We start from the raw sequence: 57671 nt of genomic DNA on the forward strand, positions 1-57671 counted from the left end.
GCCATCTAAATATTGCTTAGCAATGATACATTTTAGCTCTCGGCTATATTTGGACATAAAAAGACCCCCAATAATTGGTGTCCAACTATTGGGGGTCAGTTCACACTCGGGCTTTTTCATTACAGATATTCAGAGTTACTGAACGAACAATACATCAGCTATTGATTGGCGTTCGCCTGTTTATCTGCAACCCATCCAGCCGTTAGCGCCTTGCCTTTACGCAGCCTACGCACCCACATTCTGCTAGGGTGGATGGCTTCCAGCACATCAGCTGGTAGAGGTAGTGGATCGCCACAGATTTGTGATGCTAACACTTCTGCAAGTAATGGAGCTGAGCTTAACCCTCGTGAGCCTAAACCGATAAAACAGAATAGGTTAGGGAAGCTTGTCACCGTTTGAACATCATCTACCGAGTCACGTTGTGGGTTAAAGTTATGCAGATTCTGATATTGCTCTTTAATGGCTTCAAAGTCGCCAACGTTACCGACAAACGGAAGGTGATCGCGGCTTACGCTACGAATGCCTTGGCGCGCTAGGTTGCCACTGGTATCGACCTCTTTTGTCCACTCTTGGTCTGGCAGTGATCCGTGCAGGCGCTCACCATTGTGCTGTTGAACCTCAATGTCAAACTCTTGGTCGATGTTGGTTTTGTCGTAGTTTGCGCCAATGCAATGGTGCCCATTGTTTGGGTTTTGTGGTGTTAAGTAACCATCAAAGCACAACACGGTTTTGAGTTTGTTGAGGTTTTCCGTGGTCGGAATGTGGCTCACTTGACCTTTAACTGGAGTCAGAGGCACAGGTTGAGTCTGCTCAAACTGAGTGAACTTGTGGCCGTTCGCAACAACTACTTGGTCATGTTTAGTTTGAATCTCACCTCGTGGTGTCTCAATAGTGAGTTGCCATTGTTGTTCAGCTTCGAGCCACTCTAACTGAGTCACTTGGTGTTGATAGTGTGTACTTACTTTATTGGTTTCTTCTAATTGACCAATAAGGCGTTGAGTAAGCTGAAGTGGGCTTAACCACCCACCCAGAGGAAAGTAGACACTCTCTTTATCAACTGGCAAACCGACCTTTTCATTTGCTTGCTCTGGTGATAAACGCTGAATCAGATCGGTGTGGAAATTACCTTCCAACATGCGATTGAGCTTCTTAGTCGAGCCTTCATCCCACATCAAAATGTTCACACCACACCAGTTATGATCAAATTCAATAGACTTTGCCGCTTGATTGATGAACTGACGTGCAAACAACAATCCAGGGCCGAATATACGCGAAACGTTTGAGGTCGCCTCACTTAATAGCGGGTAAATTGCACCTTGGTTATTACCAGAGGCGTTACCAGCAGCTTGTGGATGTTCACAATAAAGGGTGATGTTCTTGCCGCGGCGGCTTAGCGTTTTGGCTAATGCAGCACTGGCAACACCACCACCGATGATCGCGATGTCTTGTGAGTCGCTGTGCTCTGATAAGCCATACCAAGGTTTGATATTGGTATGGGCATGTTTTTCGCCAAGTCGGCCTGCAATCATTTCGCGCTTAGTACCAAAGCCTTTGACCTTCTTCATCTCAAAGCCAGCTTCAATTAACCCACGACGCACGAAACCGGCCGCGGTAAAAGTCGCACAGCTACAATCTTGTTTGGCTAGCTTTGCCATGCCATTGAATAGGTTTTGGTTCCACATCTCTGGGTTTTTGCTTGGGGCGAATCCATCTAGGAACCATGCATCCACCAAACCTTTCTTTGGCGTAGGCACGCTTGGCATACAGTCTTTGATATCACCGAACCATAAATCCAATGTGATTGTGCCATCGCCCAATACAATGCGGTGACATTCAGGCAGAGCGATAGGGTAATGTTCTTGGAGTTGCGTCGCATACTCGGCTAATTCAGGCCACGCTTGGTGCGCTTTGATGAGATCCTCTTTGTTTAAAGGATATTTCTCAAAACTGATGAAATGTAACTCTTTGGTAATAGCTTGAGGGTTATCTTTAAGGAAAGCATCGAACCATTGCCAAACCGCAAGAAAGTTGAGGCCTGTACCAAAGCCAGTTTCAGCGATCACAAAACGGCGCTGATCATGTTCAAGCCAACGCTCTGGAAGGTGGTTTTGCTTTAAAAAAACGTAACGAGTCTCTTCCAAACCATTCACGTTGGAGAAGTAAACGTCGTCAAATTGGTCTGAAACTGGCGTGCCAGACTCATTCCATTCCAGCTCAGCATTAGTAATTGAAGTCATAAAATCTATCATTTTGTGATTTGAAGCGATATGTTGGTAGGGATTGTACGAATTTCTAGGAAAGCTGACCACTTTTGTTGGGCTTCTTAGTTATCATCTAGCTGAATTTAGAATTATAGGAATGTCACATGAAACGAGTCGTAATCACCGGTATGGGTATTGTTTCAAGTATCGGTAACAACGTCGAAGAAGTTTTAGCATCACTGAAAGAGGGTAAATCTGGTATTACCGCTTCAGAGCAGTTCAAGGAAAACGGCTTACGCTCTCAAGTTTGGGGTAACCTTAAAATGAACCCTGCTGACCATATTGACCGCAAAAAGATGCGCTTTATGGGTGATGCAGCGGCATTCGCTTATCTTTCAATGGAGCAAGCAATTGCAGACGCTGGCCTAACAGAAGAGCAAGTATCTAATGACCGCACCGGTATCGTTGCGGGTTCTGGTGGTGCTTCTTCTCTTAACCAAGTAAACGCAGTAGACATCATCCGTGAGAAAGGCGTTAAGCGTGTTGGTCCATACATGGTTCCACGTACAATGGCTTCAACGGTTTCTGCTTGTCTAGCAACTCCTTTCAAAATCCGTGGTGTGAACTACTCTATGAGTTCTGCATGTGCAACATCGGCACACTGTATTGGTCACGCAATGGAGCTTATCCAACTAGGTAAGCAAGACGTAGTATTCGCTGGTGGCGGTGAAGAACTAGATTGGTCTCTGACTATGATGTTCGACGCAATGGGCGCACTTTCTACTAAGTACAACGACACTCCTGAGCTGGCTTCTCGTACTTACGATGCAGACCGTGATGGTTTCGTTATCTCTGGTGGCGGCGGCATGCTAGTAATCGAAGAGCTTGAGCACGCAGTTGCTCGTGGCGCGAAAATCTACGGTGAGATCGTAGGCTACGGCGCAACTTCAGATGGCTACGACATGGTTGCTCCTTCTGGTGAAGGCGCGGTTCGTTGTATGAAGATGGCAATGCAAAACGTTGATGGCGTTGACTACGTGAACACTCACGGTACTTCAACTCCAGTTGGTGACGTGAAAGAGCTAGGTGCTATCCAAGAAGTATTTGGTGGCAACAGCCCAGCAATCTCAGCAACTAAAGCGATGACAGGTCATGCTCTAGGTGCAGCTGGCGTACACGAAGCGATTTACTCAACGCTAATGCTAGACAACGGCTTCATCGCTCCAAGCATTAACGTTTCTAACCTAGACGAAGCAGCTGCTGGCCTAGACATTGTAACTGAAGCTCGTGAGCAAGAGCTAACAACAGTTATGTCTAACAGCTTTGGTTTCGGCGGTACAAACGCAACGCTAGTAATCAAAAAATACCAAGCTTAATTAGGCTTGAGTTAGATAGACAAAGGTTAATTGTTAACGGGTGACGCGAGTGCAGTTTCAACACGCACAGGTAACCCATTAACCATGACCCACAGAACAAAGCTTTCTAAACATAGGTTTAGAAATGGAAAGGTTTCCAGAGCTTGATCAGTAGTGGCTTTGGTCAGTACTGGTCGAACAGACGCAGACTCTGTCTCCTGGAGAGCGAGATAGGATCCTTTTGTTCTGGATGTTTGCCCGATTGTTAATTCAATCGGGCATTTTTCGTTTTAGGCTTGAGTAGTAAAAGCTGCGTAGGGCAATCAATCCTTATCTCAACAAGCCTTTATTCATAACGTATTCCATTTGCTACTCGACACCGTGTGTGGAATTTTGCACAATCATTTCAATTCACATTAAGGTCGATAGACCCCAACAAAAGTACTCGCCAAATGAAAATCTTAATCGACGAAAACATGCCTTATGCAGAAGCGCTTTTTAGCCAGCTAGGTGAAGTGACAATGAAGTCTGGTCGCACATTAACTGCGGACGATCTGGTTGACGTAGACGCACTGATGATTCGCTCTGTCACCAAGGTGAACGAAGAATTAATCAGCAAAGCCAATAAACTGAAGTTTGTCGGTACCGCGACGGCAGGTATGGATCACGTCGACCAAGAATTGATGAAAGAGCGTGGCATTTTCTTTACCGCGGCACCGGGCTGTAACAAGGTAGGTGTGGCTGAATACGCGTTCAGTGCAATGATGGTTCTTGCGCAGCAACAAGGCTTCTCTGTATTTGATAAAACAGTCGGTATTATTGGTTGTGGTCAAGTGGGCAGCTACTTAGCAAAATGCCTTGAAGGTATTGGTATTAAAGTTCTACTGAACGACCCTCTAAAACAGCAAGAGGGTGACACTCGTGAGTTTACAGAACTAGAAACGCTGCTTAAGCAATCTGACGTTATCACGCTGCATACGCCAATCACTAAAACGGGTGAATTCCCAACGCATCACTTAATCAATGAGCAAGTGCTAAATAACTTGCGTGCGGATCAAATCCTGATAAATGCGGCTCGCGGCCCTGTCGTGGATAACCAAGCGCTAAAAGCTCGTCTGCAAAAAGCTGATGGCTTCACGGCCGTCCTTGATGTATTTGAGTTTGAACCTGAAGTCGACATGGAGCTGCTTCCTTTACTCGCTTTTGCAACACCTCACGTAGCGGGCTACGGTCTAGAGGGCAAAGCACGCGGTACGACGATGATCTTTAACAGCTATTGTGAGTTCTTAGGCAGTGAACAACGCGCTTACGCGAGCGATCTATTGCCGACAGCGCCTGTGCCTCAAATGAAATTAGATAGAGCTTGGGACGAAGCAACACTGCACAATTTGACTCAGTTGATCTATGATGTGCGCAAAGACGATGCCTTATTCCGTCGCAATATCGCTACGCCAGGTTCTTTTGACAAGATGCGTAAAGAATATTGGGACCGCAGAGAGTACAGTGCAGTCGAGTTAACAGGTGATGATTCTTGTAATCTAGCACCGTTAGCTAAACTCGGTTTTATGGTAAAGCCAACTTTATAAAAGAGAGAAACAATGAGCCAAGAATTTAATATTGCTATTTTAGGTGCGACTGGTGCGGTTGGTGAAACCATTCTTGAAGTACTTAAAGAGCGTAAATTCCCTATCGGTGAACTGCACTTACTAGCAAGTGAACGTAGTGAAGGTAAAACTTACCGCTTTAATGGTAAGACGATACAAGTGCAGAACGTTGCAGACTTCGATTGGTCTCAAGTTCATATCGCATTTTTCTCTGCTGGTGGCGACCTTTCTGAACAATGGGCTCCAGTTGCTGCGGATGAAGGTGTGGTCGTTATCGATAACACATCTAAGTTCCGCTACGAATACGATGTTCCACTGGTTGTGCCTGAAGTGAACCCAGAAGCAATTGCTGAGTTCCGCAACCGCAATATCATTGCGAACCCAAACTGTTCAACGATTCAAATGCTGGTTGCGCTTAAGCCAATTCACGATGAAGTCGGCCTAGAACGTATCAACGTATCTACTTACCAATCGGTTTCTGGTGCAGGTAAAACGGGTATCGATGAGCTTGCTGGTCAAACCGCTAAGCTTCTCAACGGCATGCCAGCTGAAAACTCAGCATTCCCACAGCAGATCGCGTTCAACTGTATCCCTCAAATTGATGAGTTCACGGAAAACGGCTACACGCGTGAAGAGATGAAGATGGTTTGGGAAACACAAAAGATCTTTAACGACTCTTCAATCACGGTGAACCCAACGTGTGTTCGTGTACCTGTGTTCTACGGTCATGCAGAATCTTTACACGTAGAAACTCGCTCACCAATCGGTGCAGACCAAGTGGTTCAACTACTAGAAAACACAGAAGGTGTTGAAGTTTTCCATGGTATGGAATTCCCAACACAAGTACGTGACGCTGGCGGTAAAGACCATGTAATGGTGGGTCGTATTCGTAACGACATCAGCCATCACAGCGGCATCAACATGTGGGTTGTTGCGGATAACGTTCGTAAGGGCGCTGCAACAAACGCAGTACAAATCGCTGAAGTTCTGATTCGCGATTACTTCTAAGCTTCACCGCTTTGATAAACAAGCCTCACTCTTTAGTGGGGCTTTTTTAATCGATTAAAAATATTGTTAGTCAAATTGTGTGAAATTGCTGCGAATATTGTCGCTGCAACACATTTTTTGTTTTCATCTCTATAGTTTTACGTCATTTATCCGATATATTTAATAGATCATCACTTTATCCGAATTTAAGCACCTAGCTGAGCCTTTTATGTTTCAAATTTTCAAGCAGTGGTTAATACCTTTTGCCGTTATCATTGCGACTCAGATTTCCGTTGTTCGTGCAGATTCCATTCGAGTTGTAGGGCCTAATGGTCAGATACAATCAGCGCCTACGTTTTCAGAACCTCTTCAAAGAGCTCAATCGAATAGCGCAGAGCCTTCTCGTTTCTATGGCCCGACTCGTGGCAATGAAACGCTATGGTCTATCGCGTCAAGATTGCGTCCAGATAACTCTGTCTCCGTCCAACAAACCTTGTTGGCAATTTACCGACTGAACCCACAAGCGTTTGAAAACCAGAATATCCATAGCTTGCTGCCAGCTAGTCATTTACGTGTCCCTTCTTTAGAGCAAGCTCGTGCAAGCTCTACGCAGCAAGCCATCAACATCATGAACTCGCACTTGGCCAAGCTGGATGATCCGGCCGCTAAGCCTGCAGTCAAACCAAAAGCAGCTCAAACCTCCAATCAATCGAATGCAGGTTCGAAAAGTTCGGTTGCTACTAAACCAGCCCCTGCTGCTGAAACAGTACAAAAATCAGTGGCTGCTACTTCTCCTGTTAAAGACATGAACAAACTCGAGAAGCAGTTAGAGTTATCTGAAACAGAGCTGTTGTCACTGGAAGAGAAGAATCACCAACTTAGATTAATGCTATCGGATGTGCAGTCCGAGGTGGATGTTCTTAAGACAGAACTAAGTGACGAAGACCGTATTCGCAGTGAAGTTGAAAAGTTACTTGCTGAAGAGCGTAGAAAGAACGCTGAAATCGAAAAAATGGCGCCAAGTGCGATTGACCAGTTGCTGTCTAATGGTTGGCTAGTGGCTGCACTTGCGATCATTCCAGGCCTTTTACTTGGTCTTATCATTGTGATCTTGCTAGGGCGCCGTTCTAAAAATGAAGAGCAGCAACAACCAACGCAAGACCAGCCTATTCAGCCAGAGCCAAGCAGCGCTGCTCCAATGATGTTGGGCGATGAGATCGATGACCTAGACAATGAGTTGTCTCTCGATGATGAGCTGTTTGGTACGGAAGATGACGCAAATAAGCTGTTTGATGATCAAGCACTGGCTGATGAAGACGATGTGTTTGCGGGTCTAGATGAGTCAGACCTTGATTTCAACCTTGATGGTGAAGACGATGACCCGTTTGCCAGCATTGGTGAGAACGGCGATTTAGACACTAACTTCGATGATCTAGATTTAGACAGCAGCAACGGCATCAGTGTTAATGGTGAAGAGAAAGCGCTTGGCCTAGAAGAGATGGAACGTGCGCTTGATAAGACGGCAGAAAGTGCACTTGATTCTGATGATGGTGACTTTGACCTGTCGGACGACAACTCAATGTCTGCTGATGACATTGAAGCTCTGCTATCTCAAGAGTCTCAGACAGAAGACCTAGGCTCCAACGAACTGGACCAATCGATGCTTGATGATCTGTTCGCGTTGGATGACGAAGACGACGACAGCTTCGACATTGACGCACTGATCTCAGAAGAGCAAAGTGATTCGACGCCGAGTACAGAGACGTCTGCAAGCGATGATTTTGATATCGATGCACTTATTTCTGAGCAACAAACCTCTCAACTAGAGCCAACAAGTGTTGAAGATGATATTGATGACATCTTTGCGCAAGTGGCTGCCCAGAATGAACAGAACGATCCTTTCAACCTAGATAGCGACGATGACAGTGCCAAAGATCTAAACAGCGGTTTGGCGTCTGACGACGATATCGAAAACATCTTAGCTCAGTTTGACCAGCCAGTAGAAAGCGAAGAGGAGCAGGAGAGTGTTGACCTGCTTGACGAGCAATTAGCTGGTGATGATGTTGATTTAAGTAACTCGACAGACTTACTTGATGAGATGTTAGAGAGCGACTCTGATGAAGATTCTGAAGGGGAACCTCTAGGTTTTGATGCTCTGTCTGAGTTGGAAGAACTGTCAGGCTTATCGACCGACGATGAACTTAACATTTCTGAAGACAGCACTGACATGTTGGATGAGTTGCTAAGTGATTCTGATGATGACTTCGAACTCGATGCAGAGAGCACTGACCTACTTGATGATTTCCTTGACGATGACGTTGATGATGCCAAGTTCACACTTGAAAGTGATGAAACCTTGGACGAATTGTTGGGTAGTGAGCTATCTGACGATGAGAATGGTGAACAAGCGACAGAGTCTCTTGACCCGTTCGACGAGCTACTGACGAGCGGTATTGAAGATGAGATTGAACCCGAAGTTCAAGCCTTTGATAAAGAGCTAGAAGCTGCATTTGATTTTGACAAGCAGAGTGATGAAGTCAGTAGCCTTGCTGACGCTGATGTTGAATCATTACTTGCAGAGCCTTCTACTGCCCCAGAGTTTTTGGAATCTCCAGAAGCAGAGTTGGAGCAACCGGCAAGTACTGAACAAGCCCCGAGTTTGGAAGACATCGAACTTAACGATGAGCTAGCAAGTACAGAAGCGATAGAAAATAGCACAGAGCCTGAGCTTAAGGATGAAGCTGCCGCATTTAATCGTGATGACTTTATTGATGATATGTTTGGTGTCGCGCCTGCAACGGATGCTTTGTTGGATGACGCATTGGAAACCACCGATGAAGCGCTTATCGATGAGCTAATGACGCCAGAACTTGACCAAGTGGTTGAAGAAGCTTCTGAACAACAAGCTCAATCTGACGTGATTGAACCCGCGGTCGGAGATACAAAACCAGAGGTCGAAAGCGATGAGTTAGATATCGACTCGTTACTCTCTGAAAATACCAGTGTTGATGAATTTGAGCAGGAACATCCTGAGCTAGAGCCTTCACCGGAACTGGGTAGCTCAGAAGAAATCGCAACCAGCTTTGAGAGTGAAGCTACGTCTCCTGCGTCATTGGGTGACATTTCTGACGATGATGAAGATACAGTTGAAGACTGGCTAGCTGAAGCGATCAACGATGTAGAATCACCATCGAACATTGACTCTGATTTTGATTTTGAACCTAAGATTCAAGGTAGCGAAGAGTTTGATAATGTTGTTGAATCCTTGCCAGAGCCAGAGCCAGAGCCAGAGCCAGAGCCAGAGCCAGAGCCAGAGCCAGAGCCAGAGCCAGAGCCAGAGCCAGTTCGTGCTGCGAATATGCCAGAGATCATTCCAAATGAATTCGGTGTACCACAAGACGACGATTGGCTGATTGACGAAGACACCTTTGAAGCAGTGGCTGAAACTGCTGAAGAACCAACGCCAGAGTCTCAACCTGAAACGGCCCTGCAGCCAGAGCCAGTAGAGCAACAGAGCGAAGATGAATTCTCGTTTGATGACTTCGAGCTTCCAGAGTTTGGTGAAGAAGATGCACTAGCTGAAGCCGAGACAGAGGCTATCGTTGAAGCGCAAGCTGAGCCACAACCTGAAGCAGCAACACAGCCAGAAGCCGCGGAGCAACAGAGCGAAGACGAGTTCTCGTTTGATGATTTTGAGCTTCCAGAATTTAATGAAGAAGACGCGTTGGCGGAAGCTGAGGCTGAAACTACCACTGAACTGCAAGCTGAGCCTCAACCTGAAGTAGCCTCACAGCCAGAAGTTGTAGAACAACAGAGCGAAGACGAGTTCTCGTTCGATGACTTCGAGCTTCCAGAATTTAATCAAGAAGACGCGTTAGCGGAAGCTGAGGCAGAAGTTAGCACAGAAGCACAAGCTGAGCCGCAACCTGAAACAGCACCACAACCAGAAGCTACAGAGCAACCAAGTGAAGACGAATTCTCGTTTGACGACTTTGAGCTACCAGAGTTTGGTGAGGAAGACGCACTTGCAGAGGCTGTTAGTGAACCTGATGAAGCTCAGTTAGAGCAGGATTTATCGGATGGCAGTGAGAAGTTTGAGTTCGATGATCTTGACCTTCCAGAATACGATGAAGAAAGCGCTAAAGCGGACTCTGTTTTAGACGATATTGAGCAGAGCAGTGCTGAGCCTGTGGCAGAAGAGCAAGGGGTACAGTTTGACGAGTTCGATTTGCCTGAATACGGTGAAGATGAAGCGATCTCTGATGCGTTTGCAGAAAAGCCTACGCCATTAACTGCCTTTAGTCCGCAGGGAGAAGAGCAAGACGCACTGCATGACCTGTTCTCGAACCCACAAAGTTTTGCTGGTGCGGATGATTTCTCGGGTGTCAATGAAGCAGATTTAGCTGGATTCCCAGAAGCGAACGAATCAACAAGCGCACCTTTAGCACCTAGCACTGAGGTGAATGAAGTTGAAGACGAGCCGTTAGAAGGCTTCGATAACTTTGATGAAACTAATTTGGCTGAATTGCTTTCAGAAGATGTTCAAGACACAGTCGACAACATGTTCGAGAAGCCATTAGATGCGACATCGATTGATAGCGCTGGGTTAGATATTGATGCAATGCTTGAAGTGGGCGGTGAAGATTGGAAAGGTTTTAATCTTGCACCAGAACAGCAATCGAGCATGCAAGATGGTGTGCCGGATGATCAACAAGAGATCTGGGCGTCTGCAGAACAGCAAGCTGAACCTAAGATCAAAGAAGAGAACTGGGCGCAGCAAGATAACCTGACCGAATCATCGAATAGTCGTGATAAGCAATACATGACCATCGATGAGTTGATGGCTCAAGTTGAGCAAGAAGGTGAAGATGCTATTAACCCAGACGAAGAAGAGCTGAAGCTGGATGTTGGTCTTAACGAATTCCCTGATGTGATTGGCGATATAGGAAACTATGATGTTGATAGTAACGCTGAAGCCGCTGGTAAGCTTGATCTCGCCAAAATCTACATTGAGATGAGTGACTCTCAAGGCGCGATTAAGCTTCTAGAAGAAGCGATAGTCGACGGAAGCGACGATATTCGTCGCGAAGCTAAGAATCTTATCGATACGTTAAACGGCCGATAAATTGAGCGAGATATAAAGGGTAGCATTGGCTACCCTTTATTTTTGGCGGGTCGTGCTTTTAATATTGTAGATTTAGTCCCATCCTATTTGGGATAGCACTCATTTCCGTATATACTTCTCGCCCATTTTCAAAGAGAACAAGAACATGAAAATTGCTTTAGGTATTGAATATAACGGTACCCACTACTTTGGTTGGCAACGCCAACGAGACGTGAAAAGTGTCCAAGAAGAATTGGAAAAGGCTCTTTCGGTTGTCGCAAATCACCCAGTAGAAGTTCAATGTGCAGGACGAACGGATGCCGGTGTTCACGGTACGGGACAAGTCGTTCACTTTGAAACCAATGTCGACCGCAAAATGGTGGCATGGACAATGGGTGCAAACGCCAACATGCCTAAAGACATCGCTGTTCGTTGGGCAACAGAAGTGAATGAAGATTTTCATGCTCGCTTCTCTGCAACGGCACGTCGCTACCGCTATATCATTTTCAATCATGCACTGCGTCCTGGAATCTTAAATTCAGGCGTGAGCCATTATCATGGTCACCTTGACGAGAAAAAGATGCATGAGGCAGGTCAGTACTTGCTGGGTGAAAATGATTTTACGTCGTTTAGAGCAACGCACTGCCAGTCTCATAGCCCGTGGCGAAATATGATTCACTTGAACGTGACTCGTCATGGCCATTACATCGTGATTGATATTAAGGCGAATGCGTTTGTGCACCATATGGTGAGAAACATTACGGGTAGCCTAATTGCCGTTGGTAAAGGTGAGCAGAAGCCAGAGTGGATCAAGTGGTTACTTGAAGCGAAAGACCGTAAGTTGGCTGGAGCAACTGCTAAAGCCGAAGGTCTCTATTTAGTTGATGTGGATTATCCAGAAGAATTCGGTCTTCCAAGAGAGCCAATTGGTCCTCTGTTTCTTCCAGATAATTTGAACTAAATGTGGGACTTAGGTTCAAAAAATATTGCGAAATCGTGCGTAAAATAGCTCAAGAAAATAGGTACAACCAGTTTTTTATCTACACTTGCTGTTTTATGTGCTTTAATCTCCTCGCATAATTCCCAAATTTATTTCTTTCGCAATCAAGCGGAAGAATCGAAACAAAAGGTCTTCCATGAGTTGGCTTGAAAAGATTTTAGAAAAAAGCAACATCGTAACATCTCGTAAAGCGTCTATCCCTGAGGGTGTTTGGACTAAATGTACTTCTTGTGAGCAGGTGCTTTACCATGCTGAGCTAGAGCGTAACCTAGAAGTATGTCCAAAATGTGACCATCACATGCGCATGAAAGCACGTCGCCGCCTAGAAACATTCCTAGACAAAGGTGAGCGTGTTGAACTTGGTACTGATCTTGAGCCGCAAGACAAACTGAAGTTCAAAGACTCTAAGCGTTATAAAGAGCGTATCTCTGCTGCTCAAAAGAACAGTGGTGAAACTGACGCACTTGTAGCAATGAAAGGTGAACTACTAGGTCTACCAATCGTAGCGTGTGCGTTTGAATTCTCATTCATGGGCGGTTCAATGGGCTCTGTAGTAGGTGCTCGTTTTGTTCGTGCTGTAGATGCTGCTATTGAAAACAACTGTGGTTTAGTTTGTTTCTCTGCAAGTGGTGGTGCGCGTATGCAAGAGGCATTAATGTCTCTAATGCAAATGGCAAAAACCAGTGCTGCACTTGAGCGTCTATCTGCGAAAGGCCTGCCGTTTATTTCAGTAATGACTGACCCAACAATGGGCGGTGTTTCTGCAAGTTTGGCCATGCTTGGCGATATCAATATCGGTGAGCCAAAAGCACTGATCGGTTTTGCTGGTCGTCGTGTAATCGAGCAAACAGTACGTGAAGACCTACCTGAAGGTTTCCAACGTAGTGAGTTCCTACTAGACCACGGTGCTATCGATATGATCGTTGACCGTCGTGAAATGCGTCAGCGCGTAGCTAGCCTAGTTGCAAAAATGACCAATCAGCCTTCACCATTAGTAGTTTCTGTGAACGATTCACCGAATGAAGCTGCTTATGAAGTACCAGAAGCGCCAGAAAAAGGGTAAAGTACCTTCTAACAAACCAACTTTATTATGGTTATGAGTTAGATGAGTCAACAACCTATTCCTCAAGCCACATCCTCTTTGGAGATGTGGCTTGATTATTTATCAAACATCCACACCAGTGCTATTGATCTTGGACTAGACCGAGTTCAGGCCGTCGCCTCTAAGGCAAATCTTACCAAACCTGCTAAACACGTCATTACCGTTGCCGGAACCAACGGCAAAGGCTCAACGTGCGCACTGATGGAAGCCATTCTATTAGATGCGGGATACTCTGTTGGTGTCTACAGCTCTCCTCACTTAATTCGCTACAACGAACGCGTTCGTATCAATGGTCAAGATCTATCTGATGAAAAGATGGTTCAGTCTTTTGACTTTATTGAGAAAGAACGTGGTGAAATCAGCCTGAGCTTCTTCGAATACGGTACTTTGGCTGCGTTGCGCGCTTTTCAAACGGAAGCGGTCGACGTTGTATTGTTAGAAGTTGGCCTCGGCGGGCGCTTAGACGCTACTAATATCGTTGATCACGATGTGTCTGTCATTACGAGCTTGGCGGTTGACCATGTTGATTGGCTTGGCGATGACATCAATGTGATTGGTTTTGAGAAGGCGGGAATCTATCGTAGCGGTAAGCCGGCTATCTGTGGTCAACCTAAGCCTCCAGCGACGGTTGCTGCGCACGCCGATGATATCAAAGCCGAGTTTTATCAGGTCGGTATTCAATATACCTATGCCGTTGATGGCGATACTTGGAACTGGCATAGCGGTGCATTCCAACTGGAGTCGCTTCCTATCCCAACATTGCCACTCCCGAACGCGGCAACGGCATTGATGGCACTGGGCACATCAGAGTTAGATATTAGCGATGTGAACGTGGTTAATGGTTTGAAGAACGCTCAGCTTCCTGGGCGCATGCAACAAATTAGTGACCAGCCTGTGATTGTGCTCGATGTGGCTCATAACCCACATTCAGCAGAATACTTTGCACAGCAAGTTACTAAAAAATATGCGGGCAAGAACTTGCACGTTGTAGTCGCTATGCTTCATGACAAAGACATTCCAGCAACATTAGAAGTGTTAGCACCAATTGCAACACACTGGTACCCAGCTTCTCTACAAGGGCCACGTGCAGCAACGGCAGCTGAACTTTGTCAGAGCCTTCCTCAAGGTGTTGAGCAGCATACAAACCCGGTTGCGGCGTTTGAGGCGGCGTTAGCATCAGCGAAAGGTGAAGACGATGTCGTGTTGGTGGTCGGTTCTTTCCATACAGTAGGGGAAGTGCTGGAGCATTGGCAGAAAAAAGGAAACTAGATGGCAAGTAAATTTCAGAGCCGCTTAGTCGGCACCATCATTTTAGTGGCCATTGGCGTGATTGTATTGCCAGATGTGCTTGATGGTAAAAAACTTCACTACAAAGAAGAGTTTGCGAGCATTCCTATTAAGCCCGAGCTTGATAGCAATGTGGAAGTGTTTGAGGTTCTTGACCCAGTGGAAGATCAGATTGCACTGCCGGATTCTCCAGTCGAGCGAGTGGCCGAAAGCGGTGGGTCATCAGAAACCCAAACGGCATCGGCTTCTGAAAAAGAAGCAGATAAAGTGGCGGTTGTGGTTAAGCCAGTACCTGAAAAAAATGAGTACCAAGACAGCGCTTGGATCATTCAATTGATGGCTTTGAAGAATGCTGACAACGCGAAAAGCGTGGTTAAGGATTTGCAAAAGCGTGGTTATCAGGCTCACACCAAGCAAGAAAAAACTTTTACGCGAGTAATTATTGGCCCAGATGTATCTAAATCCAAACTTGAGCGACAAATTAAGGAATTAGAAAAAATTACGGGTTCAAAAGGCCAATTGCTCAAATTTAAACCGTTAAATCCATAAGAAAACGTTTGCGTCAGCATTTTTTCTGTTAAAATGCGCGCCAACTTAAGATGAAGAATTCATGAATTGGTTAGATTTTGTCATTTTAGGCGTGATCGGCTTCTCTGCCGTGATCAGTTTAGTTCGTGGTTTCGCTAAAGAAGCGTTGTCACTCGTTATTTGGTTTGGAGCATTTTTTATTGCTAGCCAGTACTACGCAAAATTAGCGGTGTACTTCACCAATATCGAAGATGAGATGTTTCGAAACGGAACTGCGATAGCAGCATTGTTTGTTGCAACGTTAGTTGTCGGTGCTTTAGTTAACTATGTTATCGGGCAGCTAGTTCAGAAAACAGGCCTGTCAGGTACAGACAGAATCCTCGGTGTCGTCTTTGGTGGCTTACGTGGTGTTTTGATTGTTTCTGCAGTGTTGTTTTTCATGGATGCGTTTACTGCATTCCCAAGTTCTGAGTGGTGGAAGAATTCGCAGTTGGTTCCGGAATTTAGTCGAATCATTGCGCCGTTCTTCGAGCATTTACAAGCAACATCTAGTTTCTTATCTGGCGCGCTATAGCGCCAGTTAATGTCGAAAAATCGAGGATTAGGACATGTGTGGTATTGTTGGAATCGTGGGTTCAACACCTGTAAACCAGTCTATTTATGACGCTTTAACGGTATTGCAGCATCGTGGCCAAGATGCCGCTGGTATTTGTACCATAGAAAGCAATCGTTTCCGTCTGCGTAAGGCGAACGGTTTAGTAAAAGATGTTTTTGAAGCAAAACACATGCAACGCCTCCAAGGTAACGTTGGTATTGGCCATGTTCGTTACCCGACTGCAGGTAGCTCAAGCGCGTCGGAAGCTCAGCCTTTCTACGTAAACTCGCCTTTTGGCATCACGTTGGCTCACAACGGTAACCTAACGAACGCAAATGAAGTTCGCGAAAAGTTATTTGAAAAAGACCGTCGTCATGTGAACACTACTTCGGATTCAGAAGTGCTATTGAACGTATTGGCTCATGAGATCGATACGGTTAAAGGTAACGTGACTTCAGATGATGTTTTCCGCGCTGTATCAAACGTACACCGCACAATTCGTGGTGCTTACGCAGTAACAGCTATGATCATCGGCCACGGTATGATCGCATTCCGCGACCCACACGGTATTCGTCCACTGTGTCTAGGTAAGCGTGAAGTCGAAGGTAAAACAGAGTACATGGTAGCGTCTGAGTCGGTAGCACTGGATGCTGTTGGTTTTGATTTCATGCGCGATGTGGCACCTGGTGAAGCTATCTATGCAACATTCGATGGCGAGCTTTTCACTAAGCAATGCGCAGACAACCCACAACTAAACCCATGTATCTTTGAGTTTGTATACTTTGCACGCCCTGATTCATTCATCGATAAAATCTCTGTGTACAGCGCACGTGTTGAGATGGGTGAATTACTCGGTAAGCGTATTAAAGAAGAGTATTCAGACTTAGACATTGATGTGGTTATCCCAATTCCAGAAACCTCTAACGACATTGCACTGCGTATCGCTCAAGCTATCGACAAGCCATACCGTCAAGGTTTCGTGAAAAACCGTTACGTTGGTCGTACGTTTATCATGCCTGGACAGCAGCAGCGTAAGAAGTCGGTTCGCCGTAAACTCAACGCAATTCGCTCTGAGTTTAAGGATAAGAACGTTCTATTGGTTGATGACTCTATTGTACGCGGTACCACTTCAGAGCAGATCATTGAGATGGCCCGTGACTCTGGCGCAAACAAAGTGTTCATGGTGTCAGCGGCTCCTGAGGTTCGCTTCCCTAACGTTTACGGTATCGATATGCCGAGCGCGACTGAGCTAATTGCTCATGGTCGTGACAATGAAACGATCTGTAAGCAGATTGGCGCAGACGCTCTGATCTTCCAAACGCTACCAGACTTGATTTCTGCGGTAGGCATGGGCAACCAAGACATCGCGCGTTTCGATACTTCTGTGTTTAATGGCGAGTATGTAACGGGTGATATCGACCAAGCGTACCTAGATTTCCTAGACTCTCTACGTAATGACGATTCTAAGATTCAGCGTGAGATCCAACAAGATCTAGCGAACCTAGAGTTACACAACGAAGGCGCTTAGTTTTCGTTAGTGGCAAGAATATAAAAAACCAGAGCATCGGCTCTGGTTTTTTTGTTTTTGAAGTAGGGGATTAACCTAGTGAATGTGGTAAGCGATCACAAAATCAATAAACAATCTAACTTTCTCAGGTAGATGGTCTTTGTGGTTATAAAGCATGTAGATGTCACGCGGGTTAGCGCTCCAGTCTTCCAGTACTTGTACTAGGCTACCGTCTTCAATGTATTCGCGAATCATCACGTCTGGCATCAGTGTGATACCTAGACCTTCAGAACAAGCTTGTCTCACCACATTAAGTGCGTTTGCGTTGAAGCGGCCTTTTTCACTGTTAACTACTGTCTCATCATTCGAGTTACTTAGCTGCCACTTAATCAGTGGGTAGCCTTTAAGCAATGAATGGTTCGCCAGTTCTTCAGCATGGCTCGGTGCAGGGTTCTTCGCTAAGTAATCAGGGCTCGCTATAAGAATATCTTTTACTTCACTGATTTTTCGAGCGATGAGGCTTGAATCACGTTGCGGACCTACTCTGAAAATCACGTCCCACTCTGTAGGGTCGAGTTGATCAGCTTGGTTGTTCATCATCAACTCAATATTGATATCTGGGTATTGAGTCATGAAGTCGCTGAACATTGGCATCATCATGCGCTTAGTCAGGTTGGAAGGCGCTGTAATGCGGATCTTACCGGAAGCACCTTTACAAACATCCGTCAGTTCTTCAGCAGTTGAAGAGAGACGTTGCAGCAGTGGAGAGCATTCATTAAAGAAACGTTCGCCAGCCTCTGTTAAAGAGAGTTTACGCGCGTGTCTATTGAGAAGTCTCAGGTTTAGCGAGTCTTCTAGAGCTTGGATGCGTCGTGTGATGGTCGCAACCGGAATCATAGTCTTGCGCGATGTTGCGGTGTAGCTCCCATTTTCAACGACGAGTCGAAAGAGGTTTAAATCATCTAATTTCATAAATCCAGACACATTTGTTTACAATCTCATCTAATTTATACGTAACATTGAGATCAATGTTTGCGTCATGTCAACTTGTTGCACTATTTACAAGTATTCCAAGCCTTGTCACGAATTACCAGTAAAGAGTGAACATTTGTGTATTTAGCATTTTATTACTAAGTTTTATATTAGTTCTTAGAACAGATAACAATAATAATTCGACTTAGTTTTGTGAGGTTAGAAATTATGTACAAAACTCACAGTCAGCCAGTAATGACCTCGGCACAGGAAGTGATGAACCAGAAATGCGTAATGTTGGTTGATGATGATCCTATTTTTCGCCGTATAACCGGCGCTTACCTTGAAAAGGTTGGTTATAAAGTGGTTGAGGCTGAAAACGGACTGGACGCTTTGCAGAAGCTCAGAGATGCAGCGCCAGATTTAATTGTGTGTGACTTATCAATGCCGATCCTGGACGGTATCGAGCTTGTAGAAGAGCTCAGTTTAGAGTACCCATCACTGCCTATGATTGTGGTGTCTGCGACAGATGACATGTCTGATGTAGCGAAAGCACTACGATTTGGTATTAAAGACTTTTTAGCTAAGCCATTAGAGGACCACGGTCATCTAAGCAGTGCGATTGCCAACACATTAACAGATTCGTTCGACAACCTTTCAGATCAACGAGATTTCTCAAGCCAGTGGTTTTGTGTGGATGATGGAGGAGAGATCCCGGAAGACCAAGAGTTACATTGGCACCTGAATTACTTGCAGGACAACCCAAGCGCAGCAAGAGATTTGTTGCACGCGTTGTTACCAGACAAAGACACAAGACAAGGCTCATGGCGTTGCAGCTACCGTTTGTTGCAATCAACGGAAATGATGCCGCTTGTATTTGATTATGCATGGACGATGAATGGGCAGTTTGCTTTCTACCTTGTCGATTCAGCGTCTTCTGAAAATGGTGGCTCTGCGACTACCTTGTTAGTGAGAGCTTTGTTCCACGATTACTTAAGAAACAGAAAAGATTTTAGTGCTGACCTCAAAGATATCGCTGAAATTTTGGAGAAAGGGATTCGCTGCTCGGCGTGTTCAACACCTGTCAACGCGCTGTTTGGAGTTGCTAACCTCGCTGAGGGCACCATCTCAATTTTGCCTGCGGGTTTGGATGGGCGTTGGTCGAATGGTGAAATGAATCAACATATTGCAGCAGGTGAACGCTTAGGCGATAACTGTAAAAAGAACTTTATCACCAGAGACTTGCCAATAGAGCAGGGCTGTCAGTTGTCGTTGAGCCTGCTTGGAGCGGCAAGTTTCAGCTTGGATATCCATCAAGGGACAACCGATTAACCCTATATTCCCTCGGTTTTTGTGAATAATTGATTAAGGTATAGTTGCGCAAATGGTGTGGCTATGCCTTTTTTGTTAAATGTCTATTTAGCAAAGCGGGTTTGGTTCGCCACTGGACTTACCTTTACTAACAAAAACAAGAAGCAATCATGGCAGATAATCAAGACTTTAAAGACCCGTTTAATGTATTCTACTTTTTAGGCTTTCTAGCCGCATTTTTAATGATTCCATTACTACCAGCAACACTAACGTTGATCCGTGTATTTAATGGCTACGCAACATTTTAGTTAAGCTGTCGTCGCCAAATGGTGATAGCTAACTCAAGGAGGCCACAATTAGCGTTCGAGTTTTAAGCCTGAATATTGCTGGTGGCCTTTGTATCTTTCTCGCAGTTCTAGGGATTGTATTACCCGTTCTGCCAACCACTCCCTTCCTTCTTCTTGCTAGTGCATGTTTCATGCGAAGCAATCCAAAAGTTCACAAATGGATGCATGAGCATAAAACGCTCGGTCCTCTGTTAGAAAACTGGTACCAACACGGCGCTGTCACCAAGCAAGTTAAAACGCGTGGCGTATTCTTTATCTTGTTGAGTTTTGCGTTATCTATCTACTTTGCTCCACTCATTTGGGTCAAGGCTTTCCTAATTTGTGTACTTGTTATTCTTCTCACATGGTTTATGCGACTTCCAACCCATGAGTTGGTTGCTGACAGCAAAGAAAATCACTACCATTAAGCCAGTGTGCCTGCTTGTATAGCGGGCGTTTATTATTTCAGCAATTAGAGTTATGACTCTCGTTGCAATGAATACCAATCGTACCTTTCCTTAATTTCAAGCGTTGATGTTTGATTCGTTAACCAGAGTTTGGAAAGCGGCCTAATGAAGTGCATAAGATTATGAACACAGAAAAAATCTCTCTGATCAAAGCAAGCATCAAAAGCATTCCTGATTACCCTAAAGCGGGTATTTTGTTCCGTGACGTAACAAGCTTGATGGAAGACCCAGCAGCTTACAAAGCGACTATCGAGTTGTTAGCGGAAACATACAAGGACATGGGCTTTACTAAGATCGTTGGTACTGAAGCTCGTGGTTTCCTATTCGGTGCGCCTTTAGCATTAGAGCTAGGTGTTGGCTTCATTCCTGTGCGTAAGCCGGGCAAACTGCCTCGTGAAACTGTGGGACAATCTTATGAGCTTGAGTACGGCACAGATACACTAGAAATTCATACTGATGCTATCGTTGAAGGCGATAAAGTGCTGATGGTTGATGACCTACTAGCAACTGGCGGTACGATTGAAGCGACAACAAAGTTGATTCGTCAGCTTGGTGGTGTGGTAGAGCACGCTGCATTTGTAATTAATCTTCCAGAAATCGGTGGTGACAAGCGCTTAGAAGGCTTAGGTCTAGAAGTGTTTAGCATCTGCGAATTCGACGGCCACTAATCCTTTTCGGAATTATTCATGAGCTATCTTGCGTTAGCGCGAAAATGGCGACCAACCAAATTCAAAGAAGTGGTTGGTCAAGCCCATGTTTTAACAGCATTAGAGAATGCCCTTAGCCAAAATAGGTTGCACCATGCGTACCTATTTAGCGGAACTCGCGGTGTCGGTAAAACGACCATCGGCCGCTTGTTTGCTAAGGGACTTAACTGTGAAACCGGCATTACTTCAACCCCTTGTGGTGAATGTGCAACTTGTAAAGAGATCGATGAAGGTCGCTTTGTTGATCTACTAGAGATCGATGCGGCATCACGTACTAAGGTAGAAGATACCCGCGAGCTTCTGGACAATGTTCAGTACAAGCCAGCGCGTGGTCGCTTTAAGGTTTACCTTATCGATGAAGTACACATGCTTTCTAGGCACAGTTTCAACGCGCTTCTAAAGACGTTAGAAGAGCCGCCTGAGTATGTGAAATTCTTGCTCGCAACGACCGATCCACAAAAACTGCCAGTGACTATCTTGTCGCGTTGTTTGCAGTTCCATCTTAAGCCGATCAGCGTTGATAATATTCACGAGCAGCTTGACCATATTCTTGAACAAGAGAAGGTAACGTCTGAGTCTCGTGCCCTTGGAATGATTGCTCATGCCGCCGACGGTAGTATGCGTGATGCCTTGAGCCTGACGGACCAAGCTATCGCATTAGGCAACGGCAATGTCGTGACTGATACGGTTGCGCACATGCTTGGCACATTAGATACCGATCAAGCGATCCATCTACTTGAGGCTATTAGCAGTAAGCAGCCACAAGAAGCGATGGCTTGTATCCAAAACTTGGCTGAGAATGGCGTAGAGTGGGATGGTTTGCTGAATCAACTTGCTGCGCAACTTCATCGTCTCGCCATGTATCAAGCGTTGCCGTCTACCTTAGACAAAGCGCAGCCTGACGCAGAGAAGCTTGAACTGCTGAGTAAAGCGTTAAGCCCTCAAGATATTCAGCTTTATTACCAGATAGTGCTAAAAGGTCGTGAAGACTTACCGTTATCGCCAACCGCACGTGTTGGTATTGAGATGGTGGTTTTACGCATGTTGGCATTTAGGCCTGCAGAGCAAAGCGTAGCAACGGCTATCTCTACTCAGTCGACAAGCCCTGTTGCTGCGCCGGTTCAGAGTCAAGCTCAGCCGGTTAGTCAACCAGCGCCAACGGCCGCTCCGAGACAGCCGCAGATGCAGCAGCAACCTGCACAACAAGCTCCGCAGCAAAGTCCGGCTCAGTATCCGAATTCACAAGGCTACCCTGAGCATTCTGGTCATCAAGGTTATCCAGAGCAGGATTACCCGCAAAGCCAGTATGATGCGCCGCCAGCTTATGACGAACGTCCTAGCTACGGTTCAGAGCAGTCGATGAGTCCTATGGCTCAACAAGCACAGCCTCAGCAGCAAGTGAGCTATCAGAATCAAGCTCCGGCTCAGCCACAAAACGTTGCACCGTCTGCTCCAGAAGGGCAGCCTGCTCGTCCGGCATCACCTGTCAGTGGTTTGCGCCACCAATTGCGCTCTCAGCGTAGAGGTAGTGCAGCACAGGATGGCAAAGGTTCAGCGCCAAAAAAGGCTAAAGCGACACCTGCTAAAACTTCAGTTCTTGACCGAGTTGCTCAGCAACACGGTGGTTCTGAGCGGGTGTCGCCAGCTTCTTTACCGACCTCTCCGACAGAAAATGTTACCAATGATAATGAACCTTATCGCTGGAAACCGTCTAAACCTGTTGTAAAAGAGGCGAGCAAAGAGCTTACACCTACTCAGATCAAGCGAGCGTTAGAGCACGTCAAAACGCCAGAAATGGTTGAAAAACTGCTGAATGAGTCGATTGCTCAAGATGAGTGGTCTGCCACGATTCAAAAGCTAGAGACAGCTAAGCTTGTTGAACAGTTAGCGTTGAACTCTGTATTTACTAAAAACGATACATCGATAACGTTAACCTTGAGATCGAGCCAGGCTCACTTGAATACGGACCGAGCGCAGAGTGAACTGTTACAGTCTCTGAATACGGTACTCGGGGAAGAGTGTCATCTAAGTGTTGAAATCGGTGATGGTGGTGAAACACCACTAGAATTACGAGAAAGGCTGTACCAAGGTAAGTTGAAAGACGCGTTTACCAGTTTGGAAAACGATGCCAACGTACAGTTTATCGAAAGACGCTTCGCTGCAGAGCTCGACAGAGATAGTGTTCGTCCTATCTAACGTTAATTTTGATTTAGTGATGGGCGTATCATCTTAGATACGCCGATCGAAGAACTGAACACCGAGGGGTTGAATCACACTGCTTTAACCCCCATTTAAGCGCTTATAGCTTAATAAATTTTAATAAACCAATTAGACCAGAGAGTATTAACATGTTTGGTAAAGGCGGTATGGGCAACATGATGAAGCAAGCCCAGCAAATGCAAGAGCGCATGCAAAAGCTTCAAGAAGAAATCGCAAATATGGAAGTAACAGGTGAATCTGGTGCTGGCCTTGTAAAAGTAACAATCACTGGTAGCCACAGCGTTCGCCGTGTTGATATCGATGAAAGCCTAATGGAAGACGATAAAGAGATGCTTGAAGATCTTATCGCTGCTGCTTTCAACGATGCGGCTCGTCGTGTTGAAGAAACTCAAAAAGAAAAAATGGCTAGCATCACTGGCGGAATGCAACTTCCACCAGGCATGAAGATGCCTTTCTAAGCGACTTATTTCTAAGGGTTTGTTCTTGTCTTACTTGAGCGGACCGTTATTTGAAAATTAGAACGGTTAAATATGCGTACCAGTCATATGCTGGAGCATTTGATGGAGGCCTTACGTTGTCTACCTGGGGTTGGCCCCAAGTCGGCGCAGCGTATGGCCTTTCATTTGTTACAGCGCGATAGAAAAGGCGGCCTTCAGTTGGCTGATGCTCTTAGCCAAGCAATGACTGAAATCGGTCACTGCAATGAGTGCCGTACTTTTACTGAAGAAGATACCTGCCACATTTGTACCAATCCTAAACGTCAGGAAAATGGTCAAATCTGTGTAGTAGAAAGCCCAGCTGATATTGCAGCTATCGAAGCAACTGGCCAATACTCTGGTCGTTACTTTGTGCTTATGGGGCACCTTTCACCACTCGATGGTATTGGTCCAAGTGACATCGGCCTCGATGTTTTGGACTACCGCCTACGCCGTGGTGATATCTCTGAAGTTATCCTAGCGACTAACCCTACTGTTGAAGGGGAAGCGACAGCACATTACATTGCCGAGCTTTGTAATGCCCATGAAGTGAACGCGAGCCGAATCGCTCATGGTGTTCCCGTTGGTGGTGAGCTAGAGCTGGTGGATGGCACCACGCTTTCGCACTCCTTACTCGGTCGTCATAAGATCTAAAAAAGCCGCTTGGTGAATCATCACTAAGCGGCTTTTTCTTTTATCACTTAAAGCTTCTTTTATCCAAGTCTTCTCTGTGCTTAATCCGATCCTCGAACGGCTTTGTATATCACCGCACCGATCACCGCACCAATAATTGGAGCAACCCAGAATAGCCATAGTTGAGAAACGGCCCAGTCACCAACAAATACCGCTACACCCGTACTTCGAGCTGGGTTCACAGAGGTATTGGTTACAGGAATACTGATAAGGTGAATTAGGGTTAAACAGAGACCAATCGCGATGGGTGCAAATCCCGCGGGTGCTTTAGAGTCGGTCGCGCCCATGATCACGAATAGGAACACCATGGTCATCACAACCTCACAAACCAGTGCTGCGGTTAGTGAGTAACCACCGGGAGAGTGCTCTCCAAAGCCATTAGACGCAAAACCTGATGAAACAGCATCAAAGCCAGCTTGGCCGGAGGCAATCACAAATAATACGCCGCCGGCAATAATACCGCCGAGTACTTGAGCAATGATGTAAGGGACAACATCTTTGGCATCAAAACGGCCACCAGTCCAAAGGCCAATAGTGACAGCTGGGTTGAGGTGGCAACCGGATATATGCCCAATAGCGAAAGCCATGGTGAGTACGGTTAAACCAAAGGCAAGAGAGACCCCAAGCAGGCCAATACCTACATCGGGAAAAGCAGCGGCTAAGACGGCACTACCACAACCACCTAACACCAACCAAAACGTACCAAACATTTCTGCGATATACCTATTCATAACGATCCTTATTAATCTGTACCAGTATCAACAAGATAGTTTAGATTTATCAAAGTTGTGAAATCTTGGGCATATATAAAAAGAAAAATTTTGCTAGGTTATTGCTTCGAGCTCAATAAGGTTATCGAGTGCTTCTTGATCGGTTTTACCACAAACGACAGGGCAAGCCTTGAACTGATGACACACTTTAGGACGTGAGTCTTGACCAAACAGCTTACAGAGATTCTGTTCGTTTAATTGAATGCAGCGCACACCCGCAGGTTTACCATTCGGCATTCCAGGAATAGCAGATGTAATACTCGGAGCGATACAGCATGCTCCACAACCTAGGCGACATTCCATCAAATTAAACTCACTAAATAACAGGGTGCGCGATATTAGCAAAAAACAATCGCAGTGACAGCTATTGATTGGATCAAAGAATGAACAATTATTATCCTTGAACTTTTTATGGGCTAGCGGTATAACACGCACCCCAGTAAAAGAGTAAGAAGTAATCCTATGACGAATCCATTTTGGCAAGAAAAAACACTAGAGCAGATGTCCGAGCAAGAGTGGGAATCTCTGTGCGATGGTTGTGGTAAGTGTTGCCTACATAAGCTTATGGATGAAGATAGCGATGAAGTTTACTACACCAATGTCGCGTGTAGCTGGCTTAATGACAAAACGTGTTCTTGTAAGGACTACCCAAACCGTTTCACTTCAGGTGAAGAGTGTTTGAAGCTAACTCGTGACAAGATCGACGAGTTTCATTGGCTGCCAGATACGTGTGCTTATCGTCTTCTATCCGAATCTAAGCCGCTTCCAGAGTGGCACCCATTAATTACAGGCTCTAAGTCTGAGATGCATGCTGCGGGTGAAAGCGTCCGCAACAAAGTCGTGTACGAAATTGATGTTGTGGATTGGGAAGACCACATCTTGAACCACCCAAATCGTTAATGATTAAAAAAACAGTCGCTCACAGCGGCTGTTTTGCTATTTGGCGTTACCTAAATTTGAAGCTTACTTCGCTTAAATTCTTACAACAAAAAACGCCCCGCAGGGCGTTAAGTGAAGCTAGCAAAAAAGATCAGGCTAATTTACTTGCTGTTTGATGTACTCACCAAGCTCTGAGTGATGCATGATTTTTGATACTGGTAATATCTTTTCTGCTGGTCCCCAAGCAAACACATTTACAGGTGTATGGGTGTGTGTGCCTGTACCCCAAACAATGTTTTGACCTGTTGCTTGTTCTCGAGCAAGTAGATTGCCACGGTCGTTATATGGGAAAAATGCATCGAAATCGTTGATGGCAGGAACATTCTCTTCAGAAAGGTATTTGTGTTGCGCCAATCGATATGGGTTTGGCTTACTTGCGAGTACCTTTTTCGCTTGTTCTGCAGTGATTGGAAATTCACTATTTTTGTTCACGATCTCAGCGAATTTCTCAGGCGTTTGTGCAGCTTTGTCGAGTTTTTGATACTCACTGATCATGCTGTAGTAGCTTTGTTTCTGATTGTATAAACCATCAAGAATATCGAATGCACCGAAGTTAAAGTTTGGCGCATAATCACGATCGGTAAAGGCTTCACCTGGGCGCTTTTGTGGCTTTGGTAGCTCACTTGATGAATAACTAAAGCCGAAAGAGCCGGTTTCATGGTCTGCAGTCACGATTACGATGGTGTCTTCACGATCTTTTGCCCATTCGTATACCGTTTGAATTGCCTCATCAAACTTAAGTAGCTCGTGCAGCATAGTACCTGCATCATTACTGTGCCCAGCCCAATCTATCTGACCGCCTTCAACCATTAGGAAAAAGCCATCTTCATCTTTTGATAAGACGTTAAGCGCTTTTTGCGTCATCTCTTTTAAGCTCGGTTGTGTGCGTTCGCCACTCAGCTTTTTATTGCTATATGCGATGCCATCGTCCATGCCAGAGTACGCGAATAGACCAAGTAATTTGTCGCCGTTAGCGTTGTCGAGCATATTGCGGTTAAACGCTAACTGATAGCCATCCTTCTGGGCTTCAGCAAGAAGATTTCGGTCATCTTTACGTTTTGACTTGAGGTAAACGTCACCTTGGGTCAGTTGCTTAAGTTGTTTGTATGTTTCGCCTTTGTCATTTGTTGACTTCGGGATCCAGTGACGCAGCCCGCCAGAAAGCATCACGTCGACGCCTGTTTCCAGCATATCGCTAGCAATATGGTTTTCTAGAGAGCGGTGTGGCTGATGCGCGGCGAATGCTGCAGGTGTAGCATGAGTTAAGCGCGTATCGGAAACCAGCCCGGTTGCTTTACCCGCTTTTTTTGCTTTCTCCAGCACGGTTTCTACGTGATTGCCTTGGGAATCAATACCAATAACTTCTGAACCTGTGTAGATACCTGTAGCAAGCATGGTTGCGGAACAGGCAGAGTCGACCACAATCGCATCTTCTGGGTGGGTAAGAGATGAACCAATCACGCCTTCTTGAGCAAGCTGATAAAGGGCGGTCTTTTGACCTTTATAGATTGAGTTAGGTGCTTGGTTTGCATAAGTCTCCAATAAGCCAACTTGTTGAGGTCCCATACCATCGCCAATCATTAGAATGACATTTTTGATTTCTGCTGAAAGTACATTGAATGAGAGTGTTGACGTTGCCACTGCGGCGATAACAGGTTTTATAAGGTGCTTCATTGTTTGTCCTTTTTTATATAAGCGGGGTGATTAAAACACCCAAATGTGTCAACTCTGTTTCATATTTATTTCATAAATATAAAATTGAGTAATAGCTCAAACTATTTGGAACAGAAATAAAAAAAGGCTCACATCACTGTGAGCCTTTGGCTTATTTAGGAGGGCCCAAACTCGTGGGCAGCGTCATGGCTAAAGTCAAGCAAGCGGTAGTTCTGCAACCACTTGGTTGAACGCGATTCGAGCATTCTGAGCCTGCTCAGATAACTCGACCTTTTTCGCTTGTGCGGCACTAAGATTACTCTCGGCCTGCTCAAGTGCTTGCTGCAGGTTCTCTGGTAACTCGTGAGTTTCCATTTGTGAACCTTGTTCTAGCACATAAGCGCGAATTTCTTTTTTCACTGCTGCTAGTTCTGTATAAGCAACACGCTCAAGCTCTGCAGCTTCTTGTGCAGCGTCTCTCTCTTTCTCAAACTGAGCCAGTGCCATACCTTCAGCTGACCATGGATCCATGTCTGGCAGCTCTTCGATATTGATGGTTGGTTCGATGTATGCATCTTGGTGACGTAAATCGAGGCTAGTTGCGCGCACTGCTGAAATCATCAACATCACAGAGATAGCCAGTAGCGGTAGGCCACCAACAATCGCTGCAGTTTGTAACGTACTCAAGCCACCTAGGAACATCAGAATCGTTGGTAAGAACGACAGTGTGAATGCCCAGAACATACGGTTCCAACGCATTGGTTCTTCTGTCACGTTGTTCTGAACAACAGAAGCAAGGATGTATGAGATAGAGTCAAAGGTAGTCGCAGTGAAAATGATACACAGTAGTGTAAATACCGCGATAACGATTGTGCTCATCGGTAACTGTGCCAGCATCGAGAAGATAGCCTTAGTTGCGCCTTCATTGTTTAGTACAGCTACAACATCTAGCTCGCCAGACAGTTGTAGAGACAGGCCGTAGTTGCCCAAGATCATGAAGAATAGGAAACAACCTAGCGAACCAAAGAAGATAGAACCTGACACCATTTGTTTGATGGTTCGACCGCGAGAGATACGCGCTACAAATAGACCCATACTTGGTGCAAATACTAGCCACCATGCCCAATAGAAAATCGTCCAGTCTTGTGGGAAGTGCGTATTTTCGAATGTGCCGTAGCCACCAAATGGTTCAGCCCATGTCGCCATCACGAAGAAATTAGACAGCAGACGACCAATCGAGTCTAAGCCGGTTTCCAGCATGAAGATCGTTGGACCAGCAATCAGTACGAAAGCCAATAGACCCATTGCACCCCAGAAGTTGATGTTACTTAGGATCTTAATGCCTTTTTCCAAACCCGCGTAAGACGAGTAAGCAAAAATAGCAGTACAGACCAAAAGAACCGTCACTTGTGTTAGGTTGTTTTTCGGCAAGCCAAACAGGTGATTCAAGCCTTCGGTGATTAGAGGAGCTGCCAAACCTAAGGTTGTTGCTGCGCCGCCTAATAGGCCGAAAATGAATAGGATATCAACGATCTTTCCTGGTACGCCTTTACTACGGTGTTCACCAAGAACAGGCATTAATGCACTTGAGATCTTTAGAACAGGTTGTTTACGTACGTAGAAGAAGTAAGCGATAGGAATTGCCGGAATTAGGTAGATAGACCATGCGATTGGTCCCCAGTGGAACAGACCGTAGGTCGCTGCCCAGCGTACTGCTTCTTCACTGCCAGGTTCTAGTTGGAAAGGAGGTGATTGGTAGTAGTAAGCCCACTCAATACAGCCCCAGTACAAGATACTTGCACCGATACCACCACAAAATAGCATGGCAGCCCATGAAGCAGTTTTAAACTCAGGCTCTTCATCAGCTTCGCCGAGTTTAATTTGTCCCATATCACTGAACACCACGTACACCATAAATGCACAGGCTGCGAGACCTAGCGCTAGATATAGAAAACCAAGTTGATCAGTCATGAATGTTTTCGCAACCGCAATCCAGTCTGCGCCTTGAGCAGGGAACAGAATGAGCGGGAAAACTATCGTGAGGAGGAGTGCAATCGCACCAAAGAAGGTTGGCTTATCAATAAGCTCAAAAGTGTTTTTCACGAGTATTATTCCATTAAAATGAGAGCGGAATTATGGAATGAACTCGTTTTTCTGACCTAATCGGGTCTATTGTCGTGACGACAAATCGTTTTTATTTTGAATAAAATACGTTCAAAGGACTCAGCGGGTAAGGCTATATTAGAGCAAGAAGAATACCGCCTACGGTTGCCGCTGCGGACAGGTATTGCCCCGCTGAATAAGAACCGTCATCCTCTTCTTCGATCTTATCTGGGTGATCCATACCTAGAGCGCCGTGAGCGAAAGACTCGACTTTATCGGTGACTGTCGCGTTTTCTGCTTCAACTTTCTTCGCTTCTTTATCGATTTCTTTAAGGGCAGATAAGAGTGCTTTGCCCTCTTCAGAAAGCTTAACCGTATTTTGCTCAACCTTAAGCGGCGCAGGCTTTTCAGCTTCGCTATCTTGACTCTTAGTGTTCATCTGCGAAGGTGAATATAGCTGAGTATTACTCGTTCCTACTGGCGTCATATAGTTCTCCTTACCTATCCTTAAACATAGTATCGGCAGAGGTGTGAAAAACTTGTGCAATTAATCATCGATAGTGATGTTTTTTTATTCGCACATTACACTTTCTTCTGCTTAATCAAAACTGCTTGGTATTTAAGCAATTCCTATGCCGATACCCATGTTCAATTTAGGAAGCTAAGCGAGCTTAGTCACATTGTAGGTCTGAGCTGCGTTTAGACAGGTGTTTGTATGCCTTCATACGGTTCTCTTTCTGAACAAAACGTACGGGTGGAGACAGCACTTGCAGTTGGTAATCACGCGAATCTGAAGACAAGGCGTCAACAGGTGTGATGATGGCAACTTTCAGGTCAGGATTGCGACGCGAGATAGAAGCGGCTGTGCCTAAACCACCTTCAGTATGGAACTTACCAGCGACATGAATCACCTGTTTGTCTGGGTTCGTTGCTAGGTAATCGACAATTGATTCCGCCATGGTTTCATCCCAAGTTACTTGAGCGGCAAACTGCTTTTCAGTTTGTTCAGGCGTACCGTGGTGCATCGATGCCATGAACTTGTCTTTGTATGGGCTATCGCCAGTATTCACTTCAGTCGCTACCCAACCTCTCTGTTCTGAAGAAAGCTGCTCTAGGTACGGTAACCCTTTACGGCCAATACATTGAACGAAAGGCTTTGGTGCGTTTGCTGCGATAACATCCAAATTATTGGCTTTTGCGAACTCTACTAGTGCGCGGTAATCGCTTTCGTAATTTGGCCAAGCGGCAGCCTTGGAGATAAGCACCTGTTCACCAATCTCACCGTTTAGGTATTGGTTAAGCGTGTCTTGGTGCTCTCGGGTAAACTGCTCCATTGATAGGGCAATGTTTGAATCTGCGTTTTGACGCGCTTTTAAGAAGTCAGTCTGAAAGCGGTGAATGGCAGAGTGAGTGTGCCATTCGCCAATAAGAATGACGTCAGCGTCTAGCAGCTCTTGAGGTAAAGCGTTAAGAGAGAGTGCTTCGCCTTGTGGTGAGGCAAACTGGTAATCGTAGTAGGTGGAAACGGTTTCCGGTTGAACCACTTTTTGAGAAGTGTTTTCTGAAGGTTGATTAGCACAAGCTGTGAGAAGAGTGGCTAATCCGATAAGAATAATACGTTGCATGAAAGGCCTCCTTGAAGAACACGCATACTAAAGGAGGCAAGGTGAGATTTCAATGCAAACGATAATCAATATCAATTAAATCTGTTTGCGATACACTCTTAGCATAAAGTCAGCTTCACAGTTGAATTGCTCTGCGTTGGTGAGTTGTTGTTTAAACTCTTCAGTCGCTTTCCAAGCAAACGGCGTCATCTGTAGCAGGTCGAATGCATCTGACCCCGATAGTTCCATCATATAGTTTAGATGCTCTTGGTGCTCAAGAGTAAAACCTTCGATCAATTCAGGATCTTCATCGTGTAAACGCACACCATCATAAATGGCGTCACGCAACTGATATAGATGTCTGCTTGCTGGTGTTACTGTAATCATGACACCATTGTCTTTAATTGTGCGTTGGAGCTCTTCTGTCTTACATGGTGCATAAATGCGTAGAATGCCGTCTAAGCTGTTTTCAGCGAAGGGTAGTCGATGGCTAGAGGCAACAGAGAAGTCGACTGCTGGGTAGCGTTTAGCCGCGTATTTGATAGCAACCTTAGAAATGTCTAGGCCAAAAATCGCGCCGTTCTTATCTTGAAGATTCAACGCGATTTCATTGGTGTAATATCCCTCGCCACAGCCAATATCCAATAGGCTAGGATCTGTGTCTGGCAGGTAGCTGGAGCATAATCCGACTACCGCTTGGCGCATTGGATCGTAATGGTTGCCTTCAAGGAAGCGACGACGTGCCTGCATCATCTCTTTGTTGTCACCTGGATCTTTTGAACGTTTATGGTGTGCTGGCATCAAGTTGACGTAGCCTTCTTTTGCTAAATCGAACTGATGGTTCTTTTCACACTTAAACGTACGATCGTGTTGAGATAAAGGTTGGTGACACAAAGGGCATTGGTAGTGCATGACGATCTCAGAGCATAGAGTAGGGCGGCAAATTCTATCAAAAAGGTCTCTGTCAGGCTAAACAAAAAAGTCGTTGATAGTGGCTCTGGAGATGTGGAGTGTTGGGGCTGATAACATTAAAAATCATTGCTTCGATTTTGGTCACGTTTGTCTGCCGTTTTTCTGGGTATTGTTCACTCTTTCCTAGCGTGAATAAGAAACTGATATGACAAAGAAAATTATCCTCGATACAGACCCAGGCATCGATGACGCAATGGCAATTCTATTTGCTGAAGCTCACCCAGAGATTGAGCTGATGGGAATTACGACGGTTTATGGCAATGCGACGATAGATAACGGTACTCAGAATGCGCTTTATCTGAAGCAAAAGTTTGGTATGAATGCGCTGGTGGCAAAGGGTACTGATAAGCCATTAGTCAGAGACCCAGTTGGTGCTACCGTGGTCGTGCATGGTGAAGCTGGCTTTGGTGATGTAAAAGCACCGAGTTCACTAGAGGTTAAAGCGATTGAGAAGCCCGCTTATCAGTTCATTATTGATAGTGTTCGTGCTGAGCCGGGAGAGATTACACTCGTGGCGGTTGGTCCTCTCACTAACCTTGCTCTGGCATTGGAAGCCGCTCCTGACATTGTCGATTTGGTTAAGGAAGTGGTCATTATGGGTGGAGCCTTTGGCGAAAATGACCACAGGGGCAATGTGACACCATTTGCTGAAGCGAACATACACGATGATCCTCATGCTGCAGACAAGGTCTTCACGGCATTATGGCCAGTGACGGTTATCGGACTTGATGTAACAGAGGAGAGCTTCTTTACTGCTCAATACTTGGATGATTTGAGAGATGACGCTGGAGAGGTCGGGCAGTTCATCTGGGATGTTAGCCGTTACTATTTGAAGTTCTACTCAGAAAAAGTGGGAATGGAAGGCTGTCACGTTCACGATCCATCAGCCATTGCTTATGTTATCCAACCTTCTTTATTTGAGTGCCGAAATGGTGCGATTAGAGTGGTCACTGACGGACCTGCAGAGGGCATGACCATCCAGAAAAGCGACCAGCGTAGTTACATGAATGATGAGTGGAGCTCATTCCCGGCGCAGAAGGTCGGCGTTAAAGTAGACGATGAAGCGTTGTTGTCACTCTACAGAGAGACGTTAGTTCGATATTCTCAGAGTTAAGCTTGAGCGTTAGCCGATTGAGAGTGATAAAAAGGCCGGAGTGAACCGGCCTTTAATATATCTTGCGTAGTGAACTGATGACTGAACAGTTTTCCTGAACAGGTTATTGAACAGAAATCGTTGTGATCAGCTGGTGGCTTTCGCCAGGCTGAAGTGTTTTACCTGCCTCTAAACTTGGTGCGTGCAATGTTGATTCAACACATAGCATGGTGAGGTAGCCATCATCTTGCATGTCGCCCATACCAGCAGCACCTTCTGCCCAAGGGTTCCACAATACCGCAGAGTTATGCCCTTGGTTTTCAACTGTTAAAGTACGCTTAAGCTTTTTGTCCGCAACTAAGATTTGAGCTTCTGGCTGAGTGTACACTCGGTCAATGGTGTCGGTTAGCACAAGCTCAGCACCGCCTTGGCAGATCTTGCCACCTCGTAAGCTGTCGATGTACTCAGCACCCATACCTGTGGTTGTTGTGTTATGGATGTCTGCAACGTTTAGGTAAGTGTGCAGCGCACCAGAGAAAGTCCATGGTTGCTCATCGGTATTCTTCACATCCAAAGTCACTTTAAGCTCATCGCCAATCTCAACATTTAAGCGAGCATCGAACTGATGAGGCCATACTGCCAGCGTCTCTTCACTAGGCTTTAGACCCAAGCTTACAATCACACCAGCTTCGCTTTCGCGGTGCTCAATTAATTGCCACTCGCTTGAACGAGCAAAACCATGTGCAGGAGCTGCAATACGGCCAAACCAAGGCCAACATACTGGAATACCACCGCGCAGTGCTGTTTTTCCATCGAATTTAGCTTGTTGGCTCATCCAAATAAGGTCTTCTTGGCCTTGCGGTTGGAATGACACGACATGACCGCCAAACAGTGAAATCGCTGCATTTGCTTTATCGTGGATAACGCGAACCAGTTTTACACCTTCGTGTTCAACGATAGTGACGTTGTCAGAAAGTACAGCCAGTGCAGGTAGAGTTGATAAATCCATTACATGATCCTTCTAAGGAAATTGAATTCAAATGCTGACTCGATTCAAGCTTGTGATGAGAGGTGCAAGCAAACCAGTATTGGAATTGAATTTTACGTTTGGGCTATCTTGGTGGATTAAAATAGACGAAGTTAAAAGATAGCAGGTATTAAAAAGGCGACACTAAGGTCGCCTTTTTCAAAGTCTGCTCAAAACAGTCTTTGCTAATGCTTATCTAAAGCTATTTCTAAAAAGAAATTACTTAGAGATGTGAGCGATTAGGTCAAGAACTTTGTTTGAGTAACCGATTTCGTTGTCGTACCAAGATACAACTTTAACGAATTTGTCAGTTAGAGCAACACCAGCTTTAGCATCGAATACTGAAGTGTTAACTTCGCCGATGAAGTCTTGAGAAACAACTTGGTCTTCAGTGTAACCTAGAACGCCAGCCATTTCGCCTTCAGAAGCTTCTTTCATTGCAGCACAGATTTCTTCGTAAGAAGCAGCTTCTTTTAGGTTAACTGTTAGGTCAACTACAGAAACGTTAGCTGTTGGTACACGGAAAGCCATACCAGTTAGAAGGCCGTTTAGTTCTGGAAGAACAACGCCTACAGCTTTAGCAGCACCAGTTGAAGATGGGATGATGTTTTGAGAAGCACCACGGCCACCGCGCCAGTCTTTAGCAGAAGGACCATCTACAGTTTTTTGAGTTGCTGTAGTAGCGTGAACTGTAGTCATTAGACCAGACTCGATGCCCCACTTGTCGTTAAGAACTTTAGCGATAGGTGCAAGACAGTTAGTAGTACAAGAAGCGTTAGAAACGATGTCTTGACCAGCGTAAGTTGCTTGGTTAACGCCCATAACGAACATTGGAGTTGCGTCTTTAGAAGGACCAGTAAGAACAACTTTCTTAGCACCAGCAGTGATGTGCTTACGTGCAGTCTCGTCAGTTAGGAAAAGACCAGTTGCTTCAGCAACAACGTCTACGTCGATTGCATCCCACTTAAGATCTTCTGGGTTACGCTCAGCTGTAACACGTACAGTTTTACCGTTAACGATTAGGTTACCGCCTTCAACTTCAACAGTACCGTTGAAACGGCCGTGAGTTGAGTCGTACTTCAGCATGTATGCCATGTATTCAACGTCGATAAGGTCGTTGATACCAACAACTTCGATGTCATTGCGCTCTTGCGCTGCACGGAATACGAAACGACCGATACGGCCAAAACCATTAATACCTACTTTGATAGTCATTGTAGTTGCTCCACAACTTAATTTCTGATTAAAGATAACTGGTAGTAAAATTACAGAATCCAGTCTAAATCTGCAATAGATAATCCGACTTAACTTGTTTAATGTCAAAAAAAAGCGACGCTTTTCTTAACAATTGAGTGTAAGTGGTTGAAAATTGACCATTGCTAGTGGTTCTGCACCCTTCCAGTTGGGTAAAATACCTCTAAATGACGATTCACTTATGAGTGTATATGTACAATGTTTTCTTGTGAGAAAGTATGTGCTACAAAACGACTCATATGCAAGCCTTTATAGAAAAAAGTAAATATAATAAATGAGAATGTGGAGAGATATTAACGTGATTCAAAAGGAAGAAAAGATGATAAAGCCTGATGAATACTGGCGTGAACGCCTAACTGACGATGAGTACGAAGTGTGTCGTCTACGTGGTACTGAAGCCCCTTATAGCGGTAAGTTACTACATAACCACAAGACGGGAGTTTACAGCTGCACATGCTGCCAAGCCCCATTATTCCTGTCGGATAACAAATATGATTCTGGGTGCGGGTGGCCGAGCTTCGATGCTCCTGTAAACGATACAGCAATACGCTATATAGAAGATCTAAGTCACGGAATGAAGCGTGTAGAGATTCGTTGTAGTGCCTGCGATAGCCACCTAGGTCACGTTTTTCCTGATGGTCCGAAGACAACTGGCGAACGTTTTTGTGTTAATTCTGTGTCGTTAATTTTCAACAAAAATGACGAAAGTACGAAATAACTTGTCACTATTGTTTAATCCTTACAGCTCGCATTTGTCGATGAAATTGCAATGAACAGCCCAAGATTTCAGCGTTAACTCTAGTACAAATAAAAACAGCTACCATGATGGTAGCTGTTTTTTTTTCAATTTGTTGAAGAGGCTATTTGGTCGCCTAAGATTACTCGTAGCTCTTTACAACAGCAGGGCTGTAAACGCCGTCTAAAATGGCTTCGACAATTTTGTCTGCGTCTTTATTCAACTGCTTATATTTTGGCTTTTCAAAGTGATAGAGAACAGCGAGCTCAGACTCCGATGCGATAGGCACATTAAAGTCTTTAGCGACCATTGCCCATACGTATGCTTCTTCCATATTGCCTAGGCTGTGATTAATACTGGCCATCGACTTAAAAATTTCAGTGTTGACGTTAGAATTACTCGATAAGGTCAATGCGTTATTAAGTAGTTTTAACGTCTTTACATGGTCTCTAGTGGTGTAGAAAGTCGCTAGGGCATACTGCATCTCTGCCGTATTCAACGCTTCTGTTCCTTCTAGTTGTAAGAAGCTGCGTCTTGCGTTGGTATCCCCGTTTTGTGACCACAAGAAGTAGAGCGTTTCTGGCGTGTCTGATTGAGACAGTTCACTGACAATGCGTTCAGACTCTTCGATGCTGTGCATTAAAGAAGTAAAGCGACGTTCTTGAAGTTTAGATTGATCGATCGTTTCTATCTGCGCGGCAAGCTCAAGACATTTTTTATAGGCTGTGACCAATTCGAACTCTTTGATCTTATTGATTTCGGTTGGTTGTTTTTGAACTTCAAAGCGATGCCAGATAAGGTCGGTACGCGCTACACGGCACTGTCCGTCGTTCATGTTCAGCTGTTCACAGCGCAACCCAGGATTGCTCTGGCACAACTGATCGGTATTTTTGTTGCCCTCAAGACACCCAACCAGAGTGAAAGGTAATAGGCTAATTGCCAACCATTTCATAATTTTCATATTCCTTCACTTGTGATCAAATGCACTTATTATCGGTCAGGTTCTTGACTCAATTCTGTTAAGAGTTATTTTCTGGTGAAAATTGTTAACACTAAGGCTTTACCATGGATGCAGAACAACTTCTTAGCGCAATGACACCCGAGGTCTACGAACGTTTAACCTACGCAGTTGAAACGGGTAAATGGCCAGAAGGAACAGCGCTTTCTAAAGAGCAGCGCGATTCGTGTATGCAGGCGGTTATGTTATACCAATCTAAACATAACTCTGAAGCTCAACACATGACAATTGCCGCTGGTGGCGAAATTAGCTTTAAGTCTAAATCTGAACTCAAAAAACAGTTTAAGTCAGATCAAGAAGATATTGTAAGAGTTAACCCAAATCATTAGGCTTTAAATTACAACAAAGGGGTGGCGCAGTACCACCCCTTTTACGTTAAGTCGTTTATTTATAAGTAATAAAACGATTTAGCTCACGTGAAACTGCTGCTCACATCATAGAAGAGCAGCGGCTCAAGATGAACCTTAACGAGCTTACAAGCTCATCTCACCACGCAGTACTTGCTGCATCTGAGTTTTCACTTCTTCGTAGCTTAGGTTTTGGCTTAATAGGTAATGAAGTTTCGCTAGTGCCGCTTCCGGAGTCATATCATAACCACTAACAACCCCAGCTTCTGCTAAAGCACAGCCCGTCGCATAGCCACCCATGTTCACTTTACCTGCTAAACATTGAGTTAGGTTTACCACGATAACACCGCGCTCTGATGCGTCTTTTAGGTGCTGAAGTAGCTCTGGGTTTTGTGGTGCATTACCAACACCAAAAGTCAGCAGGATCATTGCGTTAACAGGTTGTAGTAACGTGTTACGGATCACTTCGTGTGAGATGCCTGGGTACATAGTGATTACGCCGATTGGTTGCGGTGTAATGTTATGAACCTTGAACTTCCCTTCAGGTTGCTCGTTGACTACAACGTTGTTGCTTAGCTGGATATTGATACCAGCTTCCAACAGCGGATTAAGGTTTGGAGAGGTAAACGCATTGAAGCCATCAGCATGTGATTTAGTGCTGCGGTTACCACGCATTAATTTGTTATTGAAGAACAGTGTCACTTCGTTGATTGGGTAATTCGCCGCGATGTGTAGTGCATTCAATAGGTTTGCTTGGCCGTCAGAACGTAGCTCAGCAAGTGGGATCTGAGAGCCGGTTACAATCACTGGTTTGCCAAGGTTTTCTAGCATGAAAGACAACGCAGAAGCGGTGTACGCCATGGTGTCAGTACCGTGCAGGATAACGAAACCATCGTATTTGTCGTAGTTCGCGCGGATGTCATCAGCGATAGTCTGCCAATCAAGTGGCGTCATGTCTGAAGAGTCCATCAATGGCGAGTATTCGTGGATGGTGTACTCAGGCATCTCTGGGCGATGGAATTCAGGCATACCAGCAAGCTGTTTATCCATGAATCCAGCAACAGGGACATAGCCGTGATCATGCGATTTTTGCATGCCGATTGTGCCGCCGGTGTACGCGATATAGATGTGTTTTCTTTCCATGGCGATTATTACTTTAGTGTGATGTAGGGAACAGGTGGGCGATTATAGCGAATTATTATGTAATAAAAAGAGGCGCCTCACACAGAGGCGCCCCTTGATAATAAAGCGTTGAGCTTAAATTATTGAACTTGGCAGTTTAAGCAAAAAGCGTAACGGCCTTGTGGGTCGTTAAAGTTGCTTAATAGTTGGCTATCTTGAGCTAACTGCTGCGTAACCGGCTGCAAACTGCTTGGTATCATTGACTGAATATCAAGGCCAATCGACATCTGGACTTGGTTCATAAATTCTTGAATAAACTGCTCAGTGGCTGAAAGTGGCTCTTCTACCCAGTAGATGTTGTAGCTTTCGAGTTCTGCAAGTGAAGCGGCGGCTGCAATCGCGTCATCGAAGTCACCAATTTCATCGACTAAACCGTTTTGCATAGCGTCTTGACCTGTCCATACGCGACCTTGAGCAATTTTATCGACCGCATCAACATCCATTCCACGGTTTTCTCCAACTAGACCGATGAATCGGCGGTAGCCATGTTCAATACCCATCTGGAACGCATCTTTCGCGCCCTCAGTTAGGCCGGTGGTGATACCAAGACCTGAGAACGGTGATGTGCCAACGCCATCAGTATAAACACCAATATCATTTAAGCCTTTTTCGAAGGTAGTGATGACACTGAAGATACCAATCGAGCCAGTTAACGTAGTTGGTTGAGCGAGGATCTTGTCTGCGCCCATTGAGATCCAGTAACCACCAGAAGCGGCAAGGCTAGACATTGACACAACTACAGGCTTACCCGCTTGCTTAATCGCTTCTATTTCATTGCGAATAACTTCTGAAGCAAATGCGCTGCCGCCAGGGCTATCCACTCTAAGAACAACGGCTTTAACTTTGTCATCGTTACGAGCTTGGCGAAGTAGAGCCGCGGTTGTATCGCCACCCACGGTGCCACGTGGCTGTTTGCCATCCATAATAGCGCCGCTAGCAACAATCACAGCTACATCGTGTGATTCACTGCTCATGTCTGGAAGCATGGTTGCACGGTACTCGTAGTAGCCAAGTGCGTTGTAACTGTCTTGACCATCACTGCCGAACACATCTGCAAGCTCTAGTCGAACTTGCTGGCGAGTGGCTAGCTCATCCACCAAACCAAGTTTTTCCGCCAGTTTCGCGATATCGCCATCAACAGATTCAAGCTCTTTCAAGAAAGTGTCCATGCTTGGATTGAGTGTCTTCGCATCAATTTGGCGGTTATTGCTCACATCATCAACGTAAGCGCTCCAAAGTTGGCCCAACCAACGTGATGCCGACTCTTTGGCTGCGTCAGACATGTCGTCACGAATGAACGGCTCAATCGCTGATTTGTAAGTGCCCACGCGGAACACATGAGTGTTCACATCGAGCTTCTCTAATAAGGTTTTGTAGTAAAGCGAGTAGGCGCTGTAACCTTTAAGAAGTACACCACCATCAGGCGACATGTATACCTTAGTTGCGTAGCTTGCTAGGTAGTATTGGCTTTGGTTGTAGAAGTCACCCACCGCATAAATTGGCTTTCCTGAAGCTTTAAACTCATTTAAGGCTTTAGCGATGTAGCGCAGTTTAGTTAGGTTGGTCTCTGGCAGCTCTTTAAGTGCCAAAACAATACCTGTTACATTGTCATCGTCTTTGGCGTAGCGAATCGTTTCAACGATATCAAAGAGAATGTTTTCTTTTGGCAGGTCCTTACCAAGCAGCGAGCCAGTGACGGAGTCCATTGGGTTAATATAGCGACTTTGTTCAACAATCGGACCCGACAGGTTAAGCACTAAAGCTGATTGTTGAGGCACCGTTGGTTGTGCAGTGTCTGAGTGGAAGTAAACAAAGTAGATAACGGCGATACTAAGTAAGAAGATTAAGTTAACAAGCGCAACACGTATAAACGTAATCAGCTTCCAAATCCCTTTGAAGATCATGCCTATAAATTTGAATATTTTTTTCATTCTGTCTCCGCAGTGAGATTACGTCGCTTTAACAAGCAGCAGTACCATTAATCTCAATAATATGAACTGCTTAGTATCCTACGATAATTCCCAAGCTCAAACTACACCAAGAATTGTTAATCGATATATTCTCATTAAGTGTAGACAGATTAGGGGCTTCTGAACGATTAATACCTTCAGCATTATGATCGGTGTTACAAAAATGTAAACGGTTGTTTGAACTTTTGGTGATTGAACTATACTGTGGTCAGACCACAAGGATAAATAATAGAAGTGATGTCTGCCATGTACCCACATTTACTTGAACCACTCGATCTTGGATTTACTCAGTTACGTAACCGTGTATTGATGGGATCAATGCACACCGGCTTAGAAGAGCACAAAGAAGGCCTACATAAACTCGCCGCGTTTTACGAAGAGCGAGCAAAAGGAGGCGTTGGCCTAATTGTTACAGGCGGCTTTTCTCCGAACTTACGTGGCAGATTATCCCCATTTAGTGCTGAATTCAGTAAAGTTAAGCACGCGAAAGCCCACCAGGTTGTTACCGAAGCGGTACATAAACACGGTGGCAAGATCGCTTTGCAGCTGTTGCATGCTGGTCGATATGCGATGCACCCATTCGCGCAGAGTGCGTCAGGTATAAAAGCACCAATCGCCAAATTTGCGCCAAGCGAGATGAGCCCTCGTCAAATCAAAAAGACCATCAATGCCTTCGCTAACAGTGCCGAGCTTGCTCAAGTGGCAGGTTACGACGGCATTGAAATCATGGGCTCTGAAGGTTACTTGATTAACCAATTTATCTGTAAGCGAACCAACATGCGTTACGACGAGTGGGGTGGCTCTTATGAGAAGCGCATGCGTTTCCCACTAGAGATCGTCAAATCGATTCGTGAAGCTGTGGGCGATGATTTCATTATTATCTTCCGACTGTCGATGCTGGATTTGGTTGAGCAAGGCAGCACCTTTGAAGATGTTGTGTTACTGGCTCAAAAGCTTGAAGAGGCGGGCGTTACCATTATCAATACAGGTATTGGTTGGCATGAAGCTCGTATCCCAACTATCGCGACACAAGTACCACGTGGTGCTTTCTCATGGGTAACTGAGAAAGTGAAACCGTATGTTTCTATTCCCGTGATCACTTGTAACCGTATCAATACACCTGAAGAAGCAGAACGTATTATCAGCTCCGGTCAGGCCGACATGGTCTCCATGGCTCGCCCTTTCTTGGCTGACCCTGATTTCGTCAACAAAGCCGCGCAAGATCAAGCACAGTTCATCAACACCTGTATTGGTTGTAACCAAGCGTGTCTTGATAACGTATTCAAAGGGAAACGTGCGAGCTGTTTGGTTAATCCACGAGCGTGTCACGAGACTGAAATTGTCGTTCAACCCGCACCAGCGACTAAGACTATAGCGGTTGTAGGTGCTGGCCCTGCAGGTTTAGCTTGTGCGACGACTTTGGCTCAACGCGGGCATAAAGTTGATTTGATTGAGAAAAATGATCGTATAGGCGGTCAGTTTAGACTAGCAATGCAGATTCCGGGCAAAGAAGAATTCAGAGAAACGATTCGTTATTTTGCTAACCAAATCGACGCATCGGGCGTGAATCTGAAACTGGATACTGAAGCTACGTTTGAGATGCTACTTAAGTACGATGAAGTGGTGATGGCGGCGGGTGTAGAGCCAAGAAAACTGAATATTGAAGGTATTGATCACGAGAACGTGGTCGATTACCAAACCTTGATTCGCGAAAAGACACCTGTAGGTGAAAAGGTCGCGATTGTTGGTGCTGGTGGTATCGGTGTCGATGTGGCAACCATGCTCACCGAGCCGACGTCCCATAGTTTAGACGATTGGCTACATGAGTGGGGCATCGATAAGAATATGGAACACCCAGGTGGCTTGTATCCTTACCCGGATTCATTCAGTGACAAAACGGTTTGGGTTATGCAGCGTAAAGCGGGTCGCGTTGGTAAAGGTCCGGGCAAAACCACAGGCTGGATTCACAAACGCACACTAGAAAAACGCGGTGTGAACTTACTTGGTGGCGTGAGCTACAACAAGATTGACGACCAAGGTTTGCATATCAGTGTTGGTAAACAAGATCAGGTATTAGATGCCGATTCCGTTATCGTGTGTGCAGGTCAAGTATCGGTGAGACCATTCGAAGATATGTGGCAAGAGTTTGGTGGCAAATTGCACGTGATTGGTGGTGCTGATTATGCTGGTGAGCTAGATGCTGTGCGCGCTATCCGTCAAGGTGTTGAACTAGCGATTAAGTTATAGAGCCAGTTAGCTAAGTTACTGAGATAGATGTTTGAACAAGGCTCCTAAGTCGTAGATTTAGGAGCCTTTATTGTGTCTAATCTAGTCTATATGGGGAGTCGTTGAGATTTATTATCGTTTGTATTCTGTGCTAAAGTTCAAGTATACAAATAATAAAGAAATAGTAAGGACTTCAAATGGATGCTTTGGATCTACTGCTCAACCGACGCTCTATCGCAAAACTCTCTGATCCGGCACCTGAAGGTGTAGCGTTAGAAAACATCATCAAAGCGGGCTTACGAGCTCCTGACCACGGTGCACTAACACCATGGCGCTTTGTTATCGCACAAGGTTCAGGGCTACAGAAGCTATCTGATATCTTGGTTCGTGCTGCTGAAGCGGAAGACAGCGAAGAAGCGGTGATTGAGAAAGTGAAAAAGGCGCCGTTCCGTGCTCCTATGGTAATTACTGTCATCGCTAAAGTAACCGAGCACGAGAAAGTACCAGCGATTGAACAACATCTTTCTGCAGGTTGTGCGGCGCAAGCAATGCAAATGGCGGCTGTCGCTCAAGGTTTCCAAGGTTTTTGGCGCTCAGGCAAATGGATGTTCCACCCAGAGGTACATCAAGCATTCGGTCTAGAAGGCGATGACGAAATTGTTGGCTTCCTATACCTAGGTACGCCGGGCTGCACACCAATGAAAGTGCCAGAGCGTGACTTCTCTAAGTTTGTTGAGTTCCTATAAAGAGCACTGAAGCTGAATAGTGGAATGCTAACTGTATAAACAACCAGTTTTTCTTGATTTATTAGGGTCACATTAGATAATGTGGCCCTAATTGTTTGTAGCATCTGGAAAAACATGTCTCGCCTTATTATTGCTGAAAAACCAAGCCTCGGTCGCGCGATCGCCGCTGCACTGCCAAATCCACAGAAGAAAGACCAAGGGTTCATTAAATGTGGTAATGGGGATGTAGTGACTTGGTGTATTGGACACTTATTGGAGCAGGTTGAGCCAGATGCTTATGACGACCGCTACAAGAAATGGAACTTGGCCGATCTTCCTATCGTGCCTGAGCAGTGGCAGCTAAGGCCACGCAAGACTTCAAGCAAACAGCTCACGGTGATCCGAAAGCTATTGAAGGACGCCACTCAAATTGTTCACGCCGGAGACCCGGATAGAGAAGGGCAGCTTCTGGTTGATGAAGTGATCGATTACTGCAAAGTTTCTAAAGCCAAGAAAGAGTCGATGGAAAGGCTGCTTATCAGCGATTTGAACTTACCAGCCGTGAAGCGTGCACTTTCTCAAATGCGCAGCAATCGCGATTTTATCCCTCTCTCTGTTTCAGCATTGGCACGCTCTAGAGCCGATTGGCTGTATGGCATGAACATGACTCGCGCTTATACCTTGCTGGGTCAAAAAGCCGGTTACCAAGGTGTATTGTCGGTAGGGCGTGTGCAGACGCCAGTACTTGGTTTAGTGGTGAGGCGTGATGAAGAGATCGAAAACTTCATTCCAAAAGATTACTTCACTTTGCATGCCTTGATTCCTTACCAAAATAACGGACAGAGCTTTGATATTCGTGCTCGCTGGAAACCAAGTGAAGCGTGTAAGCCGTGGCAAGATGAAGAAGGTCGTGTACTCAATCGAAAGTTGGTTGAAAATGTCGCTCAGCGAATCGCAAACCAACCTGCAACCGTCACAGAGTCAGAGCAGAAGCAAAGTAAACAAGCTGCGCCACTTCCTTACTCTCTGTCTGCCTTGCAGATTGATGCCTCCAAACGTTTTGGCATGAGTGCTCAGCAGGTGTTGGATACCTGTCAGTCTTTATATGAGAAGCACAAGCTCATCACTTACCCTCGTTCCGATAGCCGCTACCTTCCTAAAGAGCACTACTCTCAGCGAGAGTCGATCGTAGACGCCATCGCCAATAATGCGAAAGAGCTACAAAGTGGTGCTCAAGGCGCGGATCTCTCACTGAAATCAAAAGCATGGAACGACAGTAAGGTCGATGCTCACCACGCAATCATCCCAACACCGAAGAAATCATCGGTGAATGGTTTGTCTGCCAATGAGATGAAAATCTATCAACAAATCGCACGCCAGTATCTGATGCAGTTCTACCCACCGGCTGTGTTTGCGGACGCTAAGTTAGTGTTTGATATCGCTGGTGGCGTGTTCATCGCAAAAGGACGTCAGCTTATCAACCCGGGTTGGAAGGTGTTGATGGGTAAAACAGACACCGAAGAGAAAAGTGATGGTACTGATACGGTTCCACCGCTCGATAAAGGAACGGTGTTGACCTGCCGCGAAGGTGTCATTGGAGACAAGAAAACCGAGCCGCCGAAGCACTTCACAGAAGCGACACTGCTCCAAGCGATGACAGGTATTGCGCGTTTTGTCGCGAATAAGGATCTGAAAGCGATTTTGAAAGAGACTGATGGTCTTGGAACAGAGGCGACTCGTGCGGGCATTCTCGATACGCTATTTAAAAGGCAGCTGCTAACGCGCCAAGGTAAAAGCATTCATAGTAGCCCAGCAGGTAGAGGTTTGATTCATGCCCTACCTGAAGATTCGACCTTTCCGGACATGACAGCACACTGGGAACACCAGTTACAGGGCATGGCCGAGCGTAACCAAGCGTACCAACCTTTCATGCAAGCGCTGGAAAGCAAGATTGATGGCTTAATGGGGAGAGTGAAAACAGGTGAAGTGCCTGAATCACTCCGTCATCTCCCTAAAGTCGAGAGACCCGCTTTTAAACGCAGTAAAGGTGGTGGAACGAAGAAGTCTTATGCCAAGAAAGGTAACTATGCTAAGAAAGGCGTTTCGGCTAAAAAAGGATCTTAAAGCTAGCGTTTGTAAGTGCTCCAGTTAGCGTCCGACTTTACGTCCACAACGCTTAAACAACTGTTGCCAATACTCAACATGGCGGCGAGTGGATGCGCGAAAGGCTTGGTGCGTATCTTGGATGGGGAAGTAGTAGCTGTGCAGCTCTGGTTGAGCGTCAAACATTGCCAGTTGCGGGGCGAGCTGCTGATAGTAGCCATCCAGCTGCGCCATGTAAGGCTGTACCTTGCCAATGTATTGTTGCTCGAATACGTTGTTGAGGTAACGGAACTTAGTGGTGTCTCGTTGTTTTCCGCAGATGATATTGGCATCAAAAGTAGTGAGTTGCTTGGTGATGGTATCGAGCTCAACCGACGCACGAGCAAGCGAATAATACAGATCCCCAAGGGTAGAGCTCTTCTCTAACACCTCTTGCACCTCTGTGGTCTTACCCGAAACAAGCGGCGTATTTAACGATTGGTTAAGATGCTCTAGGGCATCACTCGTCTGTCTTACTTGTTGACCAATATCCTGACGCAACCACTGGCTTCCACGCATCTGTGCCTGCATGGCATCGCTAGCATAAATCAGGTTCCATTGATGGAGCGGAAACTGAGCGAGCTTCTGTTGCTCGATCCGTCTCAAGAGTTCGATGATTTCTGGGTCTAGCTCATCACTGGATAAGCACTTGCCTACGCCTTCGAGTAGAGCAACTTGATAATCGTAATTGCGGAATTCGTCCGCGACTTTTCCGAGCACTGAGTTACGCTCAGCAATCAGGTTGAAAAGCCCACATTGGCGAAGTTGATAGCTGTCGATGAGCCCAATAGAAACTGAGGGGACGTTTAACAATAGCTCTCGCTTTCTTGGCAACCTTTCAAACTCCCACTCTTGTTTGAGCTCCTCAGCATCTTGCACCCTTGCTACCTTGGTTTGATAGTCATCGAACAAGTCTCCAGGGACTTCCCCAAAACATCCTCCGAACACCACAGTGATTAAAAGCAGTGGTGAGCGTTGTGCGAAGTTTGTAAGAAGGCGAAGATTCATGGGTTACCTACCAGTCTATTTCACTGCCATCGAAATTGAAGAAGTGACCACTTACTTCAGTGCTGGCAGACTCGATGACTTTAATAAGACCAGACGCTGAGGTATCGGTGTCAATAAGGGCATTAGGACCACCCATCTCTGTCTGTACCCAACCTGGGTGCAGTGCCAATACCGTGAAGCCGTTACTGGTTAGATCATTACTTAAACTTTTTACAACGGAGTTGAGAGCCGCTTTTGAAGAGCGATAGATGTAGCCGCCACCAGAGGTGTTTTCTGCCATGCTGCCGACTCGGGAAGACAAGCAAGCGATCTTTTTAACTTTGCTGCCTTCTAGTAAAGGAAGAAGTGTTTCAACCAGCTTCAATGGCGCAATGGTGTTGACCTCAAAAACGCGTCGCCACTCTTCTACATCGGTGTTACCCAGTCCGTAACCTCTAGGGCCGTAATAGCCAGCATTGTTAATTAGAATATCAATGGGCTGTATTTGAGCAGGTAGCCTGCTGGTGGCTTGGTAATCGGTGATGTCGAGTTGAATGCAGGTCAAGTTACTGTGATGTTCTGCGAGTGCCAGTAACTCTTGCGCCGATGAGGTATCACGATAGGTAGCGTAAACGGTGTGATTGTCCTTTACGTATTGCTGAGCAAGGCTTAAACCAATGCCTCGGTTGGCTCCAGTAATAAAAATAACGCGCATGGTGATTCCTTTTCAGTTCAATTAGTTAAGTGTGATGGCTTAACACAAGAAAATCAACGGCCCACCAACTGGCCATTAGCATTCCGACAAAAATCATTACTGCTGTCGCTGAGCCACAGATCACCCCAAGGGTAAGTATTAGGTTTTTCATTGCTTTCTCTGAAGATTATTAAAGATAATGATAATTGTTATCATTAATTTGGGTTGTCGCCAAGTCTGAGGCTGTTATGATTTTGAGAAAGATAAGCAATTAACTCGATTATGATTCCTTTAATTTACCACCCAATCTATTCACAGTTACCTTTACCAGAAGGCCATCGCTACCCAATCAACAAATATCAGTTGTTGCATAGTGCTGTTGAGGCGCTGATGGATAGTGAACCTCGATGGAAGAGCAAGTTTGAAGTGTGCCAACCAACGCCCGTTTCGGTTGAGCAAGTAAAACAAGTACACGATAGTGACTATGTCGATTTGCTCGTGTCTGGTAATTTGCCTGCGGCTAAAATGAGACGCATCGGTTTCCCGTGGAGCGAGCAACTTATTGAGAGAACACTCTACTCAAGTGGTGGAACCTGCTTGGCCGCTGAAATGGCAATAGAGAGTGGTTTAGCGATTCATTTGAGTGGTGGTTATCACCACGCGCATCATGATTTCGGCAGCGGATTTTGTTTGTTGAATGATTTGGTGTTAGCAGCAAAGCATGCACTTACCTTTGAGCAGGTTGATAAGGTGCTGATCGTAGACAGTGACGTACACCATGGCGATGGGACGGCGACACTCTGCCAAGAGAGCGATGAGATCATCACTTTGTCATTTCACTGCGACAAAAACTTCCCAGCAAGAAAGCCACTATCGGATCTGGATGTGCCATTAAGTCGCGAGACGGAAGATGAAGAGTTTCTGCGTTGTTTTGAGCAAGTGACTAAGCTGGCAATTGCGCATCACCAACCTGATCTGATCATTTATGATGCGGGTGTCGATATCCACCAAGACGATGAGTTGGGTTACTTGAATGTATCGACGCAAGGAATCTTTGAACGCGATTGCTTCATGATTAGCTTAGCAAAATCAGAGTCTATTCCAATGGCGTGTGTTGTTGGAGGAGGCTATCGAACTCAACATCAAGATTTAGTACCGATCCACATGCAGCTTTTGAAAGCGGCCCTAGCCGTGAATAGTTGACTTGCTGAGCTAGTTTTCTTCAGATACAAAAAAGCCGCTGATTTCTCAGCGGCTTTTTCTAATGTGGTGGAGGGATAGGGATTTGAACCCTAGAACCGCTATTAACGGTTGCCGGTTTTCAAGACCGGTGCTTTCGACCACTCAGCCATCCCTCCGATGCCGCGTATAATATAAGGGTGGCTTTCGCTTGTAAATACCCTTATTAACTGACTGCTTTTTTTATGAACGCTTTTCGCTGTTTTTGTATTGAATGGCCGTTTATTGTGCACTTTCTGATGGTTTATCTTAACTACCAACTAAAAACGGATAGCTAAAAGTTAAAAACGAGTGCCAAAGAACGGCATGTGTCCTAAGCCTGGTGAACTAAATAGGTAATAACAGGAATCTTTAGCTGAAAGTTTGGCAAAGTAATAGAAGGAGTAACGCTAGATAACCGAGAGACTGCGGTATTAACAGCTACTCAAGGTTCACTTAGTGTGAGGGGGAAAGCATAGAGATAAGTGGTAAACCCTAGATGCAAAAAAGCCGCTGATTTCTCAGCGGCTTTCTCTAATGTGGTGGAGGGATAGGGATTTGAACCCTAGAACCGCTATTAACGGTTGCCGGTTTTCAAGACCGGTGCTTTCGACCACTCAGCCATCCCTCCAGTGGCGTGAATAATATAAGGGCATGAGGATCTTGTAAACCCCTAATTTACATAAATTTGTTCTGTTGCTTGTTTTCTAGGCATTAACGGCAATAAAAAAGGGAAGCCATTGGCTTCCCTTCTTCGTTTGGTGATCATTTAATCATTTTTTGCGTAGAATCGCTGTAATTCAGTGAGACCTTGCATAAGTACTGGTAAGCGAGGGCTTACATTTTTTAGTCGTTGGTAATCTTGGTCGTACAGTTTGTAGTTACCAAACTTATCTAGCACAGTAGTTTGCTTATCTGTCACAAGCGCTAACTCACGAGAATCACCCGCAAGAACCCATTTTCTCTTACGCTCATCAAACAAGCTGCGGCCGCTGCTAAAGTCAGTTGGGTTTGAAGATACACCCAGTAGCTCTTGCATTAGTGTTACTGAAATATCTAAGTGGCTAGAGCGGTGAGTGTACTCAGACGCTGATTTACCTGGCCAGCTGATAAACAGCGGAACCTGCAATTGATAACGACTGTAGTTAGAGTTTGCACCCCAGCTGTTAGTCTTGGTTTCGTTAAACTCAGTACCATGATTGGAGGTAATGATAACCACCGTATTATCGATAAGGTCTAAGCGTTCCAATTCTGCGTAGATGGTCGCAAGCTGTGCGTCCGCTGCTTGAGCTGACTTTTGATAATCAGCAGCAAAGCGCTCTGCGGTTGTTAACGCTGAGTCTGACTCGGCTTCTGAACTTGCAAAGTTGTCCAGTGTTGTCAGCTCAATAAAGTTAAACCAAGGGCGTTTAGCTTTCGGTGATTCCACCCAGCTTGACCAAGCTTGGATTGCACTCTGGTCATTAAACGTCGCTTGCTCTGACATGATCTTACGGCCTCGGAAGATGATGTCCGAGTAAAGTGTATCGTCAAAGTTGTCACCGCTGAATGCGGCCAACTTGTAATTGTGATTATCTAATACATCCAATAGTACTGAGCTCGCGCCTTGAGCTTCAATGCTGCTCGCATAGCTGCTCGGAAGGCCGTAGAACAAACCGAAAATACCAAACATGTCGTTACTAGAACTGTAATGGTTAGTAAAGTTGATCGACTGTTGCGCGAATGCATAGCTATTCGGCATTGATGCTTCGTTAAGAGCGTCTGAGCGTAGGTTATTCACGCTCACCATCAGGATGTTCAAGTCATCACTGCGGCGGTTGTATTGAATTTCTTCTAGCGGGTAGCTAACAAGGTTTACATTGCCTTTGTTCGCTTCTAAACGCTCTAGATATTCTTCACGGTCTAACAGACCATGTTTCTCCATAAAGCTTTTCGCTGTCATTGGGTAAGACAGTGGGAAGTTGGCTTTTTGGCTGGTAATTGGGTTATAGAAATACGCATCAGCCCACATGTAAGTCAGGTGGCTACTGATGAAACACAGGAAGAAGACGGCGGTAATAGGACGACCGATGTGTTTATGAGACAGTTTACGCTGCTTACGCCAAACCCACTCAGATAGACCGAGTTGCAGCAAGAAGATAAGCGGCATAACAATGAAGAGGTGCTGCAAGTCAGATGTGAATGCAGACTCCTCTCCACTGAATAAAACCTCCCACACGACAGGCGTCAGGTGGAGGTTTATATCTTGATACGTTTGGGTATCAATCAATAGGACAGTTAAACCTATGGTCGCAAAGCAAACGGCAACCAAACGTAATAACTTCCTCGACGGAAGAATAAATGTGAGCGGGAACAGCACTAATAGATAGAGCGCAAATACCAAAAAGCCGAAATGACCAACCCATGACGCAGCCAAATAGAACTGACCCAGCAGGGTTTCTGGCCAAGCAGATTGAGTGATATAACGAGTACCAATCAACATCGCAGCAATGATGTTGAAAAATGCAAACCAGTGACCCCAACCAACTAGGCGAGATACACGATCGCTATATGAGTTTGCGCTGTCTACCATTTATAATTCTTTTATCCGTCAATCAAATTTAGTGAGACTTTTTATCTTCAAGAGAAGAAATTAAAGCCTCGGCAAATTTTTCAGCAATTCCTTTGCGTTGTGAAGCAGCAACGTTCTGATTTAAGACATTGGTTGCGATATTTCCAGCGATCATCAGTGAAAGTTCTGGTGAAGCTTTGTGCTTAGATAGTACAGCACCTACTTCAGCTAGGATTTTTTCAACTTGTTCATCTGTGTATTTAGATATAATCGGCATAAGGACTCTAATAATGATAGTAAAAGCGGCTTATGATAACCTACTATGCACGACAACTGAAACCTGAACGGTAATATTTTCACTATGAGCCTTCACCTTTCCAACGTAATTTTACACCAGCTGAGCAAGAACGATCAGGAAGAACTGATTGTTAACTATCGTGCTGAATCTCTAGAAAACGATGCTTCTTCTGAAAGCCTAGTTGCTGAACTTCATCGTGTTTTTAACTCAAAAGCAGGCAAAGGGTTTGGTTCTTTCAAATCTGACAGCGAATTCCAACAGTGGTTGCATCAACTTCGTGCTGGTGAGACAAACTTTTACGATTTTTCTCAAAAGAGTGCGCAACGTCTAAAAGACGAGCTTTCAAAATACCCATTTGCTGATGAAGGCATCTTGGTAATGGCTGAATATCAGTCACTTGCAACTGACTACCTTTTCATTGGTCTACTGCCTTCAAACCAAAGCTTGAAGGTAACAGAAGGGTTAGATATCAGTGCGACTGACTACTTAGATATCTCTAAAATGGACATCGCAGCTCGCTTAGATCTTTCTACTTACGAGACAGACAAAGAGTCAAACCGTTACCTAACGTACATTAAAGGACGTGTTGGTCGTAAAGTGGCCGACTTCTTCTTAGATTTTCTTCAAGCGGAAGTAGGTCTGGATGCAAAACTGCAAAACCAGGTGCTGATGCAAGCGGTAGAAGATTTTGTTTCTGACTCTAAATTAGAGAAAGAGGAAGCGATCAGCTACAAAAAGCAGGTTGCTGATTACTGTAACGAGCAGTTAAAAGCGGGTGATGAGGTTCAAGTGCGTGAACTGTCTGGCGAATTACCAGCAAGCTCAGATGGCACCAGCTTCTTTGACTATACTAGTGAGCAAGGCTACGAGTTAGAAGACAGCTTCCCTGCAGATCGCGCAACTATGCGTAAACTAACAAAATTTGTTGGTGCTGGTGGCGGTTTGAATGTTAGTTTTGATAGTCTGCTTCTAGGCGAGCGTATCTTCTATGATCCGGAGACAGATACACTAACGATTAAAGGCACACCGCCAAACTTACGTGACCAACTGACTCGTAATAAGTCATAGTCCGAAGTGAATAGGTAAGCGGCAGTAGGATGCTGTCGCTTGTTTTTGTGCTTTGTGTCTTCGCCATAGCAATAATGGCTTTAAGTTAACACGCACAAGGAATATAGATGGAACAATCAGTAGCAAAGCCCACTCGCTTTAATAAACCAGCCACTTTCTTAGTTGTGATTTTGGTTCTGTGGCTACTTCCTTCATTGGCACTTCTCAACCTAAGCCGTTCCTACACAAACTCTCTTGCTCAAATCGAAGAGCTGGGTATTCGCGTTAACGAATTAAGACAGTCACTCTATTTCTCGGAACCACTTCGCGTCTCACGCATCAATGAGTTAGCTCTTGACGCTCAATTAGTTTATTCGATTCGACTTCAGATCGAATCCGATTTCCAAAACGCATTTTTCCGCCCTGACGTAAACCAACTGCTTTATGTGGCAGACCAGTTCTTGGACAAATTTGACGAGTTCATTCCAATCGAAAGTCAGGTTCAAGAGATTGTCGATAACATCAAGCTTTTACGTGCAGACAAGCAGTTATCTCCCAAGTTAAAACCGTTGCTAAATGAATTCGGAGTGGTGGTTTTTGAAGCCATGTATTCAGACAGCCAAAGCTCGTCGGCAACCTATCGAGCCTTTGATTCTATTCTTGAAAGATCTTACAAGTTAAAGACGGAGGAGCAGGACGCCATCCAACAGTTGTTGGCTGATGCTTCTGCTTTATTGGTGGATTATGCTCAACTTAACTTTCTAGTCGATAAGATTAAACAGAACTCAGTGAATAAGCAGATCATCAAATTGGAGGCTGAGTATCATGAACGTCAGTTTAACCTTTTACTTGTGATGTTAGGTTTGAGCTTAGTGGCGATGGGTGCATTGGTTGTTTGGAGTATCAACGTGAGAAAATCGGCGCAGCAACCTAAAGCGGAGCTGAGTGCTGATCCCGAGCCTAGCATGGAGAAGGTGGTTCAATTTTCTGATAAAGAAGAATTGTTTCCTGAAACCAGCGTGGAACCGCCTCCCTCAGTAACTGAAAAGCTTGAAAGTGATTCTGACGCCGCGTCGAATCAGCAGACACAACCTCTACAAACCATGGACACTGCAAGCCAACCTGATTTGCAAGAGGCGGCTTTGACTGAGAGGCATGCTGCCAGTGTGACGGATTCAAAGCCCGCGATTGATATTGAAGATATGCTCGAAACACTCGATGGCGATGCGGAATCGGTAGAATTGTTGCTTGGGGTTTTTGTCCAAGACCACGCTAACGACTTTGAAAAGTTTAAAGCGCTGTTGACCAAAGATGAAACCTCAGCTGCTCGTATTGTGCACAGTCTAAAAGGTGTGGCAGGCAGCATTAAAGCATCGCGATTAGCGATTATTGCCGCAAGTATCGAGATGACAATGAAGCAATCCAGAGCCATCAGTGAACATGATCTGACTGAGCTTGAGCAGGCGATAAGAGCCTCGGTGGATTCCGCTGTCGAATATTTAGATAATCAGCGTTAACTTTTGCGGGAGTTTTGACAATACTCTGACGAAGCGCTCATACAATCCGCGCCCTTAGTCTTTGTCAGAGGTTTTTATGTTACGAGTTTTGAGTCGAAGTTGGATGGTGTTGGTGCTTAGCATTGTGCTAAGTGGTTGTTCTCTCTTAGAAGTTAAGTTAGATAGTCAGACGACGCCTCTCACTCAACAAGAGCTGAATGCTCGGCTCATGACGCGTGAATACGCTAAGTTGTTTTTTACACAAGTAGAAGACTCGGCTGATTTAATCGCGCAATCTTATCCTGCCGATGACACCTTACATCAATCTTATGTGTTGCTTTGGAAAATCCACGCAGAGCAGGGCTTGCAACAAGCGGCTTACCAAACTTCTCCTATGTCTGCTCTCATCGATACTTGGGTGTTTACTGCGCAAATGAATCAATTTTATGCCGAAGGTGAAGGAGCGGATCTGTTCACGGTGGATCATGCGGTTAACACAGCACGTTCTCTCGACCAAGAAGCGGAAAAGCTAGCAAAGGGCGTTTTGAGCTCGAGTGATTTTAAAAAGAGCAAGGCATTTGTTGCCGAATTTGTTGCGAGCAATCCCTTTAAAGATCTTACCTTCAGAAGTACGCCCGCTTATCGAGAATGGCTAACTTATCTTGGTAAAGATGAATCACAGATCGTTCAGAGCCTAGGCACTATGCCAGAAGCCATGAGCGACGCATCAGACCGTTTAAGCTTAATGGCGGACCAAACGCCAAAACTGATGTCTTGGAAAGCAGAGTTAGTGGCGATGAATAGCTCACTGACCGGTGAAGATTTGTCTATGACACTAGAAAGCCTTCGTCAAACGTCAGCAAGCATGCAGGACTTCATTGAGAACAACCCTGAATACATGCAAACACTGGCTTCTATTATGTCGGCCGAAATGCAGCCGCTGCTTAATGATCTTAGCGACAAAACAGACCAAAAGCTGGCTATGCTGAGTGATGAGCGTGTGGCGTTAGAAAAGATGGTAACGCGTGAGAGAGAAGCTCTGGTGCAGATGATTGAGAAAGAGCGTATCGAGATTGCAGGTATCGTGACATCTGAAAGAGAACTGTTCACTCAGGATTTAGACCGTGTCTCTCAAGAGGTCGTTGTACTTGCGATTGATAAGTTGATGGAGCTAATCAAAGGTGTGATTATCTACTTCATCTTATTTATCTTAGTGGTGTTCTTTGCACCTTTAGGTATCGGTTATTGGTTGGGTAAACGAACCGCCAACAAATAAGCAAATCATCAGATAAGAAAAGAGCGCTCTAGGGCGCTCTTTTTGCATTTATATCATTAACGGTTTGTTTACGTTCTAACGTTTTTGAACGATGAACTACTAGGCTTGTTGCTTTGTCAGCTCTGCCGCTTCTTCCGTTTCAACGGCCGGAGCTGTTGGTTCACACTTATCAACGAACCAACCCATGTAAGAGGTTACGATAGTAACGATGATACAGATGAAGCTTAGCCACATGAATGGTGCGTACGACAGCGTTGCAACGCCTAAGATACTCGCCATGTAGATGCCGTTATCACTCCAAGGCACCATACCTGATGTTAACGTGCCACCGAACTCAGCGTTACGAGAAAGGTTCTTACGTTTGTAACCTAGGCGGTCGTAGTTTTTCGCACAGATTTTTGGTGTAAGGATCAGTGATACGTACATTGCAGAGCCAAACACGTTACCCATGAAAGCCGTACCAATCGTGCTGGTTGCTAGCGAACCTGCGCTGTTTACGCGGCGTTCGAAGACTTTTGCGATGGTTTCTAGTACGCCTACTTTATCCAGTAAGCCACCAAAACCAAGGCCGAACACGATAACTGCAACTGAACCAAGCATTGAAGACATGCCACCGCGGTTTAGGATTGAGTCAATGAAGTCGACGCCAGATGAGATGGAGAACGGTGCCCATGCTGTGTTGAATGCTGTTAGGAAGTCGATCTCTTGAATCATAACTGCCCAGATAATACCGAGCAGAGAACCGAAGCTGATTACTGGGAATGAAGGCATACGGAAAGCCAGTAGGCCTAATACGATCAGTACCGGAACAAATGAATATGGCGTGATGTAGAACTGAACTTCCATCGCTTTGATAACAGATTCTACTTGGCTCATGTCAACGTTGCCGGCGTAGTGGAAGCCAAACGCGGTAAACATGATGCCAGTAATAACGTAGCTGATTAATGCTACAGGCAGCATGCCTTTGATATGTTCAACCACTTCTACGTTAGACATAGAAGAAGCCAAAATTACTGAATCAGAAAGTGGAGACATTTTGTCACCGAAGTAACAACCTGAAAGTACTGCACCTGCCGTAATTGGCGCTGGAACACCTAGGCCTTGGCCAATACCCATCATCGCAATACCCGCTGTACCAGCGGCACCCCAAGAAGTACCAGTAGCCAACGCCGTTAGAGAACAGATGATCATGGTCGCCAAAAGGAAGATAGAAGGATGGATAGCTTTCAGACCATAGTAAATGATGGTCGGTACGATCCCGCCAGAGATCCAAGTACCAACAAGAGCACCAACGGCTAAAAGTATTAAAACTGCGCCTAAACCGTTAGATATTCCTTTGAGTGCTGCTTTTTCTAAGTCTTTGTATTGGTGTCCAAGACGAATACCAAGCACCATGATAATGAACCAACCAATGTACAAGGCAAGTTGGATTGGAAGGTCAAGCTTTGCTGTAAAGGAAAAAGCAAGGGATAGAAATAGTCCTAACGCGATGAATACCTGCATCAGGTTCGGTAGGCGAGTTTTACTCTGCTTCATAAAAGCCTCTTGTGATTTCGAGCATTTATAGTGCTTCATTATGTTGTGGGGTACGAAATGGACACTACAGTAATTAGATTATTATATCGAAAAAATACACTTAAGTTGTGATATTTGACTGCATATCGGACCTGTTATGGTTTCATAATCTAAATTTTTGTTAAATTCATGATTGTTACATGTTGAATTCTGTCGCACGTTGTTTTCGTTTTGTAAAATAAAATGCCAATTAACCATGGTTTAATAGAGGGAATTACTGTTTGTGATCGGAGTTCTGTTGTTAGGTTTAGCGTGCTAAATCGTTGAATTTTGCACTGTTGTTCTTCCTATCAATAGGCTGGAGGCTGAATCTCTGTACTGAGATA

The 57671-nt window shown here is 45.3% G+C and carries 48 protein-coding genes and 2 tRNA genes; 28 read left to right on the top strand and 22 right to left on the bottom strand.

Features of this window, described 5'->3' with window-relative positions; translation table 11 throughout:
- Positions 1-158: 158 nt before the first annotated feature.
- On the bottom strand, positions 159-2309 hold the full coding sequence (gene mnmC / locus F0251_RS18165) for a bifunctional tRNA (5-methylaminomethyl-2-thiouridine)(34)-methyltransferase MnmD/FAD-dependent 5-carboxymethylaminomethyl-2-thiouridine(34) oxidoreductase MnmC (RefSeq protein WP_171731518.1): 2151 nt from the start codon (positions 2307-2309) through the stop codon (positions 159-161).
- Between the two features lie 56 nt (positions 2310-2365).
- Between mnmC and fabB the strand changes: the two genes are divergently transcribed.
- The 10 genes from fabB to purF all read left to right on the top strand — a co-directional run bounded on the left by fabB (position 2366) and on the right by purF (position 17291).
- On the top strand, positions 2366-3577 hold the full coding sequence (fabB, locus tag F0251_RS18170; RefSeq protein WP_004737973.1) for a beta-ketoacyl-ACP synthase I: 1212 nt from the start codon (positions 2366-2368) through the stop codon (positions 3575-3577).
- Positions 3578-4008: 431 nt separating this feature from the next.
- On the top strand, positions 4009-5142 hold the full coding sequence (locus F0251_RS18175; RefSeq protein ID WP_171731519.1) for a 4-phosphoerythronate dehydrogenase: 1134 nt from the start codon (positions 4009-4011) through the stop codon (positions 5140-5142).
- 12 nt (positions 5143-5154) lie between these two features.
- On the top strand, positions 5155-6168 hold the full coding sequence (locus tag F0251_RS18180) for an aspartate-semialdehyde dehydrogenase (protein WP_061033729.1): 1014 nt from the start codon (positions 5155-5157) through the stop codon (positions 6166-6168).
- Between the two features lie 208 nt (positions 6169-6376).
- Positions 6377-11272, top strand: a complete 4896-nt coding sequence (locus F0251_RS18185; protein ID WP_171731520.1) for a FimV/HubP family polar landmark protein — start codon at positions 6377-6379, stop codon at positions 11270-11272.
- A gap of 145 nt (positions 11273-11417) precedes the next feature.
- The gene (gene truA / locus F0251_RS18190; protein WP_008220283.1) at positions 11418-12212 is read left to right on the top strand and encodes a tRNA pseudouridine(38-40) synthase TruA; all 795 of its coding nucleotides are present in this window, start codon (positions 11418-11420) and stop codon (positions 12210-12212) included.
- A gap of 175 nt (positions 12213-12387) precedes the next feature.
- Positions 12388-13314: an acetyl-CoA carboxylase, carboxyltransferase subunit beta gene (gene accD / locus F0251_RS18195; protein WP_004740637.1), complete on the top strand. Its 927-nt coding sequence runs from the start codon at positions 12388-12390 to the stop codon at positions 13312-13314.
- Between the two features lie 42 nt (positions 13315-13356).
- A complete protein-coding gene (gene folC / locus F0251_RS18200; RefSeq protein ID WP_171366556.1) occupies positions 13357-14622 on the top strand; it encodes a bifunctional tetrahydrofolate synthase/dihydrofolate synthase in 1266 nt (421 codons plus the stop codon).
- A complete protein-coding gene (locus tag F0251_RS18205; protein ID WP_171731521.1) occupies positions 14623-15189 on the top strand; it encodes an SPOR domain-containing protein in 567 nt (188 codons plus the stop codon).
- A gap of 61 nt (positions 15190-15250) precedes the next feature.
- Positions 15251-15742, top strand: coding sequence for a CvpA family protein (locus F0251_RS18210; protein WP_004740640.1), 492 nt, complete (start codon positions 15251-15253; stop codon positions 15740-15742).
- Positions 15743-15776: 34 nt separating this feature from the next.
- Positions 15777-17291 (top strand): amidophosphoribosyltransferase, encoded by a 1515-nt coding sequence (gene purF / locus F0251_RS18215; protein ID WP_008220291.1) that lies wholly within the window; start codon positions 15777-15779, stop codon positions 17289-17291.
- 75 nt (positions 17292-17366) lie between these two features.
- Here the strand turns inward: purF and F0251_RS18220 are convergent, their stop codons facing one another.
- Positions 17367-18242 (bottom strand): LysR family transcriptional regulator, encoded by an 876-nt coding sequence (locus F0251_RS18220; protein WP_061033732.1) that lies wholly within the window; start codon positions 18240-18242, stop codon positions 17367-17369.
- Between the two features lie 228 nt (positions 18243-18470).
- On the opposite strand from F0251_RS18220, the gene F0251_RS18225 reads away from it, so the two are divergent.
- From F0251_RS18225 to recR, 7 genes are all read left to right on the top strand, one after another.
- Positions 18471-19574, top strand: a complete 1104-nt coding sequence (locus F0251_RS18225) for a response regulator (RefSeq protein ID WP_137407834.1) — start codon at positions 18471-18473, stop codon at positions 19572-19574.
- Positions 19575-19723: 149 nt separating this feature from the next.
- On the top strand, positions 19724-19861 hold the full coding sequence (locus tag F0251_RS18230; RefSeq protein WP_004740644.1) for a hypothetical protein: 138 nt from the start codon (positions 19724-19726) through the stop codon (positions 19859-19861).
- Between the two features lie 74 nt (positions 19862-19935).
- Positions 19936-20307, top strand: a complete 372-nt coding sequence (locus tag F0251_RS18235) for a YbaN family protein (protein WP_032498517.1) — start codon at positions 19936-19938, stop codon at positions 20305-20307.
- A gap of 161 nt (positions 20308-20468) precedes the next feature.
- Complete coding sequence (gene apt / locus F0251_RS18240; protein WP_171731522.1) at positions 20469-21014, top strand: adenine phosphoribosyltransferase; 546 nt, start codon at positions 20469-20471, stop codon at positions 21012-21014.
- 18 nt (positions 21015-21032) lie between these two features.
- Positions 21033-23249, top strand: a complete 2217-nt coding sequence (gene dnaX, locus F0251_RS18245; RefSeq protein ID WP_171731523.1) for a DNA polymerase III subunit gamma/tau — start codon at positions 21033-21035, stop codon at positions 23247-23249.
- 152 nt (positions 23250-23401) lie between these two features.
- The gene (locus F0251_RS18250; protein ID WP_004740648.1) at positions 23402-23731 is read left to right on the top strand and encodes a YbaB/EbfC family nucleoid-associated protein; all 330 of its coding nucleotides are present in this window, start codon (positions 23402-23404) and stop codon (positions 23729-23731) included.
- A 72-nt stretch (positions 23732-23803) separates the two neighbouring features.
- Positions 23804-24403 carry a recombination mediator RecR gene (recR, locus tag F0251_RS18255; protein WP_004740649.1) on the top strand — a complete coding sequence of 200 codons (600 nt, stop codon included), beginning with the start codon at positions 23804-23806 and terminating at the stop codon, positions 24401-24403.
- An 80-nt stretch (positions 24404-24483) separates the two neighbouring features.
- On the opposite strand, the gene aqpZ is transcribed toward recR, so the two are convergent.
- Both aqpZ and F0251_RS18265 read right to left on the bottom strand, forming a co-directional pair.
- Positions 24484-25173, bottom strand: a complete 690-nt coding sequence (gene aqpZ, locus F0251_RS18260) for an aquaporin Z (protein ID WP_102425116.1) — start codon at positions 25171-25173, stop codon at positions 24484-24486.
- A gap of 93 nt (positions 25174-25266) precedes the next feature.
- Entirely contained in the window at positions 25267-25515 is a 249-nt protein-coding gene (locus tag F0251_RS18265) for a YkgJ family cysteine cluster protein (protein ID WP_105057441.1), read from the bottom strand.
- A gap of 159 nt (positions 25516-25674) precedes the next feature.
- On the opposite strand from F0251_RS18265, the gene F0251_RS18270 reads away from it, so the two are divergent.
- Positions 25675-26112 carry a YcgN family cysteine cluster protein gene (locus tag F0251_RS18270; protein ID WP_061033738.1) on the top strand — a complete coding sequence of 146 codons (438 nt, stop codon included), beginning with the start codon at positions 25675-25677 and terminating at the stop codon, positions 26110-26112.
- Positions 26113-26247: 135 nt separating this feature from the next.
- On the opposite strand, the gene F0251_RS18275 is transcribed toward F0251_RS18270, so the two are convergent.
- From F0251_RS18275 to rlmA, 5 genes are all read right to left on the bottom strand, one after another.
- Entirely contained in the window at positions 26248-27825 is a 1578-nt protein-coding gene (locus F0251_RS18275; protein WP_061033739.1) for an alkaline phosphatase, read from the bottom strand.
- 195 nt (positions 27826-28020) lie between these two features.
- Positions 28021-29907, bottom strand: a complete 1887-nt coding sequence (locus F0251_RS18280) for a BCCT family transporter (RefSeq protein WP_105057439.1) — start codon at positions 29905-29907, stop codon at positions 28021-28023.
- Positions 29908-30040: 133 nt separating this feature from the next.
- Positions 30041-30394, bottom strand: a complete 354-nt coding sequence (locus F0251_RS18285; RefSeq protein WP_105057438.1) for a hypothetical protein — start codon at positions 30392-30394, stop codon at positions 30041-30043.
- Positions 30395-30578: 184 nt separating this feature from the next.
- Complete coding sequence (locus F0251_RS18290) at positions 30579-31532, bottom strand: ChaN family lipoprotein (RefSeq protein WP_171731524.1); 954 nt, start codon at positions 31530-31532, stop codon at positions 30579-30581.
- A gap of 75 nt (positions 31533-31607) precedes the next feature.
- Positions 31608-32423 carry a 23S rRNA (guanine(745)-N(1))-methyltransferase gene (gene rlmA, locus F0251_RS18295; protein WP_171731525.1) on the bottom strand — a complete coding sequence of 272 codons (816 nt, stop codon included), beginning with the start codon at positions 32421-32423 and terminating at the stop codon, positions 31608-31610.
- A 205-nt stretch (positions 32424-32628) separates the two neighbouring features.
- Between rlmA and F0251_RS18300 the strand changes: the two genes are divergently transcribed.
- Positions 32629-33597 (top strand): nucleoside hydrolase, encoded by a 969-nt coding sequence (locus F0251_RS18300; protein ID WP_171731526.1) that lies wholly within the window; start codon positions 32629-32631, stop codon positions 33595-33597.
- Between the two features lie 103 nt (positions 33598-33700).
- On the opposite strand, the gene F0251_RS18305 is transcribed toward F0251_RS18300, so the two are convergent.
- Both F0251_RS18305 and gap read right to left on the bottom strand, forming a co-directional pair.
- Entirely contained in the window at positions 33701-34585 is an 885-nt protein-coding gene (locus F0251_RS18305) for a D-hexose-6-phosphate mutarotase (protein ID WP_171731527.1), read from the bottom strand.
- A gap of 237 nt (positions 34586-34822) precedes the next feature.
- Positions 34823-35818 carry a type I glyceraldehyde-3-phosphate dehydrogenase gene (gene gap, locus F0251_RS18310; protein WP_061033745.1) on the bottom strand — a complete coding sequence of 332 codons (996 nt, stop codon included), beginning with the start codon at positions 35816-35818 and terminating at the stop codon, positions 34823-34825.
- Between the two features lie 358 nt (positions 35819-36176).
- Between gap and msrB the strand changes: the two genes are divergently transcribed.
- Positions 36177-36575 carry a peptide-methionine (R)-S-oxide reductase MsrB gene (gene msrB / locus F0251_RS18315; protein WP_032498724.1) on the top strand — a complete coding sequence of 133 codons (399 nt, stop codon included), beginning with the start codon at positions 36177-36179 and terminating at the stop codon, positions 36573-36575.
- A gap of 160 nt (positions 36576-36735) precedes the next feature.
- Here msrB and F0251_RS18320 read toward each other — a convergent pair whose 3' ends face one another.
- On the bottom strand, positions 36736-37545 hold the full coding sequence (locus F0251_RS18320; protein ID WP_171731536.1) for a DUF2989 domain-containing protein: 810 nt from the start codon (positions 37543-37545) through the stop codon (positions 36736-36738).
- Positions 37546-37658: 113 nt separating this feature from the next.
- On the opposite strand from F0251_RS18320, the gene F0251_RS18325 reads away from it, so the two are divergent.
- A complete protein-coding gene (locus F0251_RS18325; RefSeq protein WP_010437067.1) occupies positions 37659-37940 on the top strand; it encodes a YeaC family protein in 282 nt (93 codons plus the stop codon).
- A 144-nt stretch (positions 37941-38084) separates the two neighbouring features.
- Here F0251_RS18325 and ansA read toward each other — a convergent pair whose 3' ends face one another.
- A complete protein-coding gene (ansA, locus tag F0251_RS18330; RefSeq protein ID WP_105057433.1) occupies positions 38085-39101 on the bottom strand; it encodes an asparaginase in 1017 nt (338 codons plus the stop codon).
- 119 nt (positions 39102-39220) lie between these two features.
- Positions 39221-41071: a signal peptide peptidase SppA gene (gene sppA, locus F0251_RS18335; protein ID WP_171731528.1), complete on the bottom strand. Its 1851-nt coding sequence runs from the start codon at positions 41069-41071 to the stop codon at positions 39221-39223.
- A gap of 276 nt (positions 41072-41347) precedes the next feature.
- On the opposite strand from sppA, the gene F0251_RS18340 reads away from it, so the two are divergent.
- The 3 genes from F0251_RS18340 (at position 41348) to F0251_RS18350 (ending at position 46185) form a co-directional block, all read left to right on the top strand.
- Complete coding sequence (locus F0251_RS18340; RefSeq protein ID WP_171731529.1) at positions 41348-43357, top strand: NADPH-dependent 2,4-dienoyl-CoA reductase; 2010 nt, start codon at positions 41348-41350, stop codon at positions 43355-43357.
- A gap of 176 nt (positions 43358-43533) precedes the next feature.
- Positions 43534-44082 (top strand): NAD(P)H nitroreductase, encoded by a 549-nt coding sequence (locus tag F0251_RS18345; RefSeq protein ID WP_008223265.1) that lies wholly within the window; start codon positions 43534-43536, stop codon positions 44080-44082.
- A 114-nt stretch (positions 44083-44196) separates the two neighbouring features.
- Positions 44197-46185 carry a DNA topoisomerase III gene (locus F0251_RS18350; protein WP_171731530.1) on the top strand — a complete coding sequence of 663 codons (1989 nt, stop codon included), beginning with the start codon at positions 44197-44199 and terminating at the stop codon, positions 46183-46185.
- A gap of 24 nt (positions 46186-46209) precedes the next feature.
- Here F0251_RS18350 and F0251_RS18355 read toward each other — a convergent pair whose 3' ends face one another.
- From F0251_RS18355 to F0251_RS24575, 3 genes are read right to left on the bottom strand one after another with little or no spacing between them, the layout of a single operon-like run.
- Positions 46210-47211, bottom strand: coding sequence for a DUF3080 domain-containing protein (locus tag F0251_RS18355; protein WP_171731531.1), 1002 nt, complete (start codon positions 47209-47211; stop codon positions 46210-46212).
- 7 nt (positions 47212-47218) lie between these two features.
- Entirely contained in the window at positions 47219-47905 is a 687-nt protein-coding gene (locus tag F0251_RS18360) for an SDR family oxidoreductase (protein WP_171731532.1), read from the bottom strand.
- A 25-nt stretch (positions 47906-47930) separates the two neighbouring features.
- Complete coding sequence (locus tag F0251_RS24575; protein WP_301339456.1) at positions 47931-48056, bottom strand: hypothetical protein; 126 nt, start codon at positions 48054-48056, stop codon at positions 47931-47933.
- 110 nt (positions 48057-48166) lie between these two features.
- Between F0251_RS24575 and F0251_RS18365 the strand changes: the two genes are divergently transcribed.
- Positions 48167-49087, top strand: coding sequence for a histone deacetylase (locus tag F0251_RS18365; protein ID WP_061033753.1), 921 nt, complete (start codon positions 48167-48169; stop codon positions 49085-49087).
- Between the two features lie 64 nt (positions 49088-49151).
- On the opposite strand, the gene F0251_RS18370 is transcribed toward F0251_RS18365, so the two are convergent.
- The 4 genes from F0251_RS18370 to F0251_RS18385 all read right to left on the bottom strand — a co-directional run bounded on the left by F0251_RS18370 (position 49152) and on the right by F0251_RS18385 (position 51930).
- A tRNA-Ser gene (locus F0251_RS18370) sits at positions 49152-49242 on the bottom strand.
- A gap of 400 nt (positions 49243-49642) precedes the next feature.
- A tRNA-Ser gene (locus tag F0251_RS18375) sits at positions 49643-49733 on the bottom strand.
- 138 nt (positions 49734-49871) lie between these two features.
- Positions 49872-51674 (bottom strand): DUF3413 domain-containing protein, encoded by a 1803-nt coding sequence (locus tag F0251_RS18380; protein ID WP_061033754.1) that lies wholly within the window; start codon positions 51672-51674, stop codon positions 49872-49874.
- A gap of 28 nt (positions 51675-51702) precedes the next feature.
- A complete protein-coding gene (locus tag F0251_RS18385) occupies positions 51703-51930 on the bottom strand; it encodes a YejL family protein (RefSeq protein WP_004740674.1) in 228 nt (75 codons plus the stop codon).
- Between the two features lie 84 nt (positions 51931-52014).
- On the opposite strand from F0251_RS18385, the gene yejK reads away from it, so the two are divergent.
- The 3 genes from yejK to F0251_RS18400 all read left to right on the top strand — a co-directional run bounded on the left by yejK (position 52015) and on the right by F0251_RS18400 (position 55770).
- Positions 52015-53019, top strand: a complete 1005-nt coding sequence (yejK, locus tag F0251_RS18390) for a nucleoid-associated protein YejK (RefSeq protein ID WP_061033755.1) — start codon at positions 52015-52017, stop codon at positions 53017-53019.
- Positions 53020-53126: 107 nt separating this feature from the next.
- The gene (locus tag F0251_RS18395) at positions 53127-54515 is read left to right on the top strand and encodes an Hpt domain-containing protein (protein ID WP_061033756.1); all 1389 of its coding nucleotides are present in this window, start codon (positions 53127-53129) and stop codon (positions 54513-54515) included.
- A gap of 76 nt (positions 54516-54591) precedes the next feature.
- Positions 54592-55770, top strand: coding sequence for a chemotaxis protein (locus tag F0251_RS18400; protein WP_171731533.1), 1179 nt, complete (start codon positions 54592-54594; stop codon positions 55768-55770).
- 99 nt (positions 55771-55869) lie between these two features.
- Here F0251_RS18400 and nhaC read toward each other — a convergent pair whose 3' ends face one another.
- Positions 55870-57306, bottom strand: coding sequence for a Na+/H+ antiporter NhaC (nhaC, locus tag F0251_RS18405; protein WP_239937998.1), 1437 nt, complete (start codon positions 57304-57306; stop codon positions 55870-55872).
- Positions 57307-57671 lie beyond the last annotated feature (365 nt).

It is taken from the genome of Vibrio sp. 070316B, assembly GCF_013114115.1.
GTDB lineage: Bacteria > Pseudomonadota > Gammaproteobacteria > Enterobacterales > Vibrionaceae > Vibrio > Vibrio chagasii_B.

Coding starts and splice junctions, on each gene's coding strand:
- fabB (WP_004737973.1), top strand. CDS start 2,366: ATGAAACGAGTCGTAATCACCGGTATGGGTATTGTTTCAAGTATCGGT.
- F0251_RS18175 (WP_171731519.1), top strand. CDS start 4,009: ATGAAAATCTTAATCGACGAAAACATGCCTTATGCAGAAGCGCTTTTT.
- F0251_RS18180 (WP_061033729.1), top strand. CDS start 5,155: ATGAGCCAAGAATTTAATATTGCTATTTTAGGTGCGACTGGTGCGGTT.
- F0251_RS18185 (WP_171731520.1), top strand. CDS start 6,377: ATGTTTCAAATTTTCAAGCAGTGGTTAATACCTTTTGCCGTTATCATT.
- truA (WP_008220283.1), top strand. CDS start 11,418: ATGAAAATTGCTTTAGGTATTGAATATAACGGTACCCACTACTTTGGT.
- accD (WP_004740637.1), top strand. CDS start 12,388: ATGAGTTGGCTTGAAAAGATTTTAGAAAAAAGCAACATCGTAACATCT.
- folC (WP_171366556.1), top strand. CDS start 13,357: ATGAGTCAACAACCTATTCCTCAAGCCACATCCTCTTTGGAGATGTGG.
- F0251_RS18205 (WP_171731521.1), top strand. CDS start 14,623: ATGGCAAGTAAATTTCAGAGCCGCTTAGTCGGCACCATCATTTTAGTG.
- F0251_RS18210 (WP_004740640.1), top strand. CDS start 15,251: ATGAATTGGTTAGATTTTGTCATTTTAGGCGTGATCGGCTTCTCTGCC.
- purF (WP_008220291.1), top strand. CDS start 15,777: ATGTGTGGTATTGTTGGAATCGTGGGTTCAACACCTGTAAACCAGTCT.
- F0251_RS18220 (WP_061033732.1), bottom strand. CDS start 18,242: ATGAAATTAGATGATTTAAACCTCTTTCGACTCGTCGTTGAAAATGGG.
- F0251_RS18225 (WP_137407834.1), top strand. CDS start 18,471: ATGTACAAAACTCACAGTCAGCCAGTAATGACCTCGGCACAGGAAGTG.
- F0251_RS18230 (WP_004740644.1), top strand. CDS start 19,724: ATGGCAGATAATCAAGACTTTAAAGACCCGTTTAATGTATTCTACTTT.
- apt (WP_171731522.1), top strand. CDS start 20,469: ATGAACACAGAAAAAATCTCTCTGATCAAAGCAAGCATCAAAAGCATT.
- dnaX (WP_171731523.1), top strand. CDS start 21,033: ATGAGCTATCTTGCGTTAGCGCGAAAATGGCGACCAACCAAATTCAAA.
- F0251_RS18250 (WP_004740648.1), top strand. CDS start 23,402: ATGTTTGGTAAAGGCGGTATGGGCAACATGATGAAGCAAGCCCAGCAA.
- recR (WP_004740649.1), top strand. CDS start 23,804: ATGCGTACCAGTCATATGCTGGAGCATTTGATGGAGGCCTTACGTTGT.
- aqpZ (WP_102425116.1), bottom strand. CDS start 25,173: ATGAATAGGTATATCGCAGAAATGTTTGGTACGTTTTGGTTGGTGTTA.
- F0251_RS18265 (WP_105057441.1), bottom strand. CDS start 25,515: ATGGAATGTCGCCTAGGTTGTGGAGCATGCTGTATCGCTCCGAGTATT.
- F0251_RS18270 (WP_061033738.1), top strand. CDS start 25,675: ATGACGAATCCATTTTGGCAAGAAAAAACACTAGAGCAGATGTCCGAG.
- F0251_RS18275 (WP_061033739.1), bottom strand. CDS start 27,825: ATGAAGCACCTTATAAAACCTGTTATCGCCGCAGTGGCAACGTCAACA.
- F0251_RS18285 (WP_105057438.1), bottom strand. CDS start 30,394: ATGACGCCAGTAGGAACGAGTAATACTCAGCTATATTCACCTTCGCAG.
- F0251_RS18290 (WP_171731524.1), bottom strand. CDS start 31,532: ATGCAACGTATTATTCTTATCGGATTAGCCACTCTTCTCACAGCTTGT.
- rlmA (WP_171731525.1), bottom strand. CDS start 32,423: ATGCACTACCAATGCCCTTTGTGTCACCAACCTTTATCTCAACACGAT.
- F0251_RS18300 (WP_171731526.1), top strand. CDS start 32,629: ATGACAAAGAAAATTATCCTCGATACAGACCCAGGCATCGATGACGCA.
- F0251_RS18305 (WP_171731527.1), bottom strand. CDS start 34,585: ATGGATTTATCAACTCTACCTGCACTGGCTGTACTTTCTGACAACGTC.
- gap (WP_061033745.1), bottom strand. CDS start 35,818: ATGACTATCAAAGTAGGTATTAATGGTTTTGGCCGTATCGGTCGTTTC.
- msrB (WP_032498724.1), top strand. CDS start 36,177: ATGATAAAGCCTGATGAATACTGGCGTGAACGCCTAACTGACGATGAG.
- F0251_RS18320 (WP_171731536.1), bottom strand. CDS start 37,545: ATGAAATGGTTGGCAATTAGCCTATTACCTTTCACTCTGGTTGGGTGT.
- F0251_RS18325 (WP_010437067.1), top strand. CDS start 37,659: ATGGATGCAGAACAACTTCTTAGCGCAATGACACCCGAGGTCTACGAA.
- ansA (WP_105057433.1), bottom strand. CDS start 39,101: ATGGAAAGAAAACACATCTATATCGCGTACACCGGCGGCACAATCGGC.
- sppA (WP_171731528.1), bottom strand. CDS start 41,071: ATGAAAAAAATATTCAAATTTATAGGCATGATCTTCAAAGGGATTTGG.
- F0251_RS18340 (WP_171731529.1), top strand. CDS start 41,348: ATGTCTGCCATGTACCCACATTTACTTGAACCACTCGATCTTGGATTT.
- F0251_RS18345 (WP_008223265.1), top strand. CDS start 43,534: ATGGATGCTTTGGATCTACTGCTCAACCGACGCTCTATCGCAAAACTC.
- F0251_RS18350 (WP_171731530.1), top strand. CDS start 44,197: ATGTCTCGCCTTATTATTGCTGAAAAACCAAGCCTCGGTCGCGCGATC.
- F0251_RS18355 (WP_171731531.1), bottom strand. CDS start 47,211: ATGAATCTTCGCCTTCTTACAAACTTCGCACAACGCTCACCACTGCTT.
- F0251_RS18360 (WP_171731532.1), bottom strand. CDS start 47,905: ATGCGCGTTATTTTTATTACTGGAGCCAACCGAGGCATTGGTTTAAGC.
- F0251_RS24575 (WP_301339456.1), bottom strand. CDS start 48,056: ATGAAAAACCTAATACTTACCCTTGGGGTGATCTGTGGCTCAGCGACA.
- F0251_RS18365 (WP_061033753.1), top strand. CDS start 48,167: ATGATTCCTTTAATTTACCACCCAATCTATTCACAGTTACCTTTACCA.
- F0251_RS18380 (WP_061033754.1), bottom strand. CDS start 51,674: ATGGTAGACAGCGCAAACTCATATAGCGATCGTGTATCTCGCCTAGTT.
- F0251_RS18385 (WP_004740674.1), bottom strand. CDS start 51,930: ATGCCGATTATATCTAAATACACAGATGAACAAGTTGAAAAAATCCTA.
- yejK (WP_061033755.1), top strand. CDS start 52,015: ATGAGCCTTCACCTTTCCAACGTAATTTTACACCAGCTGAGCAAGAAC.
- F0251_RS18395 (WP_061033756.1), top strand. CDS start 53,127: ATGGAACAATCAGTAGCAAAGCCCACTCGCTTTAATAAACCAGCCACT.
- F0251_RS18400 (WP_171731533.1), top strand. CDS start 54,592: ATGTTACGAGTTTTGAGTCGAAGTTGGATGGTGTTGGTGCTTAGCATT.
- nhaC (WP_239937998.1), bottom strand. CDS start 57,306: ATGAAGCAGAGTAAAACTCGCCTACCGAACCTGATGCAGGTATTCATC.